Below are 57,671 nucleotides of genomic sequence, written 5' to 3' on the forward strand. Positions count from 1 at the left end.
TTTAAAATAATGTAAATCCATCTGTTCAATCAAAGCATCTCTTTTTTGATAAAGCAACAATGAACGCTTTGCACAGCTAGTGATAATCTCGCTCAACACGCCAAAGGAAATGGTCCCTACCGAATCTGTCATCTGTGGCGTTACAGTGAATTTATAAGAAGGGATAGAGTTTTCAACCATTTCTTGCGTTTCACTGCTTAATTCTATTTGTTCATGAATCTGATCAGCAATGGTATCCCCAACTTGTGGTTGTCGCTGTGCAGACTGCATAGCTTTCATGACATCTTGCCTTGAAATAATTCCCATTAACGTTAGATTGTCTTCGACCACCGGCATAACTTCCAACGCATCCCAGATCATAAGATGTCCGACACTAGCCACACTCATATGTGTCTTCACTACTGTAGGATCTTTTGTCATGACGCGCTCAATACTTTGTTGATCAGGTTTTCCAATCATGTCTTTAGCGGCAACAATCCCAACTAAACGTAAATTCTTCCCTACAACAGGAAATCTTGTATGCCCACTTTTCTCATTTAATCGACGATAATCTAATATGGTATCTTCTACATTTAGATGCATTGTTTGGTTAATTTTTGTATAAATATCTCCTACTAAGATAATGTCTTTTTTTATTAGTTGGTCTGTCATAGCACGATTAATCATGGTAGCCACAGTAAATGAGTCATAGCTTGTTCCCATTAACGGCAAGGCTAATTCATTAGCCAACTCAATAATTTCATCGCTTGTTTCAAACCCCCCTGTAATTAAAACAGCAGCTCCACTTTTCAAGGCTAACCTTTGAACACTCTCTCGATTTCCAACAATCATTAAAGATCCAGGCGTAATGTAACGAACAATTGCGTCTTCAGTCATTGCACCAATAATAAATTTGGTTAAAATATTGTTTAGTCCATTCTCTCCTCCGAATATATCGCCTTCAATAATTTTTACAATCTCGCCGTAACTAAGTGTTTCTATACTTTCTTTCATTTTCCTTTCAATTCTAATGGTTCCTACTCGTTGAATAGTCGAAACCAATCCATTATTTTGCGCTTCTTTAATGGCTCTATAGGCTGTTCCTTCACTGACTTTTAAATTCTTAGCGACTAATCGCACAGAAATTTTCTCTCCAACTGGTAAAGTTTCTATATAAGCTAATATTCGTTCGTGTTTAGTCGTCATAGATTACCCTCCAAAAATAGTTGTTTATTAAATTTTTAAAATTTCTCCTACTTTTAAAAATTTCCCTTGTTCTCCAGGTAAACTATTGCAAAAAGCTATAGGGTCTTGTTCAATCAAAGGAAAAGTATTGTAATGAATCGGAACGACTTTTTTAGCTTTCAAGTAATCAGCAGCAATAGCAGCATCTTCTGGACCCATCGTGAAGTTATCTCCGATTGGTAAAAATACCACATCCAAAGGACGATACTGACCTATCAGCTTCATATCAGAAAAGAGAGCAGTATCCCCAGCATGATAAATTGTTTTTCCATCTGAATGGAAAATAATTCCAGCTGCTAATCCAAGTGTCGTAAGCTTGCCATCAATTTCATAAGATGACCCATGAATAGCTTGAGTCATCTTAATTTCTCCAAAATCAAATAGATGCTTTCCTCCCATTTGCATTCCATGCGTTCTTAAGTTTTTTGTTTCAAAAAACTTAGCTATTTCAACAGTCGTAACGATTAAAGCATTTGTTCTTTTTGCAATTTCTTGTGTATCACCGATATGATCCTCATGAGCATGTGTAACAACAATAACATCCGCTACAATTGTTTTCGAATTAAGATTATTTTTTGGATTTCCTGTAATAAATGGGTCAAATAAAATTGTGTATCCTGTATTGGTAACAACTTGTAAAAATGATTGTCCATGCCATGATATCTTCATTATTAAAATCCCCTTTCATTATAACACAACAAAAAAACTGTATTAGTAAATACAGTATACTTTTAGAAAAAAGAAATCAATTTAGGTCAGTTTTTCTTTAGATGCCACTTTTTTTAGTTTTCCCAAAGAGGCAAGACAATGTTTTCAAACGTCAATGGATCAAGCGTTGTAACCGTAATCCCCAATAATCGAATTCCTTTTTTTAGTTGCCCTATTTCATCCCAAATATTTTGAGCATGAAAAAATATTTCTTCGGCATCTTTAATGTAATGAGGTAGTGTATGTCGTTTAGTCACTGTTTCAAAATCAGAATAACGAACCTTTAACACAATCGTTTTTCCATGCTTTTGCTCTTTTCTTAATGAATGTTGGACTTTATTAGATAAGAAACGCAATTCTGCTATAATTTCATTTTCTGTCACTAAATTTTTATTGTACGTGTTTTCCCGCCCAACTGACTTTCTTTCTCTACTAATACGGACTGGTGAATCATCAATCCCTCTAACTTTTCGGTAAAGAGAATAACCCATCTTTCCAAAAGAACGAATCAAATCCATTTCATTTTTTTGGTATAAATCTTCGCCATTAAAAATACCTGAATCATGCATCCGCTCGACAGTCTTCTTTCCTACCCCATAAAATTTTTCGATAGGAAGATTTCTTAAAAAAGTTAGGGCTTCATCCGGTGTGACTACAGTGACTCCAGCTGGCTTTTTAAAATCTGAAGCTAGTTTTGCTATGAATTTATTATAAGATACTCCTGCTGAGCAAGTTAAACGCACACTGTCCCAAACGTCTTTTTGAATAGACTGAGCAATAAAAGTTGCACTTTTCATCTCTTTTTTATTTTCTGTAACATCAAGATAAGCTTCATCTAAAGAAAGCGGTTCAATGATATCCGTATAGTTCAAAAAAATTTCTCGTATTTTTGCTGAAATCTCTCGATATCGCTCATAGTTACCTGAAATAAACACACCCTTAGGACATAATTCATAGGCTTTTTGAGCACTCATTGCAGAGTGCACTCCATATGTCCTTGCAACATAATTAGCCGTTGCAACGACTCCTTTTCCTTTTGTTAAGTTAGGGTGTTTAGCAATGATAATGGGTTGCCCTTTTAATTCTGGGTGATCTCTTTCTTCGACAGAAGCAAAGAAAGCATCCATATCAATGTGAATAATTTTTCTAGATGTATCCTTACTTGGTTCATCAAAACGTACCACTCCAATTTCCACTCTCTTTGCCTCCTTTTCTTATAATTATACGCGAACACATATTTCTATTCAAGATTAGTCATTTATGAAGCAAAAAAAGAATTCGGCTTTTGCGTCGAATTCTTTTTATCTAAATTACCTGAACGTATATATCTGATGCAGCTTTAAAACTTATCTGAATTTTTTTCTGTTCTTTTTCAACTACGATGGATCCTTCATAAGCACCGATAGAATCAATTGTGCAGACATCATTTATTTTAATACCTATAGAGACTAGATAGTCTAACAAGTCTTTTTCATCTGCTACACGTTTTATTCGCACTTTTTGATTTTCTTTTTGTTCAACTAAGGTTTCCAACAAGGGTTCTTTTAGCATACCGTTTTCCCCTGGAATCATTCCTCCATGAGGACATATTTTAGGTGAATTTAAATAATTTTCTAACCGGTTGGTTAATTCAATTGAGGAAACATGCTCTAAAACTTCTGCTTCTGCATGAACTTCATTCCAAGAATACCCAAGGTTTTCAACTAGAAAAACCTCCCACAATCGGTGTTTTCTTATCAATGTGCTAGCTTTACGCAGACCTTTTTCATTAAGTTCTACTCCTTGATAAGGCAATCTTTCAATATAACCCTCTTTTAGTAGTTTAGACATCATTTCGCTAACTGAAGCTGCTGAAACTCCTAATCTCTTTACAATTTCTTTATTATTTATTTTTTTTTCTGTTCCACCAAGTTCATAAATAATTTTCAAATAATCTTCTTTATTAGGTGTCAATTATATCACCAACTTTTCTATTTTTAGGCAAACCTAACTTATTAGTTTAATTATAACTATTTTTAATTTAAAAAGCAATCTTTCCATGGATGGTATTTACACACATCTATAAGTTTGTTTTTTAAAAAAATTGAATAATATCATTTAAACTCGAAAAATTTGTTCGACTATCTGCAAAAAAAAGAATGATACTGTGTTTCCTTTGCATCAGGAACACAGTATCATTCTCTCTTCTATTTAGACTTTCTTGCTACTTATATTTTTAGAATCTAAATTAAACCTATATTTTATTGTTATTTATTCACCATCATAAGCATCAATAATAATTTGGCGTAATTCACTAATTAATGGTTGTTTTGGATTCGCAGTAGTACACTGGTCTAAGAATGCTAGTTCAGCCATGTGATCAACGGTGTCATTTAAAATTTCTTGTGTAACACCTTGGGCCTTCAAATTCATCTCGATACCAACATCTTTACCTAATTTGCTAATTTCAAAGATTAATGACTCCACTAATTCTTCGGTTGTATTTCCTTTGAATCCCATGAAACGAGCAATTTCAGCATAATCTTCGTCTGCTTTGAAGAACTCATATTTAGGGAATAATGCATGTTTTGAAGGATCTTTTGCATTGTAACGGATGACATGAGGCAACAAGATTGCGTTCGTACGTCCATGAGGAATATTGTACTCTCCTCCTATTTTATGAGCAATAGAATGGTTTATTCCTAAAAATGCATTTGCGAATGCCATACCAGCCATAGTAGATGCATTATGCATTTTTTCTCTGGCTTCTTCATTTGCATATGAGTAAGAATTACGTAAGTTTTGGAATACTAATTTAATTGATTGTAAACTTAACCCTTTTGTATAGTCACTTGCCATTACAGAAACATATGATTCAATTGCGTGTGTTAAGACATCCATCCCTGTATCAGCTGTAACAGATTTAGGAACACTCATGACAAATTGTGAATCGATAATAGCAACATCAGGCGTTAACGCATAATCGGCTAAAGGATATTTCACGTGTGTTTCACTATCTGTAATAACTGCAAAAGGTGTTACTTCTGAACCAGTTCCTGATGTAGTAGGGATGCAGACAAATTGAGTTTTATTTAAAGTAGGAATTTTGTACGTTCTTTTACGAATATCTAAAAATTTCTGTTTAGCTCCAAAAAATTCTGTTTCTGGTTTTTCATAAAACAACCACATACCTTTAGCAGCATCCATAGCTGAACCTCCGCCAATAGCGATAATGGTATCAGGTTGGAATTGAATCATAGCTTCTGTTCCAGCCATAACTGTATTTGTTGATGGGTTAGGTTCTACTGCTGAGAATATTTCTATTTGTACACTTTCTTTTCTTTTATTTAATTCAGCAATAACCTTATCTGCATAGCCAAATTCAATCATACCTGGATCACAAACTAAGAATACTTTTTTAATATTTTCCATTTTTTGTAAATATTGAATAGAATACTTTTCGAAATAAATTTTTGATGGTAATTTGAACCATTGCATATGATTTCTACGTTTTGCAATTGTTTTAATATTCATTAAGTTAATAGTAGATACGTTCTTAGATACTGAGTTCTTACCGTATGAACCACATCCAAGCGTTAATGAAGGAATCATGTTATTATACAAATCGCCAATACCACCTTGTGCTGTAGGAGAGTTTACTAAAATACGACAAGCTTTCATTTGTTCTCCATATTTTTTTGCTAGTTCATCATCTAATGTGTGAATTGCTGCAGAGTGACCTAAACCACCTAATTCTAACATTTGTTGAGCTAATGAGAATCCATCTTCAGTTGAAGTTGATTTAAGCATAGCTAAAACTGGAGATAATTTTTCACGTGATAATGGATAATTTTCTCCAACTCCATCTAATTCAGCAATAATTATTTTTGTTCCTTTTGGAACTTTAATTCCTGCAAGATTAGCGATATCTTCTGCAGATTTTCCTACGATAGCTGCATTAACAGCTGTTTTAGTTGGATTCATTACTGCATCTTCAAGTTTTTTTAATTCAGTCGGTTTAATAACATATACCTGATGCTTTATGAACTCTGCTTTTACTTCATCATAAATTTCTTGGTCAACAATAACGGCTTGTTCTGAGGCACAAATCATTCCATTGTCAAATGATTTTGAAGCAATAACATCGTTAACAGCACGTTTAATTTTAGCTGATTTTTCAATATAACTAGGAACATTTCCTGGTCCTACTCCTAAAGCGGGTTTTCCAGTTGAATATGCGGCTTTTACCATTGCTGATCCACCAGTTGCTAAAACGATAGCGATATCTGAATGATTCATCAATAAGTTAGTACCTTCTAAAGAGGGTTGTTTGATCCATTGAATGCAATCTTCAGGAGCTCCTGCTTTAACAGCTGCATTTAAAACAACTTGTGCGGCTGCTTCTGAACATTTTTGAGCACTTGGATGGAAAGCAAAAATAATTGGGTTACGTGTTTTAATAGCAATCAATGCTTTGAATAATGTCGTTGAAGTAGGATTCGTTACAGGAGTTACTCCACAAACGATTCCTACAGGAGTAGCAATTTCAATTAATTGACTTTGTTCATCATCGCTTATGATACCTGCAGTTTTATCATGTTTGATTGTATTCCAGATAGATTCTGTAGCGAACATATTTTTTATACATTTGTCTTCGTAAATTCCTCTACCTGTTTCTTCAACAGCCATTTTAGCTAAAAGCATATGTTCATTTAATCCTGCTAATGCCATTTGGTGACAGATGTGATCAATTTGTTCTTGATTCATCGTTTCTAATGTTGCTAAGGCTTTTTTACCTTTAGTTGTCATTTCATTAATAGCCACTTCGATAGGTAATTTTGTGTCTGCAACCTCGATTGTGTCTTTTTTAACTTTATTCTCTAATTTTGTAGAAGTCATTTTGTATTCCTCCGTTTTTTTATTGTTAACTTATTCACAACCTAATCATAATTCATTCATAATAAAATGTAAAGCTTTTTCCTTCTTTTTATTTTAAAATTAAAAAAAGAACAAAAACCTTTAATAAAACGCTTTCTTTTGTGGATAATACGCTTTGCTATTAATTAATTTTATTTGGTTAGTAAAAATTCATTTGATATTGATTTCACAATGAATACAATAAAAGATTTATTTATTGTTGTACTATCTGAAAACAAGTCTGGTAAAAATTGATTTATCTTCCATAATATTGATCTAAAAACATATTCTTATTGCCTTTTTTTAATTTACATCGTGATTCACTACTTTTTTTATTTTAAATTTATTGGTTTAAAAAATACACCTCAAAAATTAGATTGGTTCTCTAACTTTTGAGGTGTAGTATATACTTCAATAGAATTGGTTTTATTATACCTATATTTATAATAAATCATTTATATCCATATCTTCTAATGAATCTATCGGAGAAATCAATACTTCAACAGATGCAAAATCTAAATAATCATTCGGTGTTAATTGCATGATGTGTTGAATTTGTTGATAGTAATGAGTGGGTGTATTCCTTTTCCAAGAAAATAAAGTTAGGTAACGCCATAGATCCTCTTGGGATATTTGTCCATATCCTAATAACTGGAATTCTGTTATCTTTAAGTCCAACCATGGTTCAATTTTTTTATATAAAGAAAATGAATGCTCATTCATTCTAAACACCTCTATTTCTGAAAAAAATAATTATACTTTATTGTCGATTTTAGATTAAGATAAAAAACAAAAGAAAAGATTAAAACCTTCTCTTTTGTTTATTCAGTCGTGAAGTTTTTATCTGTTTAATTCATTATCTTCTGGTTCAGCTTCAAAGGTTTCAATTGTTGAAGCTACTGCTAAATCTTTAATACGAGCAATTGCGCGCCTTTCAAAAGTTAAAAAGATTCCTTCGCAATTTATGACTACTGTTTTATCTGTTTCATTGAGTTCGTCAATTACTCCATGTAAGCCACCTATTGTCACAACACCGTCACCTTTTTTCATTGAAGACAACATATTTTTTGTTTTGTCTGCCGCCTTTTTTTGTGGTCTAATCATCATGAAATACATTAAGCCCATAATTGCAGCAAACGGTAACACACTATAAAGAAATTCCATTACTTCACTCCATTCTATATTTTAAAACTATCTCTCAGTATTTACTGTACCAAAACTTACTCGTTAGTACCACTTATTTTTTTATTAAGTTTTAGAAGTTTTTTGCATTTGGTTTGTTGTAACCATATTCTTCAAAAAAACTTTCTCTATATTCTAATAAATTATCATCCCTGATTGCTTGTCTAACATCTTTCATTACATTTAATAAAAAATAAAGATTGTGGTAGCTTGTTAATCGTAACCCAAAAGTTTCATCTGCTTTGATCAAATGACGGATATATGCTCGGCTATAATTCTTACAGGTATAGCAGTCACATTTTGGATCTAATGGCCCAAAATCACGCTCATACTGTGCGTTTTTGATGACTACTCGTCCTTGACTAGTCATAACAGTACCGTTCCTTGCTATTCTGGTTGGCAAGACACAATCAAACATGTCTACTCCCCGTATCACTCCATCAATTAATGAATCAGCCGTTCCAACGCCCATTAAGTAGCGTGGCTTATTTTCTGGTATCAAAGGTGTAGTGTATTCAAGTACTTCGTTCATTGATTGCTTAGGCTCTCCTACTGATAACCCTCCAATTGAATAGCCAGGGAAGTCCATTGCAACAAGTTCCTTAGCGCTTTGTTGGCGTAATTCTTTGTATCCTGCTCCTTGAATAATTCCAAAAAGACCTTGACTATTAGGCTTAGCGTGGGCCATTAAGCCGCGCTCTGCCCAACGTGTCGTACGTTCTACAGATTTTTTTACATAGTCAAAACTTTCATCAAATGGTGGGCACTCATCCAAACTCATCATAATATCCGGCCCTAATTTATTTTGAATTTGAATAGCTTTCTCCGGTGAAAGAAACATTTTAGACCCGTTTAAATGATTTCTAAAATGAACCCCTTTTTCTTCAATTTGTCGCAGATCACTTAAAGAAAAGACTTGAAATCCACCTGAATCGGTTAATATCCCTTTGTCCCAATTCATAAATTTATGCAGTCCACCTGCTTCTTCCACGATATCTTCACCAGGTCTGAGCCACAAATGATAGGTATTACTTAAAATAATACTAGCTCCCATTGACTCAAGTTCTTCTGGAGCAATACTTTTAACGGTTGCCAAAGTCCCTACGGGCATGAACATAGGCGTTTGGAATGTTCCGTGAGGAGTGATAATTTCTCCTAGACGAGCCCCTGTATGTTTTTCTTTTTTTATTAATCGATATTTAATTGCTGGTTCCGACATAGTTATTTTCCTACTTTCGTTATACTTTAAAATCATTAAGCTCATTAGCTAAAATTTATTAACTTACTAACTATACTAATGTTTTTATTATTTTGCAAATTCATTTATAAAAAGAAAGCATATCATTTGTAAGCGATATCTTTATGTGGTATATTATGAGTGTAAAGAGAGATGCAAGTATGGGTGAACGAAAGAGTTTCTTAGTTGTTTAGATTCAAAGAAACAATTAATTCAACATTTTGTTTTGGTTTACCAGATTCACATTTCTTTGAGCAAGACCCTTAAACGTTTTGTAACATGAACAAGCAATTAGATTAAAAAAACATTTTTCAAATCAAAAAAGATTCTCTTAATTAAGTGTTACGAATAAAGTGAAGTAAGATGTATGTCGTTTTTAAAAGAAATTCAGTAGTTAAAGTTTAACCTGTTTAAATAGTCAAATAGTTCACTCATACCTCTCTTAAAACAAAAGAGAAGTTGGCGTTTTTTAGCCGGCTTCTCTTTTTTTATTTTATTTATATTTAAATCATATGCAACCATTAATTATTTTACGAACATAGCATCACCAAAACTAAAGAATCGATACTGTTCTTTTACCGCATGAGCATATGCTTCCAAAACTTTCTCTCTTCCTGCAAAAGCACTAACCAACATCACTAGTGTTGATTTTGGAAGATGAAAATTTGTTAGAAAAGCATCTACAATTTTAAATTCATACCCTGGAGAAATAAAAATAGTAGTCCAACCACTAGCTGCTTTAATTTCACCGTTAAACTTAGTACCTATTGTTTCAAGCGTACGAATCGAAGTTGTACCCACCGCTATAATTTTTCCTCCAGTAGCTTTTACTTTGTTTAACTGATCGGCAGCCTCATTGGACAATCGATAGAATTCAGAGTGCATCTCATGGTCTTCAATTGAATCAACGCTTACTGGCCTAAACGTACCTAAACCAACGTGAAGTGTTAAGAATACAAGTTTAACCCCTTTTGCTTTAATTTCTTCTAATAACTCTTGTGTAAAATGAAGTCCAGCAGTCGGAGCTGCAGCAGATCCGTTCTCTTTCGCGTAAACTGTTTGATACCGTTCATTGTCTTCTAAGCGTTCTTTTATATACGGAGGCAATGGCATTTCGCCAAGCGATTCTAATACTTCTAGAAAAATCCCTTCGTAATAAAATTCAATAATTCGACCACCATGGTCTAACTCTTCTTTTACGACAGCTTCTAAACGACCATCACCAAATGAAATTTTCGTTCCTATTTTTGCTCTTTTTGCAGGTTTAACCAATGTTTCCCATTGATCGTCAGCAGTATTTTTTAACAACAATACTTCTAAGTGTCCACCAGTTTCAGGTTTCACTCCATGAAGTCTAGCTGGCAATACACGCGTATCATTCATAACTAACGCATCACCAGCCTCTAGTTCATTTAAAATAGCTGGAAAGTATTCGTCTTTTATCTCGCCATTTTGTTTATTTAGCAGCAATAGCTTTGAGCCAGAGCGATCTTCTAATGGAGTTTGTGCAATTAACTCCTCGGGTAATTCAAAATCAAAATCATTTGTTGATAACATAACTAAACGCCCCTGTCTCTAATTGTTTGTAGGAGGATAACCTAAATGGTCAAAACCTAGCTGTGTAACAATTCTACCACGTGGCGTCCGCTGAATAAAGCCCATCTGCAATAAATAAGGTTCCACCATGTCCTCAATTGTTTCCATTTCTTCTCCAATATTAGCTGCAATTGTTGACAGTCCTACTGGTCCACCTTTGTAAACTTCAATCATTGTTCTGACCATTTTTTGATCGACAAAATCCAAGCCTTTTTGATCTACTCTTAGCATAGTTAAGGCCTCATCTGCACTCTTTTTATCTACCACGCCATTTGATTGCACTTGGGCATAATCCCTTACCCTTTTCAACAAACGATTAGCTACACGCGGGGTGCCTCTTGATCTTCTTGCAATTTCTAATGCACCATCGACATGTATCTCCGTTTGAAAAACATCAGCAGAACGAATAACAATATCACTTAAATCTGCTACTGTATAATATTCCATATGTGAAACAATTCCAAAACGATCTCGTAAAGGGGCTGATAACATGCCTGCTCGTGTTGTTGCTCCTATCAACGTAAAAGGGGGCAACGGAAAATGAATTGGATGGGCTGTTGGCCCTTGACCAACAATAATATCAACAAAATAATCTTCCATTGCTGAATAGAGTATCTCTTCTACCATTCGTGGCATTCTATGAATTTCATCAATAAATAAAACATCGCCGGCCTCTAATTCACTTAATAATGCAACTAAATCCCCTGCTTTTTCAATTGCTGGACCGCTAGTCGTACGTATATTGACATCCATTTCATTTGATATGACCATTGCCATTGTTGTTTTGCCTAGTCCAGGTGGTCCATATAATAGAACGTGGTCTAAAGCTTCTTCACGGTTTTTAGCAGCCGCAATATAAATTCCTAGTTCTAATTTTAATTTTGATTGTCCAATATATTGATTTAAACGTTGAGGACGCAATTTTTTTTCGATAGATAATTCATCTAAACTGTCGCTTTCCCCTGAGATAATGCGTTCTTGGTCAGACATTTTTATTCACCTCTTTTTTTTACAGCATTTTTATTTTTTCATCAATAAACGTAATGCTTCTCTTAAGTAAGCATCTGTTGTATCTTTATTCATTTTGCGAATTTCTGGTTCAACTTTTTTGATTTCTCTTGCACTATACCCGAGAGCAACTAAAGCTTCAACTGCTTCATTAACAGGTCCTTGTTTATGAGACAAACTCAAGTGCTGTTGAATCGCTCCCACAACTGGCGAACTGATTATTTCTAAGTCGTCAAGTTTACCTTTTAAGTCTAAAATAATTTGAGCAGCTGTTTTTTTACCCACTCCCGGAAACTTCATTAAATATGAGGCCTCTTCGTTTTCGATAGCTTGCACTAAACCTGAATGGTCATCATTAGCTAATATAGCTAATCCACTTTTAGGTCCAATTCCTGATACACTAATTAATTTTAAGTACAACTGTTTTTCGTTATAGTCTTTAAATCCATATAGAGTGATAGCATCTTCTCGGACAGCTTGATGAATATAAAGAGTTGTTTCTTGATTTAATTGGTTAGAAAACCGAAATGGATTTGCTATGTATAACAAATAACCTATTCCATTTAATTCTAGCACGATATAGGCAGGACCAATAAAAGTAACCATGCCCTTAAGGTATTCATACATCATTTTAGCTCCATTCGTTCAAATATCCAAGGTACTTGACAAGTACACCTGTTCCCTTTTCATTCTAACATATTTAAACATTTAAAAGAAAGTTCTAAAATCATTTATCTCATTTCATAATTATCTTGAACAAACCAAAAAATCCTTCACTCGATTAAATGGAGTGAAGAATTTTTTGAATTAAGACTAGTTGAACAATAGATTTTTTAAAATTTGTTAATTAAAAATTTTTAAATATGAACTATAACCTTCTTGTTCTAGTTGTTCTTTTGGAACAAACCGTAAAGCAGCAGAATTGATGCAATAACGCAATCCGCCTTCTTCAGGTGGCCCATCATTAAAAACATGGCCTAAATGAGAATCCGCTTCTTGGCTGCGTACTTCCGTTCTTTTCATACCTAATAATTTACGATCTGTTTTTTCAATCACTTCTTTGGAATCAATAGGCTTTGTAAAAGACGGCCAACCGCATCCAGCATCGTATTTATCTGTTGAAGAAAATAACGGTTTTCCACTTACTACGTCGACAAAAATACCGTCATCATAAAAGGCATCATACTCTCCAGTAAAAGGTCTTTCTGTTGCTTCGTTTTGGGTTACTTCATATTGAATGGGTGTCAGTCTTTTTTTCAATTCGTCTTTTTTTACATCTTTCATACATACACTCCTATTCTATGCTAAAAATATTCTTAAATCAGACGGTTTTTCTTTGCTTAGCAGCAGAAGTTAACATTTATTCCTTAATTTATCTTATCGTATATCAAACAAAGCTTCAAGTTATCCGCTTACTCTAAAACATAAACCTGTTAGTGAGAATCTTGAATCCGTTTGAACATTTTCTCCATATCGTTATTCGTGAAGCGAATCAATACAGGGCGACCGTGAGGACAATTATAAGGATTTTTAGTTTTAGTTAAATCCTTTAATAAAGAACGTGCTTCTGCGTCATTTAAGTGATGATTAGCTTTTATGGATCCTTTACAACTCATCATAATAGCTGTAGCTTCACGAAACTTTGCCACATCCACTTTACCTTTTTCTAACAATAAATCAATTAAGTCTTTAGCTATCTGCTCTTCTGCTCCTTTATCAAACCACACCGGATGACTTCTCAACAAAAAACTATTTTGCCCGAAAGCCTCTAAGTGAATGCCAATCTCTTCAAGAGCCTGCTGATTTTCTTTAATTTTAATAGTATCACTATTAGGGTAATCCAATAAAATAGGCACTAATAATTCTTGCAAATCTGTGCTTACTTCACCAATCTTTTTCCGGAAATATTCGTATTTGATTCTTTCTTGTGCCGCATGTTGATCTAAGATATATAATCCTTCTTCATTTTGTGCAAACAAATAGGTTCCATGCATTTGTCCAATATATTCTAATGAAGGCAAATTAATTTTTTCAGGTAAGTCCATTTTCTTAGCTTCCATTAGTTTTTCGGCTGTTTGAAGGTAAGGTGCCTGATGTTGAGATAATAAAGCAACTTGTAAACTAGATTTGTCTTCTTGATTATTCAAAGAGTCAGGCTCATTTAAAATAAAAGTCTCATTCTCGTCCTCATCTGCTGGTTTAGATTGCAAATTATTAAATTCTTCATTTTTTTGATTAGAGAAAAATCGAGTTTTTGGTGTTTCCCAAAGATCATGATAAGTCGCTGCTTTTTCAGGTTTATTGCTTTGATTGATTGAATCATCAGAAAAATTTAGTTTTGTTTGTTCATCAGAGTTGTACGTCTGATCCGTTTGTTTTTTGAAATTTAAATTAGCTATTGCATCCGGTATTAACTGCTCGTTACTTAAACACTGGTGAATAGCTAATTCAATTAACGCCATCAATTCTTTTTCTTTGCTAATCCTTATTTCTTGTTTAGTCGGGTGAACGTTAACATCCATCAATAATGGATCTGTTGTAATTTCAATAACAGCAATTGGGAAACGACCGACCATAAGTTTCGAACGATAGCCAGCAACAATAGCTTTATTCAATAAATAATTTTTAATATAACGTCCATTAATAATAATAGAAAGATAGTTACGACTTGCTCTTGTCATTTCTGGTAGTGATATATACCCACTGATCTGAAAATCTAAATCTTTTCCGTCTATTTTACGCATTTTTTTAGCCAAAGCCACACCATAAATCCCTGCTAACGTTTGTTTTAAATCACCATTGCCAGCGGTTCTCATTAATTGGTTCTCATCATGAACCAACCTAAATGCTATGTCAGGATGGCTAATAGCCATTCTATTGACGATATCTGTTATATTAGCAAGCTCAGTTTGGATTGTTTTTACATACTTTAAGCGAGCAGGTGTATTAAAAAACAAATTCTCTACCGTTATTGTAGTTCCTTTCCTGGACTGAGCAGAACGTTCTTCTATTAGTTTACCGCCTCTTAAATAGACGAAAGCCCCTTCTTGCTCTCCAGTTGAGGTTTCCAATGTAACTTCAGAAACAGAAGCAATACTTGGCAAAGCTTCGCCTCTAAATCCTAATGTACGAATTCTAAATAAATCATCACGCGAATAAATCTTACTTGTCGCATGTCGCTTAAAAGCATTTAACACTTCTTCTGATGAAATTCCTTCTCCATTATCGATTATCTTAATTTTTTTAAGTCCAGCCTCTTCAATTAAAATTTCGATTTGGGTACTGCCTGCATCAATTGCATTTTCAATCAGTTCTTTCACAACGGAAGCTGGTCGTTCGATCACTTCCCCAGCTGCAATTTGATTCGTTAATAGTTCGGAAAGTTCTTGAATTTTCGCCATTTTTTTCTGTTCCTTTCTGTCTATTTTTTACATTATTCTTTAGTCAAGCTGCTGTTGGAGGTTATGCAATACATTTAAGGCTTCTAAAGGAGTCATCGTTAATAGATTTAATTCAGTTAATGTTTTTACAATAGAAACTTCTTTTTCATCTACTATTCCAAACAAGGATAATTGCTCTTCTTTTTCTATTTCTTTATTTTTTCTGGATTTTGTTTTATCTGTATTCTTCGTTTCTTGACCTGTTGATTCTAATAATAATTTTTCTTTCTTTTCCAGACGTTCTAAAATTACCGTTGCTCTCGTTAACAAGTTCTTGGGCAACCCAGCCAGCTTAGCTACGTGTATCCCATAACTCTTATCAGCCGCTCCTGGTAGCATTTTGTGTAAAAAGATCAATTCTCCATCTTCTTCTATAGCCCCTACATGCGTGTTTACTAACCCTTTTAACTCCTCATCCAATACCGTCAATTCATGATAATGAGTAGAAAACAATGTTTTTCCGTGGACATGATTATGGATGTATTCAATAATGGCCTCTGCCAAAGCCATACCATCAAATGTAGCTGTTCCTCTACCAATCTCATCAAATAAAATCAGACTATGTTGAGTAGCATGACGTAGCGCTTGATTAGCTTCTATCATTTCAACCATAAACGTACTTTGCCCAGAAATTAAATCATCCGCTGCTCCAATACGAGTGAAAATCCGATCAAATATTGGTAATTTAGCTGATTGAGCAGGAACAAAGCAACCCATCTGAGCCATAATGACCGTTAAGGCTAGCTGACGCATATACGTGCTTTTTCCGGACATATTTGGACCCGTTATCAACATAATCTCTGTCTGCTCGTTCATTTCAACACTATTGGGCACATAAGTCTGTTGGCCTAGTACTTTTTCTACAACCGGGTGTCGACCGTCCTTAAGTACCAGTTCTCTACTATCGAAAGTCAACTCTGGTCTTACGTAGTGGTATTTCTCACTAATTGTAGCGAAACTTTGCAGGACGTCAATAGTTGCTACTGTCTTAGCCAACAATTGCAGTCTATCAATATATTGCTTAACCTCGTCTCTCACTTTGGTAAACAATTCATATTCTAAAGCTAATGACTTTTCTTCTGCTTCCAAAATGAGTGTTTCTTTTTCTTTTAATTCAGGTGTAATGAATCGTTCAGCATTGGCTAAAGTTTGCTTACGCTCATATAACCCTTCCGGTAGGGAAGCTAGATTAGATTTAGTTATTTCGATATAATAGCCAAATACTCGATTATAACCAATTTTCAAAGTTTTGATGCCTGTTTTTTGGCGTTCTTGAGCTTCTAGTTGAGCGATCCATAGCTTACCATTTTTCATAGCATCTCGATAACAATCTAGTTGCTCATCAAATCCATCTTTAATAACATTCCCATCTTTCAAAAAAAGAGGCGCATCTAAATCAACAGCACGTTCTATTAACTCCACAGCCTCAGGAACATCATCTAAATTAGTCAGTAAGGTATCCCATTCGTTCTTGTTTATTAAAGCGATAATTTGCTTCAATAGTGGGATTTGTGATAAAGAACTTTTCAATTGAAGCAAATCTCGACCATTAACGTTTCCGAATGCTACTCTTCCAGCTAAACGTTCTAAATCGTACACTTTTGTTAAAGCTTCATTTAAATCGGTTCGTTCAAAGAAATGATTAATTAGACTTTCTACAACATCTTGACGTCTTTTTATAGCCTGTTCTTGAATTAGAGGTCGATCAATCCATTGCTTCATTAACCGGCCACCCATAGCCGTTTTAGTTTCATCTAAAAGCCAAAGTAAGGTTCCTTTTTTTTGACCAGTTCTGATAGAAGAAGCTAACTCTAAGTTATGTTTTGAATAATGATCCATTTTTAAAAAGTGTTCTGGGATATATACTTCTGCCTTTTGTAAATGAGTCAAATTTCTTTTTTGAGTTACTGCTAAATAAGACAACAACATTTTTATAGCTGAAATAATGTGCTCATCCTCTACTTCACTAGACAAATAAGATAATGAAGCATTCTCATCGCTACTTTGTTGCGTTGATATCATGACACCTAACTTCATTTGTAATTCAGTTTGTAAATCAAGACTTTCAGCTTCTTCAAAAACAACTTCTTTTGTTTTTAAGCTACTTAATTCATTGATTACTTCTTCCACAGAAGATAACTGGGTAGCTTTTAGTTCTCCGGTACTTAAATCAGCATAGGCTAAGTTAAATTGGTTGGTATTCGTTACCAAAATTGCAGCCAAATAATTGTTAGATTTTGCATCCATATTTTTTGACTCTATCGCCGTTCCAGGTGTGATTAATTGAACGACTTCTCGTTTGACCATTCCCTTAGCAGTTTTCGGATCTTCTACTTGTTCACAAATAGCTACTTTAAAGCCTTTTTCAATTAATACATCAATATATCCCCTGGCTGCATGATAAGGTACTCCGCACATCGGTATAGGATTCTCTGCATTGCGATTGCGACTAGTTAATGTAACTTCCAATAGTTGAGAAGCTTTTATCGCATCTTCATTGAACATCTCATAGAAATCACCTAAGCGATAAAATAAAAACGCATCCGGATATTGTTTTTTAATCCCTAAATATTGTACCATCATAGGTGTATGTTCTGTTTTTTGTGGCATGCTTATTTCCTTCCTCACTTTACCCTTTTTAATAGATTATACTTATTAAAAATCATTCCCAAATGGACGATCATCATTAATAACAATATTTTCAATTTTTTTTGCTGCTCCCGTTAAATCATCAATTTCGATAAAACAACCTGATAATAATTTACGTCCTTCCTTAGGCACCTCGAAGCGTGTTGGCATCTGAGTCAAAAAGCGATTAATAACTGATTCACGTTTCATTCCTAAAATTTCATCATACGGACCGGTCATGCCCACATCGGTTAAGTAGGCTGTACCGGCGGGTAAAATACGGGCATCATTAGTTTGTACGTGTGTATGTGTTCCAACTACTGCGGAAACTCTACCATCAAGGTACCATCCTAATGCTTGTTTTTCACTGGTTGTTTCAGCATGGAAATCAACAAATATCAAAGGAGTCCGTTGGCTCGCTTCTTCAACTAATTCATCCGCTTTTCTAAATGGATCATCTACATCTGACATAAATACTCGACCAATAAGATTGATAACAGCTAACTCCAATTGATTTACTTTAATATAAGCAATACCATTCCCAAGTGTTCCTTCAGGGTAATTTGCTGGACGAATCATTTTTTTCGCATCCTTAATAAATTCAAAAATTTCACGGTTGTCCCATGTATGATTTCCCATAGTAACAATATCTACTCCATCTTGGAGAAACCCTTTATAGATTTTTTCAGTAATGCCTCTTCCTGCTGCTGCATTTTCACCATTTAAAATAGTTACTTGTGGTTTGTATTGTTGTTTTAATTTGTGTAAATGATCATGAACCATTTCTCGTCCCATAGATCCTACAACATCACCAATGAATAATAATCTCATTTCTATTGCCTCTTCTCTAGATAATTGCATTCAAACCATTTTAACAATAATTCGTAGTAAAGAAAAGCTACGACATGCTTCCATTGATTCTTCTTTTATCTTTTTACCATTAAAAAAAATACGAAAAGAATGAAAATCATTCGTTTCGTATCTTTTTAAGTTCATTTCTGTTTGAAGCTACCTATTTTGCATATTCAACTGCTCGTATTTCACGAATAACGGTTACTTTAATATGTCCTGGATAATCTAACTCATCCTCAATCATATTTCGAACATCCCGAGCTAAATTGATAGCTTCTAGATCATCAACTGTATCTGGTTTAACCATGATTCTTATTTCGCGACCAGCTTGAATAGCATAACTCTGTTCTACACCTTCAAAGCTATTAGAAATATTTTCTAATTTTTCAAGACGATGAATATAATTTTCAAGTGATTCACTTCTAGCTCCTGGTCTAGCGGCAGATAAAGCATCTGAAGCTGCTACTAAGACTGAAATAACAGAAGTTGCTTCAACATCTCCATGATGAGAGGCAATTGCATTAATCACTGTTTCGTTTTCTTTGTAACGCATAGCGATTTCTGCACCAATTTCTACATGAGAACCTTCTACTTCATGGTCTAACGCTTTACCGATATCATGAAGTAGTCCTGCACGTTTAGCTAAGGTCACGTCTTCTCCTAATTCAGCGGCAAGTACTCCTGCTAACTTAGCGACTTCAATCGAATGTTGCAAGACATTTTGTCCATAACTTGTTCTGAAACGTAAACGTCCCAATATTTTTATAATGTCAGGGTGAATAGAATGTACTCCGACTTCGAATGTTGCTTGTTCACCAATTTCGCGGATTCGTTCATCCATTTCTTTACGTGATTTCTCTACCATTTCTTCAATGCGGGCAGGATGAATTCTTCCATCTTGAATTAGTTTCTCAAGTGTCATACGGGCAATCTCACGACGAATCGGATCAAATCCACTTAAAATGACTGCTTCTGGTGTATCATCAATAATTAAATCGATCCCAGTCAACGTTTCAAGAGCTCGTATATTACGACCCTCACGTCCAATAATACGACCTTTCATCTCATCATTCGGTAGAGATACGACTGAAACCGTAGATTCAGAAACCTGATCTGCAGCACTTCTTTGAATGGCTAAAGCAATCAATTCGCGTGCACGACGATCTCCTTCTTCTTTAGCTTTTTCTTCAGAATGTTTAACCATAACAGCCAATTCATGAGACAACTGTTCTTCTGTCTCTTCTATAATAATATGTTTAGCATCTTCTCGTGAAAGAGCAGCTACATTTTCTAATTCTGTTTCTTGTTGTTCAACTAGCTTTCTTGCTTGGATCTCCAAATCGTCCAATAGTTGTTGTCTTGAACCTAATTTCTCTTCTTTTGCTTCAAGTGTCCGTTCACGTTTTTCTAAGCTGTCATTTTTACGGTCAATGTTATCTTCACGCTGTACTAACCGATTTTCTTGTCTTAGAATCTCATTTCTTCTTTCTTTCAGCTCAGTTTCAATTTCAGTTCTATATTTGTAGTTTTCTTCCCTCGCTTCTAACATCGCTTCCTTTTTCATGGTTTCTGCTTCTCTATAAGCTTCATCCAATATTCCAGTTGCAGTGTTCCTAGCACCAGCCAATTCTTTTTCATGTTTTGATTTGCGGATGGCATACCCTACAAAAAGACCGACAACTAAAGTAACGATAGCGAAGGCTATACTGTTAAAATTCATTCTTCCACCTCCGTATCTTATTTAATTTGTCATTTCCTATTTATCAATTATCAATTATCAATTATCTGGTAGAACTTCGTAACTTTTTTACCAATAAAACCTACCTGTTATCTAAAGATAAAGTAAAGGATATTCTAATTTTAATTGTCTACACGGGACATGTCAACTTAATAATAGTTTTTGAGGGTGATTATGCTACTTTTGTCCATTAAATGAGAACGTTATCTTATATATTTCTCATTCTTCACCTTTTTTTCTTTTAAAAAAAAAAAAGAAGCTGAACCGGTACAACCCGTCCTAGCTTCTTTTTAGGCCTTTTTTTAAATAGGTTTTATTTTCCTTCAGTTAAAATCGGTTTACTTTTTTTTTCTGAAGTTGAATCAGTTTTCTTTTTTTCTTTTTCTTTATCTTTTTCATCTGTATTTTCCTCAGCCTCACCTATACCATAAGCTGCACGTACTTTTTTCTCGATTTCGGCTCTTAACTCAGGGTGATCTATGAAGTAACGTTTTGCATTTTCTCGTCCTTGTCCAATTCGTTCCCCCTTATAAGAGTACCAAGCTCCCGCTTTGTCTATAATATCTTTTTCTGATCCCATATCCACGAGTTCTCCAACTTGTGAAATTCCTTCTCCATACATAATATCAACTTCTGCTATTCTGAATGGTGGGGCTACTTTATTCTTCACTACTTTTATCTTTGTACGATTTCCCATAATATCCGTACCTTGTTTGATTTGTTCTGCACGTCTTACTTCTAAACGAATCGTTGCATAAAATTTAAGAGCACGTCCACCTGGTGTAATTTCAGGATTACCAAACATAACTCCAACTTTTTCACGAATCTGATTAATGAATAAAGCAATTGTTTTCGTTTTGTTAATTGAACCAGATAATTTACGAAGAGCTTGAGACATTAAACGAGCTTGTAAACCAACGTGACTGTCTCCCATTTCACCTTCAATTTCTGCACGGGGAACTAATGCCGCCACTGAATCAATAACAACAATATCTACAGCACCACTTGAAACTAACGCATCCGCAATCTCTAATCCTTGTTCACCTGTATCTGGTTGTGACAATAGTAACTCATCAATATCTACACCTAATGCGGCTGCATACTTAGGATCTAGTGCATTTTCAGCGTCAATAAATGCAGCAATTCCACCTTGTTTTTGAACTTCAGCTACAGCATGCAACGCTACTGTAGTTTTACCAGAACTTTCTGGTCCATATACTTCTATGATTCTCCCTCTTGGGAAACCACCAACTCCTAGCGCTACATCCAACGCTAATGAACCACTTGGAATAGTTGAAATACGAGTATCCACTTTTTCTCCTAACTTCATAACTGAGCCTTTACCAAAGTTCTTTTCAATTTTTTTCAATGCTAATTCTAATGCTTGTTTACGGTCTTCTGCCATTGTATGTCCTCCTAAATTGTTTTTTATTGCTATCAATTTACATAATTAATTTTATTTTATAGGTCTGTCAACATCCATCATACTTTCTTTTTTTATAAAATGCAAGAAGAAACCGAACAAACATTCGGTGCGCTATCTAATCCATTTCTCACTGAGTCCAATGGACTTTTCCATTAATCTGCTTGTCCAATAATTCTCGATAAATTAGATCTAATCCTGCTAGAACTGAAAGTTCCCGATTATTATTTCTATCTTTTTCAAAATGAAAACATTTTGCATACGGACGCTCATTTTTGATTGCTATACCTATCCAAACTGTACCAGGTTTTTTATTCTCTAACTTTAATGGACCAGCTACACCAGTAAAAGAAATTCCAATATCTGTGTTGAACTGACTTTTGACCTGTTCGGCCATCTTAATGGCACATTGGCTACTGACAACTCCGAATTGATCCATCATTTTTTGATTGATACCGAGTATCTCTTTTTTTATACGATTGCTATAAGTGACCAATCCACCTTCAAAAAATTCTGAAGCACCAGATATAGATGTTACCGTACTCTGAAAAGCTCCTCCTGTTAAACTCTCAGCTGCTGATAATGTCAATTCTCTCTCTTTCATTACTTTACTGACTACTTCAGCTAAACTTGTGTCATCTCCATAGCCATATAAGTAGTCTCCAGCGCGTTCTCTTATTATTACCTCTAAGTTATCCAACTTTTTTTCGCACTCGATTTCAGACCTTCCATTGGCCGTTAAGCGCAAGCTCACTTCATGCTTACCTGCATAAGAAGCTAACGTAGGATTTGCTTGTTTTTCAATCAAATCCTCCAACAATGTAACTAGACGCGATTCACCTATTCCATAAAAGCGTAAAATCTTCGATAGCAAAACAGTTTCATTTGCTGTTTGCTTCAGTAGCAATGGTTTTGCTTCTTGCTCAAACATTCTCTCTAATTCGTGTGGCGGTCCTGGCAGCAACAAATAAAAACAATTTTCCATTTTTAAAAACATGCCTGCAGCCATACCATTATTATTTTTTAAAACACTTGAATTTTTGATTACTAATGCTTGAAGTTCATTGTTTTCAGACATAGGGCGATTTTTTTGTTCGTGGAACTTTATAATTTTTTCCATAGTCTTTTCGTGCCGTACCAATTGTTTTCCAAGATGCTTTGCTAAAATTTGTTTTGTCATATCATCTTTTGTTGGACCTAAGCCTCCCGTTAAAACAACCAAATCGCTTCTTTCTTCAGCAAATTGTATGGCTTCTTCTAATCTTTCTGCATTATCTCCTACAACAGATTGATGATAAACTTCAATACCTAATGTTGCTAACTCTTTCGATAAAAATGTTGCATTTGTATTCACTACTTGTCCTAACAATAGTTCTGTCCCGACAGCAATTATTTCAGCATTCATCTTTTTCTCCTCACTTATAGTCAATATACGCTTGTTGACGGTCTTCTATTTTTTTTATTAGATCATAAAATCATTATTGAAATAAGATAGATTCTCATTACCATTCCACAGTATCTAAAATAGGCTGAGACGACTGTCCCAACCTATTTTTAAAGACACGTATGATTACACCGAAGAAGGTTACATGGAACCTTTAAAGATACTGCTATTTTTCACAAAATAATCGATTCCTGAATAAATAGTAAAAAACAAACAGATATACAACATGATATCAGCTAAAGGAATACCTAAACCTTCAAAAGGTAAATTATCTACCAATAACAAAATAATGGCAATCATTTGAGTCATGGTCTTAATTTTACCTGGCCATGCTGCCGCCAGGACTGTTCCTCCTTGTTCAACTAATAATAGACGCAATCCGGTTACCGCTAGTTCTCTACAAACGATAATTGCTACAACCCATGAAGAAGCTAAGCCTTGGCCAACTAAAATAATTAATGCAGTCATTACTAACATTTTATCAGCTAAGGGATCTGCAAACTTTCCAAAATTTGTTACCAAGCCTCTTGAGCGAGCAATTTTCCCATCAAGCCAATCTGTTATACTAGCAACTGCAAATATAATTGCTGCTATTAACTGTGTAATCTCAATCGTTGACCCCCATATTTGCCAAACTCCCCAATTTAAAGGAGCCAGAGCGATGATGACAAAAATGGGTATCATAAAGATACGCACAACCGTTAATTTATTTGGTAAATTCAAACTATCGCCTTCTTTCTTTTTTATTTATATTTAAATTTAAAACAATAAGAAAACTCTAATAAAAGAGATGTCTTATTGTCTTCTTACTTTATTCTTTTTCATTAAATTGAAATTCAATCTTCTGTGTGACTGCATCGGCCGCTTCAGGAGCGTACTCGACATTCTCATCATTTAACTGAACAGATGTAACCGCAGCGTTCCCTATAACTAGATTAACCTGCTTTGCACCATCTGGGATAGTAGCTTTCAATGAGTTTCCAGTAGTTAATAAGGCTTGATCGACCATAACGCCGTCAATTTCTATACTTACCCAACTGTCTCCACCTTCAGCAATCAAACTAATTTCATTTTTTCCAGCTACTCCTGTTACGGCAAAGCTAGTCTGAGAACCAGTGGAAGATACTATGGATATGGATTGTTTAGGTTCTTCTTTTTCGACAGAAGAAGACTCCTTTTTTTCTGACCCTTTTGTCTCTGATGAATTAGATTCCGTACTTGAGACAACGACCGTTTCTGAATTTTTCGTAATCATGTCTTCTTTAGCCGCTTGGTTTGTCTTGATAAAGGCTAGATAAATTGACGTTACTACAATGATGACTACAGCTGAAATGAGTAATGTAGGCAAATGATTTTGAACTTTTGTAAGGACCTTATTACCTGATTTATTACCTGAGCGTGTTTGGTTTGCCGACGCTTTTTCTACGTATTCTTCGTCATGAGTATGAGGAACAGTATCTGTATAATCTTCTAATAACTGATCTCCATTGAGCCCAACCGTATCAGCATACTGCTTAATGAAAGCTCGCGCGTAAAATTTACCTGGCATGACATTATAATTGCCTTCTTCAATTGCAATTAAATAACGTTTTTGTATTTTTGTCATTTGTTGTAAATCGTCTAAAGTATAGCCTTTAGCTTTTCTGGCTTCTTGTAATTTTTCACCGATTTCATTCATTCTATTCTCACCTACCAGTTCTCTTGTTTAGAGAGCCTAAAAAGCTCATATTACTTTTAATTATAACACAATCAAAGTTTGACTAACATCTCTTTTTGATGTTAGTCAAACTTTGATGTTAGTCGTTTTTATTTACAAGCAATTGTTTGCGTAGCTGCTCTTCTCTCACCTTAACCATCCACCGCTTACAATAATAGATTGTCCAGTTAAATAGGCACTTCTAGGTTCTAATAATTGATGGACCCAAAAACTAATTTCTGAAATACTACCCATACGTCCAACTGGTATCTCTTCTTTTAATGCAGCTAAATCCAATTCACTAAAGTCCGAATTCATTTTTGTTTCGATTGCCCCTGGCGAGATAGCATTAACTGTTATACCTAAGCTAGCCACCTCTTTACTATAGGCCTTTACAAAAGATAATTGAGCTCCTTTTGTTGTACTATAAATAACTTCCATCGAACTACCTGATTCCCCATAAATAGAGCTGATAAAAACAACTCTTCCCGACCTAGAATAAGCTAATTTTGTTTGTAGTGTCTGCAACATTAATAAAGGCGTTTTTACATGGACTGCCCACATATCATCCATTGTTTTAGACGTTACTTCTGTCAATAATTGAAAAGTTGTAAAACCACTTGAAAAAATAATTGCATCTAATTGGAAAATATTTTTAACAAACTCCTCAATTCCTGATTCATCTGTCATATCTAGCTTAATTCCAAAAAAATCCTGTTTAGGAAATGCAGTCTGATAATCGCGAAGTTGTTTTCCAACACTTTTATCATCTGTATGATAATGTAAATACAATGACCAACCACTTTCAGCCAATTCTTTTGCAATTCCTGCACCAATATCTCCACTAGCTCCCATGATTAAAGCTGACTTCATGTTTTGCTGTCTTCTTTGGGCAAAATATGAAAAACACTCATATACTTTTCTTGCATAAACTCTTCTGCAAGAACTTTTATTTGATTTAGAGTGATGGAATCAATGATTGGAACTAAATCGAATAACGTAGCTTCACCATAATTCTGTTGGCTGTAATGGCTAGCAATATACTCCAGAGAATTGAGAGATTGAAGAACCTGGCCTATCATTCTCTTTTTCACAAGAACTAAATGTGCTTGATTCAATTCTGGACTAACTTTAGCTGTTAATAAAATTTCTTTTATGACATTACTGAAAGCTTCTGGCTCTTTTGTGTCTCCTCCAATATCAGCAAAATAAAACGTTCGTTCTAAGCTGAAATCATATGAAAAACTATCATCAATAATGCCAGTATCATATAACCTTAAATAATTATCTGATGTAGGCCCAACTAACAAGGCTAATAACAAATCCATAGTGGTCTTATAGACTAAAGCTCCTTTGCCTTCTGGAGCTCGGCCGACACCCTTAATACCCACGATACTTTTCGGCCTTTTCACGGCCATTTTTATTGAGTCAAAAGGTTTAATATCAGCTGTTGTTTCTTCAGGGAAATAGCGTTCAATTTCAGTCGCTTCTGAAAAATTCTTTTTAGCTTGGTTTGTTTTAATCAATTGAATCATTTCTTCTGGATCCATTTTACCTACAACAAAAAGATTCATATTGCTAGGATGATAAAATGTATTGTAGCTTTCGTGTAATAGCTCAGCTGTTATATCCATAATACTATCAACGGTACCTGCAATATCAATATGCAAAGGATGCTTAGGGTACATATTACCTAACAAGCCAAAAAACAAACGCCAATCTGGTTCATCTTCATACATCTGTATCTCTTGAGCAATAATCCCTTTTTCTTTATCGACAGTTTCTTTCGTAAAATACGGTTCTTGCACAAAGTCTAGTAATGTCCCAATATTCTCATCTACATTAGTGGTACTCGAAAACAAATAACTGGTTTGAGTAAAACTTGTAAAAGCATTTGCTGAAGCCCCCAGTTTGCCAAATAGATTAAAAACATCTCCATCTTCTTTTTCAAACATTTTATGCTCTAAAAAATGAGCAATACCATCCGGAACACGAGTTAATTGATCACTATCTCGTGGTATGAACTGATTGTCTATTGAACCATACTTAGTAGTAAATAGTCCGTAAGTTTTATGAAATTCATTTTTAGGCAATAAGGTAACGGATAGCCCATTTGATAGTGTTTCAGTATATATCGTCTCATTTAATTGTTCATACTGCTTTTTCTCCATTATTTAACCTCCTCTGATAGAAAGAATGTCGCCTTTAATTTGACTTGATTAGCTATCTCTATGATTTCTTCTTTTGTTACTGCTTCAATATTTGCCATCCATTTTTTTATACTTATGATTTCATTTTTTGCTAATTGGTTTGAATAAGTTCGCTCAATCACCGCACTTGAATTATCTTCAGATTGCAACAATTGATTTTTCAACATTTGTTTTGTTTGGTGTATATCTTCTTTAGTAAAATTACCAGTTTGCATCTCTTTTAATTGCAGCGTAACGATCTCTTTTACTTGACCCATTTTTTTACTGTCAATTCCTGTTTGAACAATCATCATACCTCTAAAAGTATCTAATGAACTAGATGCATAATAAGCTAGACTTTCTTTTTCTCTAACGTTTACAAATAATTTAGAGTGAGGGAACCCACCAAATAAACCATTAAATAGTTGACCTGCATAATAATTATCTTGAAGATAAAAGATATCCGTTGTGTACCCTAAATTGAACTTAGCTTGTTTAATTTCTTGGTATTCTATTTTTGTATTTACTTCTTCAAAATCTGCTTGAACATAAAAAAGCTCTTGTTGTTTTGATTTTCTTGGTTCAAAAGGAAACCCTTTAAGTTGGTTGATTATTTGATTTTCATCTACATCACCTAGTACATACATGTCCACTTGATCTTGTTGGATCATTTCTTTGTAGTAATCATATAGTGATGTCTCAGTAATTTCTGCTAAATCTTCCATAGTCCCGATACTAGGAATTTTTTGACTTTCTTCATCAAAAAAAAGTTTCTGTAATTCTAAATTAGCATACGTTTGCTTATCATCTGCAATCGAATCATAGTAATCAACTAGGTTTTCTTTTTCACGTATAAATGTATCTTTGTCAAAATGTCCTTCAAACACGTTAGGATGAAAGATAATCTCTTTCAAGAATTCAAGTGATTGTGTTAATATCGAGTCGCCCATTGTTAAATACTTTTCATTAACAACGTTTAAAGATAAGGTTAAAACATGAACTGTTCCTTTTTTAGTTACCGAGCTTCCAAATCCTGCACCAAATAAATTTGATAATTCACTTCTTAAAGTTGTCTGTGTCGGATATTTTTCACTATTCGTTTCAATTATGCTAGATAACAAAGCTCTTTTAGTTATATTCTCCTTATCTAAAGGAGTACGAAACTTTATTATAATCCTTACTGTTTTATACTTTTCAGTTGGAATGATATGAAGGTTGACTCCTTCAGTTAATTGGATAGACATTTTTTTCCTCCTTATGTGTAGATGCAATCTTCTCTTTATCATAGTTTAAAATATGTAAAAAGTGAAGTGTCCTACCTGACAAAAAAACAATTAGAAGATTTACTTCTAATTGTTTTTTTATAATCGTTATTTTGATTTGATATATGTCTTACCATTTGCTGCTGGACCTTCAGATTTACCAATGACACCTACTAATACAATAATCGTTATTAGATAAGGAGCAACTTGCAACCAAACACTTGGTACATCTTGAATAATCGGTATATAATTTCCGATAACACTTAGACTTTGAGCAAAGCCAAAGAATATTGCAGCACCCATAGCTCCTAAAGGATTCCATTTGCCGAAGATCATGGCAGCCATTGCAATAAAACCTTGTCCTGCGATTGTTGAAGCCGAGAAATTTAATGAAATAGCTTGAGCTTGAATTGCTCCACCCATACCACCTAGTAATCCAGATAGTAAAACGCCAGCATATTTAGTCATGTAAACATTGATTCCTAATGTATCAGCTGCTTGAGGGTGCTCTCCAACTGCTCTTAGTCTTAGACCAAAACGAGTTTTGAATAGTACAAACCAACAGATAACTGCAATACCTATCCCAACAAATGCAGGGGCAGATGTTCCTTTAAAGAAAATAGGTCCTAAAACCGGAATGTTTTCTAATAAAGGTATATTTGCTTTACCAAAGTTTTCTGAAATAATATCTGTCTGCCCACGTCCATCGTATAAAACACGCGTTAAAAATACAGCCAGAGCTGGAGCCATTAGGTTGATAACCGTACCAGAAATAATATGGTCAGCTCGTAAATTTATTGTAGCGACAGCATGAATGAGTGAAAATAAAATACCAATCAATCCGCCTACAACCACACCTACCCAAGGTGTCCAATTACCTAATTGAGAAGCAAATGTCAAGTTAAAAACAACTGAACCAAAAGCACCCATTACCATAATTCCTTCAAGTCCAACGTTAACTATCCCACTTCGTTCTGAAAACGTGCCACCTAGTGCAGTCAAAATTAGAGGAGCTGAGTAAACCAACGCTGAAGAAAAGACAAGTTGCAATACATTAATAATATCCATCTTATTTGACTCCTCCTTTATTTAATTTAGCACGCTTATCGACAAACATGCGGATTAAATAGTTAGCTCCGACAAAGAATATAATAGAAGCAATAACAATATCAACAACTTCTGTAGGCACGTCTGCTACTAAAGGCATGCTATTTCCGCCAATTTTTAAAGCACCAAATAATAAAGCTGAGAATAAGATACCTACCGGATTACCTAGTCCTAATAAAGCAACGGCAATACCGTCAAACCCGATTGATGGTATTGATCCTTGAACAAAGATGTTTTGAAAAGTTCCCATGCCTTCCATAGCCCCACCTAAACCTGCTAGTGAACCACTAATTAGCATTGAAATAATAATGTTTCTTTTTGTACTCATTCCTGCGTATTTAGATGCAAAAGGGTTTAAACCAACTGCTCTTATTTCAAAACCAGCTGTTGTCTTTTTCATAAATACCCAAACGATAACAGCCGTAATTAACGCTAAGAATATTCCTCCATGCAATGTTGAATTATTTGTTAAATCTGATAACCATGCCCAACGAAGACTTGCACCTTCAGGGATGCGAGCTGTTGTATCTGATGATTCAGATAAGACATTTCTGATTAAATAATTTGCTGTATACAAGGCTGTATAATTCAACATAATCGTTACGATAACTTCACTTGTATTAAAATAAGCTCTCAAGAAACCTGCAATGCCCGCCCATAGACCACCAGCTAAAGCACCAACAATTAAACTAACAACTAATAAAATAATACCTGGTATTTCAGGAAATGATAATGCAAACCAAACTGAAAATAGCCAACCGAGTAATGCTTGTCCAGCAACACCGATATTAAAGAAGCCAGCTGTATACGCTACTGAAAATCCAAGCGCCGTAAAAATTAAAGGTGTTGCTTGTCTTAATGTTTCTCCAATATAAAATGAATTGCCAAATGCGCCTTGTAACATGGCTTGATAACCCGCAACTGGGTTATAGCCAAAAGTTAACATAATTAATGCTCCTAATAATAATCCTAAAATAACCGAAAATACCGGAACTAATATACCATCTAATTTACTTTTATTGTTCAACGTTAGTTGGCTCCTTTCCCAGCTCTTTTTCAGCAGCAGCTCTAGCCTTTTGAAGAGACGACCCTGCCATTAGTAGTCCTAATTCTTGCTGTGTTGTTTCTTTTGGTTTGACGATTGCTACAATATTTCCCTCGTACATTACAGCAATGCGATCTGAAACGTTTAAAATTTCATCTAATTCAAAACTCATTAGTAAGACAGCTTTCCCATTATCTCGTTGTTCAATCAAACGCTTATGAATATACTCTATTGCTCCAACATCTAATCCGCGCGTAGGTTGCGCTGCAATTAATAGAGATGGATTGCGATCAATTTCTCTAGCAATAATGGCTTTTTGTTGGTTTCCTCCAGACAACTCACCTGCCAGAACCATTTCATTTTGAGTGCGCACATCAAACTCAGCAATTAATTTCTTTGCATATTTTTTAATTTCCTTAGGATTTAAAAAGCCGTTATTGCTTAATGGTTTTTTGTAGTAGGTTTGAATTGCAATATTTTCTTCTAGACTCATTGGCAAAATTAGTCCATATTTATGGCGATCTTCAGGGATATGTCCTAAACCATTTTCAGTGATATTACGTGGTGTATTATTTTGAATTTCTTTTCCATTCAATTTAATTTTTCCACTTTCTGTTTTAGTTAGTCCAGTAATCGCTTGGATTAATTCACTTTGCCCATTACCATCAATTCCAGCTATTCCCAATATTTCTCCAGCTCTTACTTCAAGACTTAGAGATTTTACAGCTTCTAGGCCTCGATCTTCTTTAACTACAATATTTTCGACTGAAAGAACAACTTCTTTAGGCTGTGCTTCTTTCTTTTCAGTTTTAAATGAAACTGAGCGACCAACCATCATATCTGCTAATTCTTGCTGCGAAGTCGTTGATACATCAACGGTATCAATACTTTGGCCGCGACGAATAACCGTACAACGATCTGCAACTTCTTTTATTTCATCTAATTTATGAGTAATCAAAATAATAGATTTGCCTTCATTAGTTAATGCTTTCATAATTTGCATTAATTCACCAATTTCTTGAGGAGTTAACACCGCTGTAGGCTCATCAAATATTAAGATTTCTGCACCACGATAGAGTGTTTTTAATATTTCTACACGTTGTTCCATTCCGACTGAGATGCTCTCCACTTTTGATGCTGGATTTACTAATAAACCATACTTTTCTGATAATTCTTTAATCGATTGTTGAGCTGTTTTTTGATCTAGAACACCAGCTTTATTCGGTTCACTACCTAAAATAATATTCTCAGTAACCGTAAATTTTTTAACCAACATAAAATGCTGGTGAACCATTCCGATACCCAGTTTATTAGCCATTCCAGGGGAATTAATTGTTACTTCTTTCCCATTAATCAAAATTTTTCCTGAAGTCGGCTCTAAAAGTCCTGACAAAATATTCATCAGAGTCGATTTCCCTGCCCCGTTTTCACCCAATAAAGCATGAATTTCTCCTTTTTTAAGCTGTAAATTAATATTATCATTTGCTTTAAAGGTACCAAATTGTTTTGTAATACCTTTCATTTCGATAACGAAATTTGTCTCTGACACGATGAACTCACTCCTTTTTACTGCTTAAATTCATAATTCATTATACGTCATTTCTCAATCAGGGGCTACAACGATTTTTTACATGTGTAGCGTTTTCAGTTATTTAGGACTCCAAAAAGGCTACCTTTACCTATAGTGGATAAGAGATGAAAAGGCCGGAATAAACATCCGGCCTTTCTCTTAAGGAATTTAATTTTAATCTCTAATATAATCTTTTATTATTTTTAAGGTTTTTGTGGTACTTCAATGTCTCCACTGATGATTTGTTCTTTGTATTCTGCGACTTTTTCTTTAACTTCGTCTGTTAAGTTACCATCTGTCAAGTCAACACCGCCTTCAGCTAGACCGTAGTTAACAACTTCTCCACCTGCAAAATTACCAGCCATTGCCTCATTTGAGATGTCTTTAACTGCTGCACCTACACCTTTAAGTGTAGAAGCTAGTGTTAAGTTACCTGTATCGTATTTACCTTCATCATTTTGATCACGGTCAACTCCGATTACCCATAACTTTTTAGATTCATCAGCATTCATTAAATCTTTTGCTTCTGAAAATACGCCGTTACCTGAATCTCCTGCTGCTTGATAGATAACGTCAACGCCACTACTATACATAGCTGCTGCTAATTGTTTTCCACGAGCTGCGTCACCAAAAGAACCTACATACTCACTGTTTACATCTATTTCCGGGTTAACTGCTTTAACTCCAGCAACAAATCCTGCTTCAAAGCGTGAGATAACATCACTTTCTTGTCCACCGATAAAGCCTATTTTGTTTGATTCAGTTGTTTCGGCTGCTGCTACTCCTGCTAAAAATGCTGCTTCATGATCTTTAAACAATACGGATGCAACGTTTGGAGCTTCTATCATATCATCAATAATAACAAAGTGTTGGTCTTCATTTTGTCCTGAAACATCTGTCATTGCTTCTTTTAATTTGTATCCAATTCCAAATACTACATCAAAATCAGCTTGTACAGCACTGTTCAAATTAGTTACAAATTCTGAATCTTCATTCGATTGTAAGTACTTAAAGCCGTCGGTTCCTTCTTTCTTATCGTTTTCTTCGCCCCATTCTTGCATACCTTCCCAGGCAGATTGGTTAAAGGATTTATCATCTACTCCACCTACATCTGTTACCATAACTACCGAAAATTTATCTTCAGTTTTTGATGATTGTGCTGCAGAATCAGAAGCTGTTTCTGAATCATCTGATCCACAGGCTGCTAATGTAGCACCTGAAATTAATCCTAAAGCTAGAAGACTCATAAAATTGCGTTTTTTCATTAAAAAAACCCCCAACGTTTTTAGTACAAGTAAATTGCGTTCACTTGCCTTTAATAAATATGATACCATTTTTAATTAACAAAATAAACAATTAAACGATGAATGTAACCGTTTTTCATAAAAAATGTTCACATTTTAATGGTATTCTAATTTTTTTTTTTAGAAAGAGTTTTAAACTAACGATTCTTTACAAAACCATTGTTCATTAATTTGTTGAACTTTCTTCACCTGGTTCTCCAGGCTTTTCTGTAACGTTAACTTTTCTTGGTTTACTTCCTTCGGAAGGACCCACGATTCCACGCATTTCCATCTCATCAATTAATCGAGCTGCACGATTGTAACCAATTCTAAAACGTCTTTGTAATAACGATATACTAGCTGTTTGCATCTCTATTATCATTTGAACAGCATCTTCATAAATCTCGTCTTGGACTTCACCACTGATTGTTTCGGGCTCATCCACAGGCATCATTTCTTCTACATAATTAGCTCCTTGTTGTTGGGTAACAAACTCAACTACGCGCTCTACCTCATCATCAGAAATATAGGCACCCTGAACACGAACAGGTTTATTTTCTCCCATAGGTAAGTACAACATATCTCCTCTTCCAAGTAGTTTTTCTGCTCCACTACTATCAATAATTGTTCGTGAATCCGTTCCACTCGATACTGCAAAGGCAATTCTTGAAGGTACATTAGCTTTAATAATCCCTGTGATAACATCGACACTTGGTCGTTGTGTCGCCAAAATCATATGAATACCAGCAGCTCGAGCCATTTGCGCTAGTCTGATAATGGCATCCTCCACTTCATTACTGGCAACCATCATTAAATCAGCTAACTCATCCACTACTACTACAATAAAGGGTAAGGTAGGATGCCCTTCTCCATTTTCTAAGTTTTTTTCCACAATAAAATGATTATACCCCGTAATATTTCGTTGGCCACTAGCAGCAAATAACTCATAACGCTGTTCCATTTCTAAAACTACTTTTTGTAAAGCTTGCGCTGCTTTTTTGGGATTCGTGACAACTGGTGTCAGTAAATGTGGAATACCATTGTATACATTTAATTCAACCATTTTTGGGTCAATCATCATCAACTTCACTTCGTTTGGTTTAGCCTTCATTAACAAACTAGTGATGATTCCGTTAATACAAACTGATTTCCCACTTCCGGTTGATCCCGCTACAAGTAAATGAGGCATTTTAGTTAAATCCGCCATGGCAACATTACCAGATATATCTCTACCTAAAGGAACTTCTAATAGTTTTTCGTTATTTTTGACTTGACCTTCAATAACATTCCTAAAAGCTACAAGACTCACTTCACTATTTGGAACTTCAATCCCAATAAAAGGTTTTCCCGGGATAGGCGCTTCCATCCTAATATCTTTAGCGGCTAGTGCTAGAGCAATGTCATCACTTAGACTCACGATTCTACTTACCTTCACTCCAACAGCCGGTTGAATCTCGTATTTCGTTACTGCCGGTCCAAGATTAGCTTTTGTAACTTTAGCCTCTACTCCAAAACTTTTAAACGTTTCTTCAAGTTTTTTAACATTTCTTTGAATTAAGGCATACTCATTTGTTTGGTCTGTTTGTTCAACTTCATTTAATAAACTAGCAGGCGGCAATTGATAGTCAATGTTTTCAGGTTCTGATTCAATTTCAAAATCTAATTCCTGATTATCCGAAGCACCTTCTTTTACTCCCGCTTTCTTTTGAGTCTCAGCTGGCCTTTGTTGACTCTGATAACTATCAATTTCTAACGATTTCGGTTCATTTAATGAAGTATTTTTATTCGTATGTGAATTATCAGATTCTAATGGATCTTTCGTATCTATTGGTTCTATACGTTTCTTTTGTTTTTTTATATTCTTCCATTGTTTAGCAACAGCCAGCCCTATTTTTTTTGAAATAGTACGTAAATAATTAAGAAGATGTTTCAAATGATTTCGAACGAATTCCATAAACTTTTTGAAAGATAAATCAAAAATCAAAAAGATACTGATAAACCATAACCAACCCACTACTAAGTAAGTTCCTAATTGTGAAAACAAGAAATAACTAGCTGAATACATTACCCCACCAATCATTCCTCCTCCTAAAGATTGAGTTATTTCGTTTTTAGTCATATCAGCCATAAAAAAACGCAATGAAGCTGAAACAACATTTAGGTTTGTATCTATAATGGGAGCAAATAATTGAGCATGCAACAATAACAATGTACTGGCATAAGCTATTCCTAATCCAATCATTCTTTTGTTTTTAAATGGAGGTTCTGTTCCTCTTAAAACTAAATAGCCGCCATATAAGCCCAGTAACAAAGCAGCAACCATAAATGTATTTCCTACAAAAAAGCGAAATAAATTAGCACTGAGAACTCCAATAAACCCTAATTGGGAAGCTGCGAGCAAGCTTAATAGAATAAATATAAGTCCTATAATTTCAATTGAGAAGTGTTGTTTTTTATTTTTTTTCTTAGTATTCTTCTTTTTTGTTGCCACAATAACTAACCTCCTTTGGCATTACTTTCTCATTATACACAAAAAAAAAGGAAAGTGGAATCCACCTTTAAGATAGAAAAAACCTTATGTTGCAGTGTATAAAGGCCATTCTGATTCAAACAGAAATAACCGATACCGCACAACATAAAGCCTTGTTTTATTTCTCTTGTTTGTCCATTGCAGCTTTAAGTGCCAACGCTAATGGACTTTCTACTTCTTCTTGAGCTTCTTTATTTACTTTTTGCATTAAACGTTTAGTTTCATGTTTCGTTATCTTTTTATTTTTTGTATTGTCCATTTTTTCAGAAACATTGCAGTATTTACATTTAAAGAATTTACCAGACTTTCCTTCATGAATTTCCATCTTACGATGGCATTGAACGCAACGTTTATTAGAAACTTTTGGTTCTTTAAAGCGTCTATATGAACAAGTTATTTTGCTACAAATCAGCATTTTTCCTTCTCGACCGCTTCGTTCTTTCAAAAGTTCGCCACACTCTGGACAAGTTTTAGTTGTAAGAGAATAGTCTTTATAAGACTGTTCACTCATTTTTATTTCTTTAACTAATTTTTTTGTTTCTATTTTTATTTGTTCTAAAAATACCTCTTTTTTTAATTTTCCAGCAGCTATTTGTTCTAGTGATTTTTCCCATTGACTTGTTAAATCAGGTGTAACCAATGCTGAGTTAACTAATGTTAATAGTTGCTTACCTTTAGGAGATACAGATAACTTTGTTGCATGTCGTTCCATTAATTGACTGCTTATTAATTTTTCAATAATCTCAGCACGTGTTGCTGGAGTTCCTAGACTGTGTTTTTCCATTGCTTGAAGTAAGGTAGACTCAGTCAATCTTCCTGGCGCTTTTGTCAGTTCTTTTTTAGCCTGAAAAATTAAATTGCCCAACTGTTCTCCTTGCTTGAAGCGTTTCTTCACTTTAATAGGTTCCGTTTTACGCCATCCATTTTCCAGAACAAGTTCTTGTTTCAATTTAAAAGTAGCATCTGTTGTGGCTAATAGATACGTTGTCTTAGCTACTTTATAAGCAGGTAAAAATAAGCCAATGAATCGTTCGACAATCATTCGATAGATGCGTAATTCATCTTGATCCATTTTTTCAAGATGAGCTCGTTCTTCTGTCGGGATAATCCCATGGTGGTCCGTTACTTTAGTATCATCAAAAAGCGCTGTCTGAGTAACTTGGGCCCCTTTTTTTATAATGCTTTTCACCTCTTCAGTAGCAAATCCGCGAACAGCTTGCAAGCGATCTTTTAACGTTTCTTTCATATCTAAAGTTAGGTATTTAGAATCCGTTCTTGGATAAGAAACAATTTTGTGTCGTTCGTATAGAGTTTGCATCACACTTAATGTCTTTTTAGCAGAAAACTGATACCGTTGATTGGCTTCTCGTTGGAGCTCAGTTAAATCATAAGGCAAAGGTGGAAGTTGAGTTTGACTGTTTTCTTTTACTTCTTTTACCTCAACGGCTTGTTTATTTAAATTACTTACTATTTTCTCAGCTTCGACTTGATCCTTTATTCTTTCTGGAGCCCCCTCACTTAATGTTGCCGTTTGGCCCTCAATGGTTAAGTTAATACTAAAGTATGTTTCCGCTACAAAATCTTCTATACGAGCTTCTTGTTTTCTGACCATGGCAAGTGTCGGTGTTTGAACTCTTCCTGCAGATAAGCTGTCTTGATATTTTACTGTTAATGCTCTTGTTACATTCAAGCCTACTAGCCAATCAGCTTCAGAACGGGCAACTGCTGCATCATATAGATCATCATATTTTTTGCTAGGATAAAGTTGTTTAAACCCATTTCGAATAGCTTGATCCGTTTGTGATGAAATCCATAACCGTTGTACCGGTTTTTTAAACTTAACATAATCCAAAATCCATCTAGCTACTAGTTCACCTTCACGTCCAGCATCTGTCGCAATGACCGCTTTGTTTACATCTTTTCGTTGAGAAAGTTGTTTAATTATTTTTAATTGGGCAGCCGTATTTTTTAACGGTTTTATTTGCATCTCTTCTGGAATCAATGGCAGGCTTTCCATATTCCATGTAGCCCATTCTGACCTATAATCTTCAGGCATCTTAAGTCCTAGCAAATGTCCAAGAGCCCATGTTACGATGATATCTTCGCCTTCAATATAACTTTTATTCTTTTTTTCAGCTCCTAAAACTCGGGCTATTTCTTTTCCTACACTTGGTTTTTCAGCGATAATTAAGGTTTTCATATCCATTCCTTTCTTTTTCTTCTATCTATCTATTAAGTTAAGTTTCTAGTTAAATTGGTTTGCATTCTTTCAGCAACATGATACTGTGAAATAATTGTATGTCATCTTCGCACTCCAGACAGTATCTGTTTTGATTCTCATCCCAAAAAGCAGATAGATAATCTTTCTTAGTTTGACAATTAGGATACTTCGTTTGAAGTAATTCAAACTCTTGTTGGTATTCAAGCAAAGCCTCATCAAATGTTTCAAAAGTTTTAAATTGACTTATTTGTTCTTTCCAATCATCAAAAAACCACCAAGGTTCATACTCCCCTTGCAATTCTATTACTTGAAACATTTTTTTCACTCCAATTGTATAGTATTATACGCGATATAATTATATCATATGTCTCTTTGAATAGTTGACGAATTCACTTTTGCCTTATAAAATGATGGAGACAGAAGTTTTTTTAAAGGAGGAGATTAAAATCATAAACCTTTTCCAAAAATTAAAAAGAAAAAAATCATCCAATCTTAAATCAAAAAAAATAGAATTGGCAGGAGGGAAAACGATGAAAAAGGTGAAAATGACTGTCACAGGGCATGTCCAAGGAGTCGGGTTTCGTTTTATGACAAAGATGGTTGCTGACCAGATTGGAGTTTTCGGATCTGTAAGAAATCAATCTGACGGAAGCGTTTATATAGAAGCCAATGGAGATCCTGCTAAAATAGAGGCATTTATAGATAAAATCAGGCAATCTCCCTCACCGAGTGGAGAAGTTGAACGACTAGATATAACCGAGGATTCTTCTTTGCCCGAAAAAATTAAATTTTCTATAACTAATTGAAATCAATTCACATATCCTGTATAGTTGGATTTGTTATTAATAAAAACATATAAAATGAAGGATAGTGAGCAATGAAAAAATTAAATAAATACCTCTTGACTGGATCGCTTTTAAGCGTCATGCTTTTTCTTTCTGGTTGTATGAGTACAGACAAACAAGGAAATCCTGAAGGTTTTATCTATGAACTTTTAGTCGTTCCTACGCAACAACTTATCCTTCGGTTAGCAGATACGTTTAATGGCAGTTATGGTTTTGCAATTATCATCATCACATTAATTGTGCGAATCATTATTTTGCCTTTGAATCTAAGCCAATCAAGGAAATCGTTAGCTCAACAAGAAAGAACAGCTGTAATAAAACCCGAATTAGATGTTATACAAGCTAAACAAAAAGCTGCAAAAACAAATGAAGAAAAAGCCGTTGCTCAACAAGAGTTAATGAGTCTTTATAAAGATAACAATATGAGTATGTTGGGTGGCATTGGTTGCTTACCATTACTTATTCAAATGCCAATCTTTACTGCCATGTTTCAAGCCATTCGGTTGTCTGACGAAATTGCAAGCAGTACATTTATGGGAATTGGTTTAGGTGCAAGAAACATACCTTTAGCTATTGCTGCAGGGTTAATTTATTTAGTCCAAGCCTATGTTTCAATGATTGGTTTAGCACCTGAGCAAAAGAAACAAATGAAGACGATGATGTACATGAATCCAATTATGATTTTAGTATTCACTATTTCTTCTCCTGCTGGATTAGGTCTATACTGGTTAGTTGGTGGCTTTTTCGGAGTGTTCCAAACACTTCTTACTAACTTTTATTACAAACCTAGAATACAGGCTGAAATTGCAGAAGAAATTAAAAATCGACCTAAAAAGGAACGTGTCATCAAACAAGCCGAACCAATTCAAGAACAGAATAAAGAATTAACAGATGAACCTGTTCCTTCTAATTCTTCTGATGATAACCCTGAACGCAATGCCGGTAAACAACAACGAAGATAAAAAAAGATTTCTGCCTTTAAAAAAGGCAGAAATCTTTTTTTGATTAATTATTTTCTTTTGGTTCATTTATTTCATTTTGGTGAATTGGAAGCTTTATTCTAAATATAGAACCATAATCCAAAACACTTTCAACAAAAATCGTTCCTTTATAACCTGTTAGAAGTTCTTTTGCAATAGCTAAACCTAACCCATTTCCGCCTTTATGACGGCTTCTCGCCTTGTCAACACGATAAAAACGATTAAATATTTTTTCCGTATCTTCTTGTGACATGCCTTCTCCGAAATCTTGAATAGCAATATCCACATTTTGTTTGTCGGCAGCAATCGACACATGAATTTCTTTTCTATCAGATGAATACTTCACTGCGTTATCTAATATAATGACCAAAATTTGTTCTAGATGATTCCGATATATTGAGACATCCGTTTCATCGCGAATAGCATCATCTAAATTAAATACAAAGTCAGGATAAATAAGTTTAAAGTTATTTATTATTTGTAGAACTAAAGGTTTGATAGCTGTTTTTTCATTTTTATAATGAATTTCAACTTGTTCAGCCCTTGATAGATCGAGCATTTCTTGAACTAAGCTCTTCATTCTCTCTATTTCTTGCAAAGAAGCCTGTAGTGATTCGTCTAAAACTTCAGGATCATCTTTCCCCCAACGATTCAACAACTTTAAATGACCTTCCATTATAGCAACAGGTGTTCTTAATTCGTGAGAAACGTCTTCAACAAAATCTTTTTGTTGCTCAATGTATTTCTGCATTCTATCTAGCATATCATTGAAAACCGTTGATAAATGAGTCAACTCATCATTTTCATCATCTATTTCAATTCGGGAAGTGGATTGTGTATCCTTACGAATATCATTCATTGTATTAGTGATTTTTTTGATTGGCTTTAAAAAATTACCCGCTAGTAAATAACCAAGAATAGCACTGAATACTAAAGCTAAAATCCCAATACCTCCGATAGTCCATAAAATCCGCTCGCTCATTTGGTGGTAATTGACCATCTCGTTTTTTACTTGGACATACCCAATTAAATTTTGTGTCACTCTAGAATAGATTGGAGAAACCCCTTGTATTTCTTCTTTATTCTGAATTTCAATTGGCTCAATTAGAAGCTGTGCTGATTTTTTAAACGGGATGTCTTTTGGTTCAGTTTCAAATAATAATCTTGAAGTTGGACTGTAAACTCGAACTAATACACCCTCTTCATTCATTTTAGCAAAAATAGTATCTTGGTAATTACTAGATTGTCCATAAACTAAGTTCCGTTGGTCAAATTCTTCACCCAATTCAAGCGTATTAGACGTATAATTCCCACTTAAATTTAAATAGACTGTTTCTTTTGACAACGCATTTGATCCACCATTCAGACGATTTGTAACACCAATTAAAATTTCTTTTACATCTTTTGTTTCTTCAGCCAACATAATTTGTCTGAATCCAATAAAAATAGCCACCGTAAAAATGGTGTATGTGAGAAATATCGCTAAAGTAGCACCTATTGTCCATTTCCATTTTAAAGAGATGCGTTTTTTCTTATCTTTTTTTAAAAAAGGTCGTATCACGTACGCATCACATATCCCGTTCCACGAACTGTTTGAATGTAACTATCTACGCCCGGGACATCAATTTTATTTCTTAAATAACGAATATAAACATCTACTACATTTGTTTCTACTTCAGATTCATAACCCCAAACCTTATTTAATAAGATGTCTCTCGCCAAAACAACATTGACATTTTCCATTAATTCTAGTAACAATTCATACTCTCTTTTTGTCAATTCGATAACTTTTTCCCCACGATGAACAACGTGATTTTCTTTTTCAATCGTTAAATCGCGATAGCTTACAGTTGTTTGCTTGGTGATATTTTGCTCATTTTCAATTTCAATCCGACGAAACAATGCCCGCATCCTAGCTAATAATTCTTCAATAGCGAAAGGTTTCACGATGTAATCATCTGCACCATGGTCTAACCCACTGACACGATCGATGACAGAATCTCTAGCAGTCATCATGATAATTGGTACATTACTGACTTGACGAATACGACGGCATACGTCTATACCATTTAATTCTGGTAACATTAAATCTAATAAAATGACATCCCATTTTTTCTTTTTATTTAATGCCGATTCCAAACCTGAACGACCATCATAACGAACTTCTGTTTCATATCCTTCATGTTTTAATTCTAATTCAACAAAACGCGCTAAATTCTTTTCATCTTCAATAATTAATATTCTATTCATTCAATTCCCACCATTTCTTCTATTTTCACTGGTCTTTGCCTTTGTTACAATACCATGCTACTCTAATTTTCTCAATAAAAATTCTCATAGAGTTATTATAATTTTACCATAAATTAAAATAAAATGAGAAAATTAAATCTTTTACCCTATTGACCACTATTTTTTCTTGTGTTTATTTTATGAATTTGATTCTATCATAAAATTTAAACCGTTTAGCCAATGTAATCGCGCAAAAAAAATTTATTTATATTACAAAAACAACCACAAATTAGCATAATAAAATGCAACTCTGTGGTTGTTATTTTTAAAAAAAATATTTCAAATTGCTTATAATTCTTCTTGACCTTTATCTCCATACCAATCAAAGTGGAAAGTACCAGCTCTATCCGTTCTTTCATACGTATGAGCACCAAAGTAATCTCTTTGAGCTTGAATAATATTAGCAGGCAATCTAGCTGAGCGGTAAGAATCATAATAAGCTATGGCTGAAGAAAATGTCGGTATTGGAACACCGGATTTTACAGCAATACCTATTACATCTCTTGTAGCGTCTTGATAGTTTTTAGTAATATCCATAAAGTAATCATCTAACATCAAGTTTTTTAATTCAGGATTTTTATCATACGCATCTGTAATTTTTTGTAAGAAACGAGCACGAATGATGCACCCTGCACGGAAGATTTTAGCAATTTGTCCATATTGCAAGTTCCAATCGTACTCTTCACTAGCAGTACGCATTTGAGCAAATCCCTGAGCATAACTCATAATTTTACTGAAGTACAAAGCTTTACGTATATTTTCAACTAAAACAGCTTTGTCTCCATCAAATGAATAGTCTGTTGGTTTAGGTAAAATTTCACTTGCTGCTACACGTTCCTCTTTCAAAGCTGAAATGTATCTAGCGAAAACAGATTCTGTAATCAAAGGTAGCGGTACGCCTAAATCTAGTGCACTTTGTGATGTCCATTTACCTGTTCCTTTATTACCAGCTCGGTCCAATATAATATCAATCATTGGTTGGCCAGTTTCTGGATCTTTTTTGGTTAAGGCATCTGCTGTAAGCTCGATTAAAAAGCTGTCCAATTCACCTTTATTCCATTCTGCGAAAACTTCTGCTACTTCTTCAACTGATAAACCAGCTACTTTACGCAATAAGTCATAAGATTCTGCAATTAATTGCATGTCGCCATACTCGATTCCATTATGCACCATCTTGACATAATGACCGGCTCCGTTTGGTCCAATATAAGCGACACATGGTTGACCATCTTCAGCAACTGCCGCAATTTTTTCTAAAATTGGTGCTACCAAATCGTATGCTTCTTTTTGTCCTCCAGGCATGATTGCAGGTCCTAATAAGGCGCCCTCTTCTCCACCTGACACACCAGTACCAATAAAATTAATACCAGATTCAGCTAATGCTTCGCTACGTCGAATAGTATCTTTAAAGAAGGTATTACCCCCATCGATTAAAACATCTCCTGAATCAAGGTGTGGCAAAAGTCCTTGAATTGTTGCATCTGTTCCTTTTCCAGCTTGTACCATTAGCAAAATACGACGCGGTTTTTCTAATGATTCAACAAATTTTTCCATTGTATATGTTGGGACTAGGTTTTTATCTGGATGTTCTGCCACAACTGCTTCTGTTTTTGATCCAGTTCGGTTAAAAATAGAAACACTATACCCTCTGCTTTCAATATTTAAAGCTAAGTTTTTACCCATTACAGCCATTCCTACCACACCAATTTGTTGTTTACTCATTGGTTAATTTCCCCCTTTAAATTTTTGCGTTACTGTTTAATTTTAAAGATTCATCTGACCCTACTATCCTACCAAAAATACGGTGAGATTAAAAGTAGGGAGTACCTGAGAGTAGTTAATTCCACGACTATTTTCTTAAAGACTTAAATGAACCAACTTATTCAAAATCGAATTACTATTCTTTAAGCTCTATTGCTACTATTATTTTTTTGATAATATTTACCTCTATTTTATATTTAATTTCTATATTATTGCTTGATTTTTTTTAAAATAGTGTATGATTAGTCTATAGGTAGAAATTAATTGTTTATTGAATGAGGAGGTTTATAATGTATCAATCTTATTATACTGATTTTGATGGTCATATAATTATGAGCGAAAAAGATCAGATAAGCGATTGGCTCCACGTAACAAATCCAACCGTTGATGAAATTGAGTACTTATCGAAAAAATTTAACTTTCCAAAAGATTATATATCTTCTGTCAAAGATCCAGATGAACTTGCTCGGCAAGAAAAACTAGGAATGGATCCAGCAAAAGACCCAAATCTGATTGTATTTAATTACCCAACCAAAATAACGAATAAATCAGGGTATGATGAATATTTAACGACTCCTATTTCTATGATCTTAACTAAAGATACACTTATTACGGCTGTAGAAGATACCCCTGTGTTCTTGAAAAACATTATGAATAATCAATCTGGCTATCCAGTAAACACCAAAAAAAAAGAACAGTTCGTTTTAGAGGTCGCTTGGCAAATTTCCTCACTTTATGTTTTTTATTTAAAAGAAATTATCCTAAAAACAGAATCTATGGAAAGACAATTAACTAAATCTACTGAAAACGAACAATTATTTGCTTTAATGTCTCTTCAAAAAAGTCTTATTTATTTTAGTTCCTCTATCCATGCAAGTCATCTAATTTTTAATGATTTAAAAGAAATAGATTCTTTTACCGAACGTACTGAAAATCGCAATTTATTACATGATGTTATCGTTGAAAGCAGACAGGCTGAAGTTATGATAGAAGAAACTTCTAAACTTTTAGATCAAATTAGTGATATTTTTCCATCTATTATTTCTAATAATCTAAATAATATTATGAAAATTTTAACATCAATCACTATCGTTTTAACCATTCCAACAATTCTCGGTGGGTTTTGGGGTATGAATGTTAATTTACCAATTGATAATGGACCAAACGCTTTTTGGGCTATCATGTTTTTGATCCTTTTTATTAGTATCATAACAACATGGATTTTAAAAAAGAATAATTATTTCTAAAAAAACTTGATAAATCATCCTCTTTCAGTGTACAATATAGTAAATGTGCCAAATGAAAGTAGGCGAATAATGTCATGGCAAATAAAGATAAAACTAAACAAACAAACACAACTAGAAAAATGACCAAAATCTTTGTTTGGGTTATGTTGTTTTCTATGGTCGGTACTATAGTCATCGGTACTATCATAAAATTAATTGCTTTTTAAAAATAAATTCCGCTACTCAATGGAGTAACGGAATTTTTTATTTGTTTAAGTTTTTATCTTTTTGGATTTCAGCTAAGTTAATTAGTTCATTTGCATGCTCAATCGTTAACTTTGTAATTTCTGTACCTGCTAACATACGAGCAACTTCATTAATTTTTTCAATTTCCGATAGTGCTGCTACATGCGTTTCCGTTCGTTCCTCAATGATTGTCTTAGAAATATATAAATGATGAGTAGCCATAGCTGCTACTTGAGGCAAATGAGTTATACATAAAACCTGTGAATGCGTAGCAACCATGTAAATCTTGTTCGCAATTGCTTGAGCGACTCTTCCACTAACACCCGTATCCACTTCATCAAAAATAATACTAGTTAACCCTTGAGTCTTTGAAAAAATAGTTTTCATTGCCAACATTATTCTAGAAAGTTCACCCCCAGAAGCTACTTTGACTAAAGGTTTGAGCGGTTCTCCAGGGTTAGTCGCAATATAGAATTCTATCCGATCCAGTCCTGTTTCATGAGCTCCGTTCAAGATCTCATCTTGATTTTTTTCAAAAAAATACACTTTTAATATAACTTTATCCATAAATAATTCTTTAAATTGTTCATGGATAGCTTCCTCTAATTTTACAGCAGCTACTTGTCGCATTTGAGATAAGGTTTCACCCTCATCGATCAATTCTTTTGAGAGAACATCCATTTCTGCTTTTAAATAATTGACATGATCTTCACGATTTTGCAGTTGATCAATCTCTACAGTAATTTTTTCATAATAATTTTTTATCTCTTCAATAGATTCTCCATATTTTCTTTTCATTTGATAAATAAGTTCTAATCTTTTTTCAAGTTCGTTTAATCGATCTTCATCATAAGCCATTTGATCCATCTCTCGTAGAATATCACTAGCAACTTCTTGTAATTGAAAATAACTGCTTGCAACAACCTCTGAAAATTGTTTGTACGTACGATCGATATCCTCTATTGAACTTATTTCTGTCATTGCTTGTCCAATTAGATCAATGCCATTACTTTCTTCACCCTGTAGTGCATCATAACTTTCTGATAAAGCATTAGTAATTTTTTGGTAGTTCATCAATAGATTTTTCTCTTCTAATAACTCCTCTTCTTCTCTATCAATTAATTCAGCCATTTCGATATCATTTGCTTGAAATTGCAACATATCTAACCTTTGAGCAAATTCTTGTTCACTATTTTGCCACTTACGATAAGCTTTCTTTGTTTCTACATACCTAGAAAAAGTTGAACGGTAAGTATCTTTTATTTTTTGTAGTGACTCATCACCAAATTGGTCCAACATCGTTAAATGTCTCTCAGGATTCATCAATTCTTGATGCTCGTTTTGCCCGTGAATATCAATTAATGTTTCACCAATCAATCTCAACGTCGCAATATTAACTAAACGTCCGTTGATACGACAAACATTTTTTCCGTTACGGTGAATGTCCCGTTGGATAATAACATCATCATTTTCACTTTCAATATCATACTGCTTTAATAATTTATACGTTGTCAAGTTCCCTTCCATTGAGAAAAGTCCCTCTAATGCACATTTGCTTTCACCGTGTCGAATAAATTCATTAGAACCACGTCCACCAGCTAATAACCCTACAGCATCAATGATAATTGACTTTCCTGCACCTGTTTCACCTGTCAAGACTGTCATACCTGTTTCAAAAGTTAAACTCAAATCATGAATAATAGCAAAGTTTTTAATGGTTAATTCTTGTAACAATTCGTTCACCTCCATCAACTCGCCTACTTAAAATCTACAACATACTGATAAAATGATTTTTCAATTTTTTGGCCAATTCGTTAGAACGACAAATAATTAATACACTATCGTCTCCTGAAACCGTTCCAAATATTTCTTCGAATTCTGATAGATCTATTAAAGAACCTAAAGCAAAAGCATTCCCCGGAATTGTCCGAACCAAAAGTAAGTAGTCTTGCACATCAGCTGAAACAAAACATGTTTTCAGTAAGCGCTCTAATTTTTTTGAAGTATCATAATGCACATCGGGTGGTAAACTATAACGGTAGCTACCTGATATAGAAGGAACTTTTATTAATTGTAGTTCTTTGATATCACGAGAAATAGTAGCTTGAGTTACTTCAGTACCTTGATCTTTTAAAATAGATACAAAATCCTCTTGTTTTTCAATTACATGATCTTGTATAAGACTTTTTAGCAATTGATGCCGTTCTTTCTTCTTCATAATTCCACCTCATTTTAATGTAAGTATAATTATACAGCGTTTTACTCATCATACCGTATATTTTCTAGATATAATAGCAAATTATATCAGGTTTATTAAAATATTGAAGAAAAAAGCAAAAAAATTGTATATGAATATACAATTTTTAATTCTGTTTAGCTTGAAAATTTTCATGTGCCATCTTTACTACATTATTAATATCGATCGCTTCATTTATAAATCCTTTTAATTTGTCATTCCATTTTAAGTGAGCTAAAAATTCAATGTTTCCTTGTCCACCGGTAATCGGAGAAAAACTTAATGCTTCAACATCATATCCTTGATCAAGAGAAAACTGAACCATTTTTATTAATACTTCTTGGTGGATAATTGGATCGTGTATAATTCCTTTTTCTCCTACATCATTACGATTAGCTTCAAATTGAGGCTTAATTAAAGCCAATACATCTCCTCCAGCGGAAATAATTTCTTTTAATACTGGTAGAATGATACGCAATGAAATAAAGGATACATCTATTGAGACCAAATCAGGCTGACCATCTTTAAAATCTTCCAATTTACTATTCCTAAAATTTGTTTGTTCCATCACTACCACACGTGAATCTTGTCTCAACTTCCAAGATAGTTGATTTGTCCCAACATCTAATGCATAACTTAATTTTGCTCCATGCTGTAATGCTGCATCTGTAAAACCACCAGTTGATGATCCAATATCTAACATTATTTTATTTTTTACTGTCACATCAAAAATAGACATAGCTTTTTCTAGCTTCAATCCCCCTCTACTGACATAACGTAATATTTCACCTTTACGTTTCAATTGGGTTGTAACGGGGATTTTTTCACCAGCTGTATCGATTCGTTCGTTTTTATCTGTTAGGATGATTCCAGCCATAATGGCACGTTTTGCTTTTTCAACAGAATCAAATAAACCTTGTTCTACAAGGAGAATGTCAACTCGTTCTTTCTTCATCTTATTATCTCCTTTTATTGAAGTTGCAATAGATCAAGCATCTCAGATAATAACTGACTATCAAACTTACTATCTGTTTTTTTATAATGGTCTTCAATTTGCACTAAATTTTTTCTCGCATGATTTAGTTCATTTTCTAAAGCTTTTTTTGCACCTTCTAAACTCAACAGAGCTGGATAGGTACTTTTATTTAAAGTAGCGTCCATCCCAGTTTTCTTGCCTAGTTCTGTAGAGTCACCAATAACGTCCATTATATCGTCAAGAATTTGAAAAGCTAAACCAAAGTGTGCTGCAAATTCATCTAACAGTCGATTAACCGTAGGAGAGACATCTGCAATAAGTCCTCCAGCATAAATGGAAAATTTTAATAATTCTCCCGTTTTCTTTTCATGAACAGCCTTCAATAATCCTAGTGATAGTTTTTGATTTTCACCTTCGATATCTTCTGTTTGTCCAGCAACCATCCCCATTGGCCCGGCTGCTTTTGCTAAGGCTAAAATTAATGCTACTTTTTTTGCATCTGGTAAAGAACCTACTGATGCGATTTCAAATGCTTGAGTTAAGAGACCATCGCCGGCTAAAATAGCTATATCCTCGCCATAAACTTTATGATTAGTCGGTTTTCCTCTGCGCAGTACATCGTTATCCATCGCAGGAAGATCGTCATGCACTAATGAATACGTATGAATGTATTCTAATGCCGTTGCTATTTCATAACTTTTCGTTACATCTCCACCAAGAGATTGGACAGTAGCTAGCAGCAATAAAGGTCGAATACGTTTCCCACCCGCTGTTAAGGAGTATCTCATTGCCTGACTTAAAGTTCCATCTCGATACGTACCGTTATCTAAATATTTAATCAAAGCTGCTTCAATTAATGGCTTTTCTCTTTTCTCAAATAGATTGAATTCCATTTGCTATTCAACTCCTATTCGTTTGAATCAGATTCATTTTCAAACACTGTTTCTTCGCCATTTTCTTCTACAATTTTAGTTAATGTTTTTTCTGCATTTTGTAACGTTTCTTTACAAATCTTACTTAAGCCAACACCTCTTTGAAATTGATCTAGTGCTTCTTCCAAAGGAACATCGCCCCGTTCAAGATTTATAACAATTTCTTCCAATTGTTGCATAGCTTCTTCAAATTTTATTTTTTCTTTAGCGCTCATTTTTTTCCTCCATTTTATTTATTACTGTAGCTTCAAACTCGCCTTCATGCAAATGTATATGCACACGATCGTTTAGCTGAATCTGATGTATTGTTTTAACCACTTTCTTTTCTTTAGTCACGTAGCTGTATCCACGGTTCATAATTTTTAAAGGACTTAAATAATCTAACGATTGCATGGCGTAGTCCACTCTTTTAGCTGTATTTTGCATATAACGATCCATTTCATTAAGTAATTGTTGATTACCTAATTGCAAATCTCTTTGTTTTTGCTCTATTAGCTGAATAGGACTTGCTCCCATCAATCTATATTGCACTAACTTAAAATCTTGTGTTTTTGTCTGTACTTTTTCAGACAGCAATCTCTCCAGTCGTTCTGAAAGCATATCCAGATTTTGAGCATACCCTTCATACAATCTTTGAGGCTGTTTAAAAATATACGATTCTAAACTACGATTTAACCGTTGGCTCAATACTTCCATTTTCCTCATATAACTTTGAATCAAACGCAATCGCATTTGTTCTATTTTTATTAATTCATCAGAAAGCAAAGGAACTGAGAGCTCTGCTGCAGCTGTTGGTGTTGCAGCTCTCATATCAGCAACCAAATCAGCAATAGTTGTATCTGTTTCATGCCCTACTGAAGAGATGACTGGCGTTTTAGCTTCAAAGATAGCTCGTGCTACTTTTTCTTCATTGAATGGCCATAAATCCTCTATTGATCCCCCACCACGCGCCACAATCATTGTATCAAAATCGCCTTTAGCTTCAACCATTTTTATACTATTCACTATATCATCCGCTGCTTTTGCTCCTTGAACTAATGTCGGGAAAACAACAAGTTGTACAATAGGGTAGCGTCTTTTAATCGTTGTCATAATATCTCGAACTACTGCACCTGATGGGCTAGTCACAATAGCAATCTTTTTAGGGAAAGTAGAAATCAATTGTTTTGGTGCATCAAATAAACCTTCTTTTTTTAATTTCACTTTCATTTCTTCTAGAGCTTGATACAATGCTCCAACGCCATCTGGCTCCATATGTTCTACGTATATCTGATAATTACCACTTGCTTCATACAAAGAAATACGACCAATAATCAAAACCTTCATGCCTTCTTCAGGTGTAAACTTTAACTTTTGAAAAGCTCCTTTAAACATCAACGCCGAAATCTTTGCGCGCTCATCTTTTAAGCTAAAGTACTGGTGTGCATTAGGACGATTTCTAAAGTTAGAAATTTCACCAGTTAAATAAACCCTTTCTAAATAAGGATCTTGTTCAAATTTTCTTTTAATGTATTTCGTCAAAGCCGTGACGGTCAAATATTTTTCTGTCAAAAAAATCCTCCTGACTCATCGGTCAATTTAAATTGTTCTTTGTGCACTAATAATGGTTTGATATAATAGCATAGTAATCGTCATTGGCCCAACTCCGCCAGGAACTGGAGTTAAATAGCCAGCTACTTCTGCTACTTCATCTGCTTTTACATCACCAATTAATTTCCCATTAGCATCTCGGTTCATCCCTACATCTATAACGACTGCGCCTGGTTTGATGAAATCTTTAGTAACAAGGTGTCCTTTTCCAATTGCTACTACTAAAATATCCGCAGTTTTTGCTATTTCTGCTAAATGATTAGTCTTTGAATGGGCCATGGTTACTGTAGCATCATTCATCAATAGTAATTGAGCCATTGGTTTGCCCACTATATTACTACGCCCAATCACTACAGCAGTTTTTCCTGCAATCTCTATTTTGTGATTTTCTAGCAGCTTCATTATTCCATAAGGAGTACAAGCAATCTTATCCGGTTCCCCTATTAATAGTTTCCCCATATTAACAGGATGAAACCCATCAACATCTTTTTTTGGGTTAACTGCATTTAATACTTTTTTAGGATCAATTTGTTTTGGTAATGGTAACTGAATTAAAATACCATGAATGGCATCATCTTGATTAAATCGTTTGATTTCTTTTAAAATTTCTTTTTCACTAATTTCTTCAGAGTATCTCTCTACTACTGAATAAAAGCCTAAAGATTTGGCTCTTTTTTCTTTATTGCGCACATAAGTCTGACTAGCTGGATCTTCCCCCACAAGTAAAACAGCTAACCCGGGGGTCACGCCTTTTGATCTTAACTTATCAACCATTACTTGCATCTCTTTATTCATTTCAGCCGCTAAATCCTTGCCGCTCATTATAATTGCGCTAATAATAAATCCCACCCTTTTAACTCTACTAGTCTTTTTTTATTCTCAATATATTTATTTTACCATACGAAGCTATATTGTTGTATGCCTTCAACTCTGTTTCTCAGAAAAGAAAAAAGAGGCTTATTCAGCCTCTTTTTTCTCCAAGTTATTAACGATATTTGCTAATACTCCATTAACAAATTTCCTTGATTTTTCATCGCTATAAAGCTTCGTTATTTCAAGCGCTTCGTTTAAAGCAACTTTTGCTGGAACGTCTGGAACATAAAGCATTTCGAAAATAGCAATCCTCATAATGACTACATCTGTTTTTGCGAGTCTTTCCATTGACCAATTTTCAAGATACTTTTGAACTTCTTCATCAATAGTTAGTTGATTTTCGATGACACCTTTAACAAGTAAGTCTAAATACTCAGGTACTGAAACCATTTCCACTTCATCTGCTAAATCATTTGAGCTTATAAGAGCTTGTTGCATAGCTATCTCAGTGGCGAGATCCTCATTGGCTGATAATTGAAATAGAGATTGTAATGCTTTCTCTCTAATTTCGCGTCTGGTTAAATTCAATCTACTTCACCATCTTCATCATCAAAACTAAACAAATCTTTTAATTCAGTTTTTTCTGGCACAATTCCTACCACATGGATATTTACTTCTTTTAGCTCGATATCTGTCATTTGAATTAATTGTTCACGTACTTTTTTCTGTAATTCTAATGATACTTTCGGTACAGAAACGCCATAATTCAAATAACAGTATACATCTACTTTTAAACCTTCTTCGTCTGAAGTTAAATGGACGCCTTTTTTATGATCTACTCGTCCGAATAATTCAGAAACGCCTGAACTTAATTTGCCATGCATTGCGTAAACACCTGATACTTTACTTGCAGCAATACCTGAAATAACTTCAATAACTTCCGGAGCTACTTCAATTTCACCCAAAGTTGCTTTTGTTTTATTTACTGCAAAACTTGATTCTTCAGCCATCATCTAGACCTCCTATTGTCTTTATCTTAATTTTTTATGCACGAGAAACGTACGAACCATCTTGTGTGTTAACAATAACCATGTCATCAACGTTTACGAAGAATGGCACGTTAACATTTGCTCCAGTTTCCAATTTTGCTGTTTTAGTTCCACCTGAAGATGTATCTCCACGGATTCCTGGTTCAGTTTCAGCGATTCTTAATGTTACCGTATTTGGTAATTCTATACCTATTATTTCAGAGTTATACATTGAAATATGAACTTCCATATTTTCTTTTAAATATTTTAACTGACTTGCTATAGCTTCTTCAGGCAACTCCATTTGTTCATAATTTTCAGAATCCATGAAAACATATACCTCACCGCTCTCATATAAAAATTGCATTTTGCGTTTATCGATTTGGGCTCTTCCAACTTTTTCACCAGCACGAAATGTTTTTTCTTGAACATTTCCGTTTCTTAAGTTTCTTAACTTAGAACGAACAAAAGCTGCACCTTTACCTGGCTTAACATGTTGAAAATCGATTACTTTCCAAAGTCCACCGTCAAATTCAATTGTTAAACCTGTTTTAAAATCATTTACAGAAATCATTGTGTTTTCCTCCTAGAATCGTTCCTATTTTCTGTTTTAGTGTATCATTTTTCTATTCATCTGCCTAATACATTCTAGGTTTTCTTATATTTTAAAGAATAATTAGTTCCTTAGGAGAATGAACAATAACTTCATTTCCAAATTCAGTAATAACTAAATCATCTTCAATTCGAACTCCACCAATTCCAGGTAAATAAATTCCTGGTTCATTGGTAATCACATTCCCTTTGACAAATTTTTTCGTTGCCAATTTAGAAACGTTTGGACCCTCATGTATTTCTAAACCGATACCATGTCCTGTTGAATGCCCAAAAGCCTCACCATATCCATAACTAGCAATATGATTACGTGCAATAGCATCTAATTCTACACCCGTCATTCCTGGTTTAGCCGCATTAATTACTTTTAATTGTGCTTCTAGTGTAATAGCATAAATCTCTTTCAGTTTTGCGTCTGGTTCTCCTATAGCAAATGTGCGGGTCATATCCGAAACGTATCCTTCATAATAACAACCAAAATCAATAGTGACAAAATCACCCATTTCGATTATCTTTTTGCTTGCCACTCCATGAGGCATTGCTGAACGGATCCCGCTAGCTACAATCGTTTCAAATGAAACACCCGTTGCACCTAACCCACGCATATGAAAGTCTAAGATATTGGCTACCTCGATTTCTGACATTCCCGGCTTAATTACTCCTAATATATAACTATAAGCTGCATCAGAAATGGAACAAGCTTTTTTAATAATTTCAATCTCTGAAGAATCTTTAACTTCTCTTAATTCTTCAATTAAATTTGATACAGGAATTAACTCACTTGAAATAATTTGTTCTAAAAGTTCAAAGGTACTAAAACTGATATAATCTTGCTCAAAACCCATTTTTTCAATAGTATCTTTTTCTACTAACCGAGCAACCTCATCGTAAATGGGTCCGCTATTTTTCACAATTTCAAAACCAACAGCTTGGGTAGCTGCCTGTTCTGTATATCTAAAATCTGTTACAAAATAAGCATTTTCCATTGTAATTAGACTTAATCCTGTTGTTCCAGTGAAGTTAGATGCATAACGCAAATTGTAAGGGCTGGTAATTAATAAAGCTTCTATATTTTTTCTTTTCATACTTTCTCTTATCTTATTTAAACGAGACATCTGTTCCACTCCTCAATTTTTAATTCTGCACTAAGTCATTCTAGTTCGTATACTTGAACATAATCTATTTTATTATATCAAATTACAGGGTAAAAAGAAATAACCCTTCATTTTGGCTAATAAACAGACTTCAAAAGATTAAATCTAATAATCTGTTTGTTAACATCCGATTTGTCTCTTTACTGTTAGCCTTTTAAAATTTAGAGTTATTTCATTTTTTTTCCATTTACACATTTAGCTGTTATTATCATTTAAACTGGGTAAAAGATTACTTGCATGAATACTTAATATGGTAAGTATTACAATGAAAATAAACGATCTTATAAAAAAACTTTCAAAATAGGAACCTTATTATTTACCCAGCTTCTTTACATTTTTTCAATACTTTTGATAGGATGTATAATAATAAAAATCAACTGACTATTCCAATAATAAGCCACCATATACAAGGCTTTTCTTGATGTTAGATTATCCTTATGTATGATTTTCACATTAGAATGTAACCAACTATATTGTAATTGTTATATTTATCCCTCTCCCCCACCCGTCATATAGACAAATAGCAACGTATTAGCTTGTTAAAAAGCTGAAAAGCTCCTCACATTAAAATCCATGTAAGAAGCTTTTTACTATCATAAATACAATTAATACCACTTGGATTCTAACTAGCTATTTTGTGGTTTGATGTTGAGGGCAACTTCCTTTATTGCTTTATGATTTTTTTTAATTCCACTCTTTTCTGTCATCAAGTTCTTTATCGCTATGAAAAAATACACTAATCTTTATTGGATTTAATATAGTATTTTTAGTTGATCCGATAAAGGTAAATGAATCCGTTACCGTTTTACTTACTTCTACTTTTCCGTCTTCAAACATAAAAATAGCTCCTTTAAAGTTTGGTGATTCAATTAATTGTCTTTGAACCTCAGCTTTTGATAATGAAATCATGGTCTGGATTAAATAGTAATTTTCAGTTATCATCATTTGCTGCATCTGATTTTTATATATGTGAGCTGTTCCTCCCATAACTGTAGTAATCAAAAATACAAAAATTACTACTGAAGGTAAAATAGCTCCTTTTTGATTCATTATTTTAACTCCTTAATCTGTTCTGTTATTTTCACTTGTGCCTTGTAGCTTTCTTTATTTAAAAAAGAGACTTGTATAACTAAAAAATCACCGTTTTTTGTAAATGTAACTCTACTAACTTTCATTAATAATGGTTGATATCCACCTGATTCCGTTGTTTTAATTAAGGTTGTTTTATTTAAATCTTTTTGATAAACAATTAAACGGCGTACCCTACCAGCAGCATCCTGTTCTTCAAATCTTACCTTACTAGCTGTGATATCTTTAAATACTAGTTCTTTAATCTCGTATTCAAATTGATTGAGAAATAAATGCCATTCTAATTGACGATCTAAAAATGTTTGTTTTCGAATAGACTGGTATTGACTAGCTGTAAAACCAATTAATGAAACACATATAACTAAAACATATAAAGACACTATCGACTCTAACAGTGTAAACCCCTGTTCATTAAGGGTTGGTGATTTCAGTTGAAAGAATATCCATTTTCTTTTTACGACCATTGTATTGTATATGGATACCTTTTTTCTGGTTTGTTTCTGATAGATTGATACCATAAGTAATCTCTCCAGTTTGCCAAGTGCTATCTATATCTTGACCAAGTGCTATTTTTTGTGATTGTTCATAAGCAATCCGGACTAAATCAACCTCTATTTTTTCTTTTTTTATTGTGAGCAGTAAATTTGCTGTCATGGGTAAATAGAAACCAATACAGAGTGTTATTAGTAAGAATGCAATCAAACTTTCAAGTAGGATGTAGCCTTCTTGATTAAACCGTTTATTCCCATTTATAGCGTCCACTTCCCATTTGAAAAATTAATCCATGCCTAATTCCATCTATATCAAAATACAATGTGGAGAAGCTTTGAAGATTACCACTTCCACCATTAAATATGTATTGCTTATTAGATGGCGTTGTGATATTTTTTGGTAATTGCAAACGGTACTCTAAATAATGATTTTCTTGGGACATCGCTTTAAATGTAATATCATTATTACGTGCTGAAACATCTATTGAAGACCATTTACCAGATAATACAGCATAGTTTTGACTTGTCGTTATACCGCTTTGTAACTCTTCAACAAATAATTGAGTTGCTGTATTCTCAATGATTTTTTTTGAAAAAATAGTTGGAATAATTAACATGCTTGTTGCAATAAACAAAACGACTAGCATCTCGAAAAGCAACAATCCACTTGAATTTATTTTTTTCATGGGATAAGAATTTTTGCAGTAACCTTGCCATCAGAAAGTTGAAGTTTTGCATCCGCTTGTTTTGATTGTTCGTCACTCAAATATTTCGCTTCTTTTAATACCTCAAAAGTAGTAGCCTTAATACCGTATTCCATTTCGTATAACTCGACTTGAGTCTGCACAACAGTCACTAGTGCTTTGGTTCCTTGAGCATCCACTTTTTGTTTTTGTGTTACTACATTTGGAATAATCAATAACATCAAAATGGAAATAACAAACAGCACCAGGACCATTTCAATTAATGTAAAACCTTTAGCATCCATTTTTTTAAATTTATGCATTACATCATTCCCTCCATCATAGAAAAAGTTGGTAACAATAAGGCTAAATAGATACAAAGTATTAAAAAAGCTACAATCAGAAAAATAAACGGTTGAATCCAACTGAACATCCTCTGTA

The 57,671-nt window shown here is 34.2% G+C and carries 54 protein-coding genes (2 of these 54 only partly in view); 4 read left to right on the plus strand and 50 right to left on the minus strand.

What is annotated here, in order from left to right; translation table 11 throughout:
* The 30 genes from BR44_RS04210 to BR44_RS04355 form a co-directional block, all read right to left on the minus strand.
* Positions 1–1,185: the 5' portion of a DRTGG domain-containing protein gene (locus BR44_RS04210; protein ID WP_034550818.1), read on the minus strand. 147 nt of this gene lie to the left of the window's left edge; only the first 1,185 of its 1,332 coding nucleotides appear in the window; it begins with the start codon at positions 1,183–1,185; the stop codon falls past the left edge of the window.
* Positions 1,186–1,212: 27 nt separating this feature from the next.
* A complete protein-coding gene (locus tag BR44_RS04215) occupies positions 1,213–1,893 on the minus strand; it encodes a metal-dependent hydrolase (protein ID WP_034550819.1) in 681 nt (226 codons plus the stop codon).
* A gap of 113 nt (positions 1,894–2,006) precedes the next feature.
* A complete protein-coding gene (gene dinB / locus BR44_RS04220) occupies positions 2,007–3,128 on the minus strand; it encodes a DNA polymerase IV (protein ID WP_051912507.1) in 1,122 nt (373 codons plus the stop codon).
* Between the two features lie 109 nt (positions 3,129–3,237).
* Positions 3,238–3,885: a metal-dependent transcriptional regulator gene (locus tag BR44_RS04225; protein WP_034550820.1), complete on the minus strand. Its 648-nt coding sequence runs from the start codon at positions 3,883–3,885 to the stop codon at positions 3,238–3,240.
* A 297-nt stretch (positions 3,886–4,182) separates the two neighbouring features.
* The gene (adhE, locus tag BR44_RS04230; protein WP_084676086.1) at positions 4,183–6,810 is read right to left on the minus strand and encodes a bifunctional acetaldehyde-CoA/alcohol dehydrogenase; all 2,628 of its coding nucleotides are present in this window, start codon (positions 6,808–6,810) and stop codon (positions 4,183–4,185) included.
* 459 nt (positions 6,811–7,269) lie between these two features.
* Entirely contained in the window at positions 7,270–7,551 is a 282-nt protein-coding gene (locus BR44_RS04235) for a post-transcriptional regulator (protein ID WP_034550821.1), read from the minus strand.
* Between the two features lie 117 nt (positions 7,552–7,668).
* Positions 7,669–7,992 carry a preprotein translocase subunit YajC gene (gene yajC / locus BR44_RS04240; protein ID WP_034550822.1) on the minus strand — a complete coding sequence of 108 codons (324 nt, stop codon included), beginning with the start codon at positions 7,990–7,992 and terminating at the stop codon, positions 7,669–7,671.
* Positions 7,993–8,083: 91 nt separating this feature from the next.
* Positions 8,084–9,229, minus strand: coding sequence for a tRNA guanosine(34) transglycosylase Tgt (gene tgt, locus BR44_RS04245; RefSeq protein ID WP_034550823.1), 1,146 nt, complete (start codon positions 9,227–9,229; stop codon positions 8,084–8,086).
* A gap of 543 nt (positions 9,230–9,772) precedes the next feature.
* Complete coding sequence (gene queA, locus BR44_RS04250) at positions 9,773–10,804, minus strand: tRNA preQ1(34) S-adenosylmethionine ribosyltransferase-isomerase QueA (RefSeq protein ID WP_034550824.1); 1,032 nt, start codon at positions 10,802–10,804, stop codon at positions 9,773–9,775.
* 18 nt (positions 10,805–10,822) lie between these two features.
* A complete protein-coding gene (gene ruvB / locus BR44_RS04255) occupies positions 10,823–11,833 on the minus strand; it encodes a Holliday junction branch migration DNA helicase RuvB (protein WP_034550825.1) in 1,011 nt (336 codons plus the stop codon).
* Positions 11,834–11,863: 30 nt separating this feature from the next.
* The gene (gene ruvA / locus BR44_RS04260) at positions 11,864–12,478 is read right to left on the minus strand and encodes a Holliday junction branch migration protein RuvA (protein WP_034550826.1); all 615 of its coding nucleotides are present in this window, start codon (positions 12,476–12,478) and stop codon (positions 11,864–11,866) included.
* A 216-nt stretch (positions 12,479–12,694) separates the two neighbouring features.
* The gene (gene msrB / locus BR44_RS04265; protein ID WP_034550827.1) at positions 12,695–13,135 is read right to left on the minus strand and encodes a peptide-methionine (R)-S-oxide reductase MsrB; all 441 of its coding nucleotides are present in this window, start codon (positions 13,133–13,135) and stop codon (positions 12,695–12,697) included.
* A 149-nt stretch (positions 13,136–13,284) separates the two neighbouring features.
* Entirely contained in the window at positions 13,285–15,252 is a 1,968-nt protein-coding gene (gene mutL / locus BR44_RS04270; RefSeq protein ID WP_034550828.1) for a DNA mismatch repair endonuclease MutL, read from the minus strand.
* A gap of 39 nt (positions 15,253–15,291) precedes the next feature.
* Positions 15,292–17,901 carry a DNA mismatch repair protein MutS gene (gene mutS / locus BR44_RS04275; protein WP_034550829.1) on the minus strand — a complete coding sequence of 870 codons (2,610 nt, stop codon included), beginning with the start codon at positions 17,899–17,901 and terminating at the stop codon, positions 15,292–15,294.
* Positions 17,902–17,946: 45 nt separating this feature from the next.
* Positions 17,947–18,750: a TIGR00282 family metallophosphoesterase gene (locus tag BR44_RS04280; RefSeq protein WP_034550830.1), complete on the minus strand. Its 804-nt coding sequence runs from the start codon at positions 18,748–18,750 to the stop codon at positions 17,947–17,949.
* A 181-nt stretch (positions 18,751–18,931) separates the two neighbouring features.
* Positions 18,932–20,491, minus strand: a complete 1,560-nt coding sequence (gene rny, locus BR44_RS04285) for a ribonuclease Y (protein WP_034550831.1) — start codon at positions 20,489–20,491, stop codon at positions 18,932–18,934.
* A 331-nt stretch (positions 20,492–20,822) separates the two neighbouring features.
* Positions 20,823–21,914 (minus strand): recombinase RecA, encoded by a 1,092-nt coding sequence (gene recA / locus BR44_RS04290; RefSeq protein WP_051912509.1) that lies wholly within the window; start codon positions 21,912–21,914, stop codon positions 20,823–20,825.
* 148 nt (positions 21,915–22,062) lie between these two features.
* Positions 22,063–23,337 (minus strand): competence/damage-inducible protein A, encoded by a 1,275-nt coding sequence (locus tag BR44_RS04295; protein WP_034550832.1) that lies wholly within the window; start codon positions 23,335–23,337, stop codon positions 22,063–22,065.
* A 180-nt stretch (positions 23,338–23,517) separates the two neighbouring features.
* Positions 23,518–24,099: a CDP-diacylglycerol--glycerol-3-phosphate 3-phosphatidyltransferase gene (pgsA, locus tag BR44_RS04300; RefSeq protein WP_034550833.1), complete on the minus strand. Its 582-nt coding sequence runs from the start codon at positions 24,097–24,099 to the stop codon at positions 23,518–23,520.
* A gap of 88 nt (positions 24,100–24,187) precedes the next feature.
* Positions 24,188–25,054, minus strand: coding sequence for a helix-turn-helix domain-containing protein (locus BR44_RS04305; protein ID WP_034550834.1), 867 nt, complete (start codon positions 25,052–25,054; stop codon positions 24,188–24,190).
* A 165-nt stretch (positions 25,055–25,219) separates the two neighbouring features.
* Complete coding sequence (gene ymfI, locus BR44_RS04310) at positions 25,220–25,945, minus strand: elongation factor P 5-aminopentanone reductase (protein ID WP_034550835.1); 726 nt, start codon at positions 25,943–25,945, stop codon at positions 25,220–25,222.
* Positions 25,942–27,243 (minus strand): EF-P 5-aminopentanol modification-associated protein YfmH, encoded by a 1,302-nt coding sequence (gene yfmH, locus BR44_RS04315; RefSeq protein WP_034550836.1) that lies wholly within the window; start codon positions 27,241–27,243, stop codon positions 25,942–25,944. The genes ymfI and yfmH overlap by 4 nt, the downstream gene beginning before the upstream one ends.
* A complete protein-coding gene (gene yfmF, locus BR44_RS04320) occupies positions 27,243–28,505 on the minus strand; it encodes an EF-P 5-aminopentanol modification-associated protein YfmF (protein ID WP_034550837.1) in 1,263 nt (420 codons plus the stop codon). Before yfmF ends, yfmH begins: the two co-directional genes overlap by 1 nt.
* A 126-nt stretch (positions 28,506–28,631) precedes the next feature.
* Positions 28,632–29,591: an ABC transporter permease gene (locus BR44_RS04325; protein ID WP_034550838.1), complete on the minus strand. Its 960-nt coding sequence runs from the start codon at positions 29,589–29,591 to the stop codon at positions 28,632–28,634.
* Between the two features lies 1 nt (position 29,592).
* Positions 29,593–30,657 (minus strand): ABC transporter permease, encoded by a 1,065-nt coding sequence (locus tag BR44_RS04330; RefSeq protein ID WP_034550839.1) that lies wholly within the window; start codon positions 30,655–30,657, stop codon positions 29,593–29,595.
* Positions 30,647–32,197 (minus strand): ABC transporter ATP-binding protein, encoded by a 1,551-nt coding sequence (locus tag BR44_RS04335; protein ID WP_425393573.1) that lies wholly within the window; start codon positions 32,195–32,197, stop codon positions 30,647–30,649. The genes BR44_RS04330 and BR44_RS04335 overlap by 11 nt, the downstream gene beginning before the upstream one ends.
* 251 nt (positions 32,198–32,448) lie before the next feature.
* Positions 32,449–33,510 (minus strand): BMP family lipoprotein, encoded by a 1,062-nt coding sequence (locus BR44_RS04340; protein WP_034550841.1) that lies wholly within the window; start codon positions 33,508–33,510, stop codon positions 32,449–32,451.
* Between the two features lie 205 nt (positions 33,511–33,715).
* Positions 33,716–36,022, minus strand: coding sequence for a DNA translocase FtsK (locus BR44_RS04345; protein ID WP_425393574.1), 2,307 nt, complete (start codon positions 36,020–36,022; stop codon positions 33,716–33,718).
* 154 nt (positions 36,023–36,176) lie between these two features.
* The gene (locus tag BR44_RS04350) at positions 36,177–38,264 is read right to left on the minus strand and encodes a DNA topoisomerase 3 (protein WP_211249860.1); all 2,088 of its coding nucleotides are present in this window, start codon (positions 38,262–38,264) and stop codon (positions 36,177–36,179) included.
* 43 nt (positions 38,265–38,307) lie between these two features.
* On the minus strand, positions 38,308–38,595 hold the full coding sequence (locus BR44_RS04355) for a DUF1033 family protein (protein WP_034552915.1): 288 nt from the start codon (positions 38,593–38,595) through the stop codon (positions 38,308–38,310).
* 214 nt (positions 38,596–38,809) lie between these two features.
* On the opposite strand from BR44_RS04355, the gene BR44_RS04360 reads away from it, so the two are divergent.
* Positions 38,810–39,085 carry an acylphosphatase gene (locus tag BR44_RS04360; protein ID WP_034550843.1) on the plus strand — a complete coding sequence of 92 codons (276 nt, stop codon included), beginning with the start codon at positions 38,810–38,812 and terminating at the stop codon, positions 39,083–39,085.
* 71 nt (positions 39,086–39,156) lie between these two features.
* Positions 39,157–40,086: a membrane protein insertase YidC gene (gene yidC, locus BR44_RS04365; protein WP_034550844.1), complete on the plus strand. Its 930-nt coding sequence runs from the start codon at positions 39,157–39,159 to the stop codon at positions 40,084–40,086.
* 43 nt (positions 40,087–40,129) lie between these two features.
* Here the strand turns inward: yidC and BR44_RS04370 are convergent, their stop codons facing one another.
* The 3 genes from BR44_RS04370 to gndA all read right to left on the minus strand — a co-directional run bounded on the left by BR44_RS04370 (position 40,130) and on the right by gndA (position 44,115).
* Positions 40,130–41,557 (minus strand): sensor histidine kinase, encoded by a 1,428-nt coding sequence (locus BR44_RS04370; RefSeq protein ID WP_245592919.1) that lies wholly within the window; start codon positions 41,555–41,557, stop codon positions 40,130–40,132.
* A 104-nt stretch (positions 41,558–41,661) separates the two neighbouring features.
* Positions 41,662–42,354, minus strand: coding sequence for a response regulator transcription factor (locus BR44_RS04375; protein WP_034550846.1), 693 nt, complete (start codon positions 42,352–42,354; stop codon positions 41,662–41,664).
* Between the two features lie 327 nt (positions 42,355–42,681).
* Complete coding sequence (gene gndA / locus BR44_RS04380) at positions 42,682–44,115, minus strand: NADP-dependent phosphogluconate dehydrogenase (RefSeq protein WP_034550847.1); 1,434 nt, start codon at positions 44,113–44,115, stop codon at positions 42,682–42,684.
* A gap of 329 nt (positions 44,116–44,444) precedes the next feature.
* Between gndA and BR44_RS04385 the strand changes: the two genes are divergently transcribed.
* Together BR44_RS04385 and BR44_RS11245 are read left to right on the plus strand one after the other, a co-directional pair.
* A complete protein-coding gene (locus tag BR44_RS04385) occupies positions 44,445–45,401 on the plus strand; it encodes a magnesium transporter CorA family protein (RefSeq protein WP_051912511.1) in 957 nt (318 codons plus the stop codon).
* Positions 45,402–45,475: 74 nt separating this feature from the next.
* On the plus strand, positions 45,476–45,607 hold the full coding sequence (locus BR44_RS11245) for a DUF4044 domain-containing protein (protein WP_084676087.1): 132 nt from the start codon (positions 45,476–45,478) through the stop codon (positions 45,605–45,607).
* A 37-nt stretch (positions 45,608–45,644) separates the two neighbouring features.
* Here the strand turns inward: BR44_RS11245 and recN are convergent, their stop codons facing one another.
* The 17 genes from recN to comGB all read right to left on the minus strand — a co-directional run.
* Entirely contained in the window at positions 45,645–47,360 is a 1,716-nt protein-coding gene (recN, locus tag BR44_RS04390; protein ID WP_034550848.1) for a DNA repair protein RecN, read from the minus strand.
* Positions 47,361–47,394: 34 nt separating this feature from the next.
* Positions 47,395–47,844, minus strand: a complete 450-nt coding sequence (gene argR / locus BR44_RS04395; protein WP_034550849.1) for an arginine repressor — start codon at positions 47,842–47,844, stop codon at positions 47,395–47,397.
* A 145-nt stretch (positions 47,845–47,989) separates the two neighbouring features.
* Entirely contained in the window at positions 47,990–48,817 is an 828-nt protein-coding gene (locus BR44_RS04400; protein WP_034550850.1) for a TlyA family RNA methyltransferase, read from the minus strand.
* Between the two features lie 14 nt (positions 48,818–48,831).
* Positions 48,832–49,731, minus strand: a complete 900-nt coding sequence (locus BR44_RS04405; RefSeq protein ID WP_034550851.1) for a polyprenyl synthetase family protein — start codon at positions 49,729–49,731, stop codon at positions 48,832–48,834.
* Positions 49,732–49,745: 14 nt separating this feature from the next.
* Positions 49,746–49,985, minus strand: a complete 240-nt coding sequence (locus BR44_RS04410; RefSeq protein WP_034550852.1) for an exodeoxyribonuclease VII small subunit — start codon at positions 49,983–49,985, stop codon at positions 49,746–49,748.
* A complete protein-coding gene (gene xseA / locus BR44_RS04415) occupies positions 49,975–51,321 on the minus strand; it encodes an exodeoxyribonuclease VII large subunit (protein ID WP_034550853.1) in 1,347 nt (448 codons plus the stop codon). Before xseA ends, BR44_RS04410 begins: the two co-directional genes overlap by 11 nt.
* A 27-nt stretch (positions 51,322–51,348) precedes the next feature.
* The gene (gene folD / locus BR44_RS04420) at positions 51,349–52,182 is read right to left on the minus strand and encodes a bifunctional methylenetetrahydrofolate dehydrogenase/methenyltetrahydrofolate cyclohydrolase FolD (RefSeq protein ID WP_034552920.1); all 834 of its coding nucleotides are present in this window, start codon (positions 52,180–52,182) and stop codon (positions 51,349–51,351) included.
* A gap of 135 nt (positions 52,183–52,317) precedes the next feature.
* Complete coding sequence (gene nusB, locus BR44_RS04425; protein ID WP_034550855.1) at positions 52,318–52,761, minus strand: transcription antitermination factor NusB; 444 nt, start codon at positions 52,759–52,761, stop codon at positions 52,318–52,320.
* A complete protein-coding gene (locus BR44_RS04430; RefSeq protein WP_034550856.1) occupies positions 52,758–53,183 on the minus strand; it encodes an Asp23/Gls24 family envelope stress response protein in 426 nt (141 codons plus the stop codon). The genes nusB and BR44_RS04430 overlap by 4 nt, the downstream gene beginning before the upstream one ends.
* Before the next feature lie 34 nt (positions 53,184–53,217).
* A complete protein-coding gene (efp, locus tag BR44_RS04435; RefSeq protein WP_034550858.1) occupies positions 53,218–53,775 on the minus strand; it encodes an elongation factor P in 558 nt (185 codons plus the stop codon).
* A 91-nt stretch (positions 53,776–53,866) separates the two neighbouring features.
* Positions 53,867–54,928, minus strand: coding sequence for a M24 family metallopeptidase (locus tag BR44_RS04440; protein ID WP_034550860.1), 1,062 nt, complete (start codon positions 54,926–54,928; stop codon positions 53,867–53,869).
* Between the two features lie 723 nt (positions 54,929–55,651).
* On the minus strand, positions 55,652–56,017 hold the full coding sequence (locus BR44_RS11055; protein ID WP_051912513.1) for a hypothetical protein: 366 nt from the start codon (positions 56,015–56,017) through the stop codon (positions 55,652–55,654).
* Positions 56,017–56,574 carry a competence type IV pilus minor pilin ComGF gene (gene comGF / locus BR44_RS04450; RefSeq protein ID WP_084676088.1) on the minus strand — a complete coding sequence of 186 codons (558 nt, stop codon included), beginning with the start codon at positions 56,572–56,574 and terminating at the stop codon, positions 56,017–56,019. Before comGF ends, BR44_RS11055 begins: the two co-directional genes overlap by 1 nt.
* Positions 56,468–56,818: a hypothetical protein gene (locus tag BR44_RS11640; RefSeq protein ID WP_034550861.1), complete on the minus strand. Its 351-nt coding sequence runs from the start codon at positions 56,816–56,818 to the stop codon at positions 56,468–56,470. The genes comGF and BR44_RS11640 overlap by 107 nt, the downstream gene beginning before the upstream one ends.
* Positions 56,796–57,233 (minus strand): competence type IV pilus minor pilin ComGD, encoded by a 438-nt coding sequence (gene comGD / locus BR44_RS04460; protein WP_034550863.1) that lies wholly within the window; start codon positions 57,231–57,233, stop codon positions 56,796–56,798. The genes BR44_RS11640 and comGD overlap by 23 nt, the downstream gene beginning before the upstream one ends.
* Entirely contained in the window at positions 57,230–57,553 is a 324-nt protein-coding gene (gene comGC / locus BR44_RS04465; protein ID WP_034550865.1) for a competence type IV pilus major pilin ComGC, read from the minus strand. The genes comGD and comGC overlap by 4 nt, the downstream gene beginning before the upstream one ends.
* Positions 57,553–57,671: the final stretch of a competence type IV pilus assembly protein ComGB gene (gene comGB, locus BR44_RS04470; protein ID WP_034550866.1), read on the minus strand. Its footprint extends 949 nt past the window's final position; only the last 119 of its 1,068 coding nucleotides appear in the window; its start codon lies beyond the right edge, outside the window; it ends in the stop codon at positions 57,553–57,555. The genes comGC and comGB overlap by 1 nt, the downstream gene beginning before the upstream one ends.

The sequence above is a fragment of the Carnobacterium funditum DSM 5970 genome, assembly GCF_000744185.1.
Taxonomy (GTDB): Bacteria; Bacillota; Bacilli; order Lactobacillales; family Carnobacteriaceae; genus Carnobacterium_A; species Carnobacterium_A funditum.

Coding starts and splice junctions, on each gene's coding strand:
- BR44_RS04305 (WP_034550834.1), bottom strand. CDS start 25,054: ATGAATGAAATCGGTGAAAAATTACAAGAAGCCAGAAAAGCTAAAGGC.
- yidC (WP_034550844.1), top strand. CDS start 39,157: ATGAAAAAATTAAATAAATACCTCTTGACTGGATCGCTTTTAAGCGTC.
- ruvB (WP_034550825.1), bottom strand. CDS start 11,833: ATGTCTGACCAAGAACGCATTATCTCAGGGGAAAGCGACAGTTTAGAT.
- yajC (WP_034550822.1), bottom strand. CDS start 7,992: ATGGAATTTCTTTATAGTGTGTTACCGTTTGCTGCAATTATGGGCTTA.
- folD (WP_034552920.1), bottom strand. CDS start 52,182: ATGAGCGGCAAGGATTTAGCGGCTGAAATGAATAAAGAGATGCAAGTA.
- BR44_RS11055 (WP_051912513.1), bottom strand. CDS start 56,017: ATGAATCAAAAAGGAGCTATTTTACCTTCAGTAGTAATTTTTGTATTT.
- BR44_RS04335 (WP_425393573.1), bottom strand. CDS start 32,197: ATGAAAGGTATTACAAAACAATTTGGTACCTTTAAAGCAAATGATAAT.
- msrB (WP_034550827.1), bottom strand. CDS start 13,135: ATGAAAGATGTAAAAAAAGACGAATTGAAAAAAAGACTGACACCCATT.
- argR (WP_034550849.1), bottom strand. CDS start 47,844: ATGAAGAAGAAAGAACGGCATCAATTGCTAAAAAGTCTTATACAAGAT.
- BR44_RS04280 (WP_034550830.1), bottom strand. CDS start 18,750: ATGAGATTATTATTCATTGGTGATGTTGTAGGATCTATGGGACGAGAA.
- BR44_RS11245 (WP_084676087.1), top strand. CDS start 45,476: ATGGCAAATAAAGATAAAACTAAACAAACAAACACAACTAGAAAAATG.
- mutL (WP_034550828.1), bottom strand. CDS start 15,252: ATGGCGAAAATTCAAGAACTTTCCGAACTATTAACGAATCAAATTGCA.
- BR44_RS04430 (WP_034550856.1), bottom strand. CDS start 53,183: ATGGCTGAAGAATCAAGTTTTGCAGTAAATAAAACAAAAGCAACTTTG.
- ymfI (WP_034550835.1), bottom strand. CDS start 25,945: ATGAAGTCAGCTTTAATCATGGGAGCTAGTGGAGATATTGGTGCAGGA.
- gndA (WP_034550847.1), bottom strand. CDS start 44,115: ATGAGTAAACAACAAATTGGTGTGGTAGGAATGGCTGTAATGGGTAAA.
- queA (WP_034550824.1), bottom strand. CDS start 10,804: ATGTTATCAACAAATGATTTTGATTTTGAATTACCCGAGGAGTTAATT.
- mutS (WP_034550829.1), bottom strand. CDS start 17,901: ATGCCACAAAAAACAGAACATACACCTATGATGGTACAATATTTAGGG.
- yfmH (WP_034550836.1), bottom strand. CDS start 27,243: ATGGAGAAAAAGCAGTATGAACAATTAAATGAGACGATATATACTGAA.
- comGC (WP_034550865.1), bottom strand. CDS start 57,553: ATGCATAAATTTAAAAAAATGGATGCTAAAGGTTTTACATTAATTGAA.
- BR44_RS04360 (WP_034550843.1), top strand. CDS start 38,810: ATGAAAAAGGTGAAAATGACTGTCACAGGGCATGTCCAAGGAGTCGGG.
- BR44_RS04400 (WP_034550850.1), bottom strand. CDS start 48,817: ATGAAGAAAGAACGAGTTGACATTCTCCTTGTAGAACAAGGTTTATTT.
- BR44_RS04355 (WP_034552915.1), bottom strand. CDS start 38,595: ATGTTTCAAGTAATAGAATTGCAAGGGGAGTATGAACCTTGGTGGTTT.
- yfmF (WP_034550837.1), bottom strand. CDS start 28,505: ATGTCTATCCAATTAACTGAAGGAGTCAACCTTCATATCATTCCAACT.
- BR44_RS04235 (WP_034550821.1), bottom strand. CDS start 7,551: ATGAATGAGCATTCATTTTCTTTATATAAAAAAATTGAACCATGGTTG.
- rny (WP_034550831.1), bottom strand. CDS start 20,491: ATGAATTTTAACAGTATAGCCTTCGCTATCGTTACTTTAGTTGTCGGT.
- BR44_RS04350 (WP_211249860.1), bottom strand. CDS start 38,264: ATGGATATGAAAACCTTAATTATCGCTGAAAAACCAAGTGTAGGAAAA.
- efp (WP_034550858.1), bottom strand. CDS start 53,775: ATGATTTCTGTAAATGATTTTAAAACAGGTTTAACAATTGAATTTGAC.
- adhE (WP_084676086.1), bottom strand. CDS start 6,810: ATGACTTCTACAAAATTAGAGAATAAAGTTAAAAAAGACACAATCGAG.
- BR44_RS04295 (WP_034550832.1), bottom strand. CDS start 23,337: ATGAATGCTGAAATAATTGCTGTCGGGACAGAACTATTGTTAGGACAA.
- ruvA (WP_034550826.1), bottom strand. CDS start 12,478: ATGTATGAATACCTTAAGGGCATGGTTACTTTTATTGGTCCTGCCTAT.
- comGD (WP_034550863.1), bottom strand. CDS start 57,233: ATGAAAAAAATAAATTCAAGTGGATTGTTGCTTTTCGAGATGCTAGTC.
- tgt (WP_034550823.1), bottom strand. CDS start 9,229: ATGTCGGAACCAGCAATTAAATATCGATTAATAAAAAAAGAAAAACAT.
- BR44_RS04375 (WP_034550846.1), bottom strand. CDS start 42,354: ATGAATAGAATATTAATTATTGAAGATGAAAAGAATTTAGCGCGTTTT.
- recA (WP_051912509.1), bottom strand. CDS start 21,914: ATGGCAGAAGACCGTAAACAAGCATTAGAATTAGCATTGAAAAAAATT.
- BR44_RS04410 (WP_034550852.1), bottom strand. CDS start 49,985: ATGAGCGCTAAAGAAAAAATAAAATTTGAAGAAGCTATGCAACAATTG.
- comGF (WP_084676088.1), bottom strand. CDS start 56,574: ATGGTATCAATCTATCAGAAACAAACCAGAAAAAAGGTATCCATATAC.
- BR44_RS04385 (WP_051912511.1), top strand. CDS start 44,445: ATGTATCAATCTTATTATACTGATTTTGATGGTCATATAATTATGAGC.
- BR44_RS04340 (WP_034550841.1), bottom strand. CDS start 33,510: ATGAAAAAACGCAATTTTATGAGTCTTCTAGCTTTAGGATTAATTTCA.
- BR44_RS04405 (WP_034550851.1), bottom strand. CDS start 49,731: ATGGAATTCAATCTATTTGAGAAAAGAGAAAAGCCATTAATTGAAGCA.
- BR44_RS04440 (WP_034550860.1), bottom strand. CDS start 54,928: ATGTCTCGTTTAAATAAGATAAGAGAAAGTATGAAAAGAAAAAATATA.
- BR44_RS04325 (WP_034550838.1), bottom strand. CDS start 29,591: ATGGATATTATTAATGTATTGCAACTTGTCTTTTCTTCAGCGTTGGTT.
- BR44_RS04215 (WP_034550819.1), bottom strand. CDS start 1,893: ATGAAGATATCATGGCATGGACAATCATTTTTACAAGTTGTTACCAAT.